Consider the following 56,683-nt stretch of genomic DNA (forward strand, 5'->3'; position numbering starts at 1 on the left):
CATTCTATTGAATGATGATTCGTTAAGAATTTTCGAGAATCGTATGTGTTTCACTGTTTAGTTATCAAGGTTCTTTGGTATTTTTCGCTGTCTTACGACAGCTCATTTAGTTTATCATGTTCGTTTCTGTTTGTCAAGAACTTTTTTAAGTTTTTTCAAAACTTTTTCGAACTCTTTTGTGATTTCGTTGCTTATCAGCAACTCGTTTACTTTACCACATTCATTTCTGAATGTCAAGCACTTTTTTGAAGTTTTTTTAATTTCTTTTCAGAAGTTATTAACTTCAAAACGGAGAAGGAGGGATTTGAACCCTCGCGCCGGTTACCCGACCTATACCCTTAGCAGGGGCACCTCTTCGGCCTCTTGAGTACTTCTCCTGACTCCGAATTCATAATCTCTTATGCAATTTGAAGCGCATTTCTTTCCGAAATGCATGGTTAATTATACATAACATACTTTACATTGTCAACACCTTTTTTATATTTATTTTAATATTTTTTTGTTTTGTTTTTACCCTTATATTGGAAACACCAGAATTTTATGATAAACTAAAATTAATCGTAACTGTTCACAGGTAATATTCCGCGAGGTGTTTTGTCATGTATATGACAAAATCCCGAGACATACGGGTCAAAATCCCATCACCGAAGGTGACATGGAATGGATTTTGACCAAGTTAGTGTGAACGGAGTGAACAGTAACAATTAATCAGATCAGATCCGGCTCGAACAAGAAGAAAGAAGGTGTGTTTATGGGCGAGATCATAGAAGAGTTTTTCACTGGATACTGCAGAAATTTTGACATGACACAAACCGTAATCTGCGAATTTGAACAATCTCCACAAGGACTTCAGCTTCTGGATTCAAGCTGTGAATACGGGAACTGCCGCTACAGTAAAGACTGTGTTGTCATGCAGCAGGCACTTGCACGAGAGATTGTATGAGTATGAAAAACAGCCGGAAGCAAAATACTTCCGACTGTTTTTTGTTATAAGATATTCTTTTAGTCCCATCCACCATATTCCTTAATGGTTTCCTCGACTCTTCTTCTGACTTCTGCTGCAATCTCTGTTGATTTCATATCTTTATATTCATCATAATACATCGGCTTGAGGAAATGTACCTGTACTGTCAGAGGTGCGATTGAGCCTGTGTCAAAAGCCTTATAGGTATCAATCAGTGCAACCGGCACGATCGGACATCTCGCTTTCATTGCTGCCTTAAAACTTCCACCCTTAAACTCCTGCGGATGGTTTCCGTTCTTACTTCTTGTTCCTTCTGCAAAGATAAGATAATTACGTCCGCTCTTAACTTCCCTGGTAACATTGATGATTACCTGCATGGACTGTCTCAGATCCTCTCTGTCCATGATAAAGGCTTTCATGCATGTAAATACCTGTTTCAAAAACGGGACATTTCCAACTTCTTTCTTCGCCACAACGGAAAACGGAACCGGGCAGGCATCCAGGATCGCCAGAACATCATACAGTCCCTGATGGTTTGGATAAAACATAAATCCATTCTCCGAAGGAATGTTTTCCGTCCCATAGGATTTAATGGTAATATTCCCACCTGTATTTGCCCTTCTGTCGATTTTTTTGAGCAATGCATATCTCTTTTCTTCGGGATAATCATCCACATGCCCTGCATACCAGTTCAGCATAAACCATCCATAAGGCACAAAGAAAAGATTTCGTAATACCATCATTATGATTCTCTTCATGCTGCTACCATCCTTCCAAGCTTCTGCTAACTTAATTTTGAAGCAATTTTTTCTTCATATCCCGGATTTTTCTTAATGAATTTATCATAAGCAACCGTGTATTCCTGATATGCATCTGATTTCATAAACAGAGCATATTTTTCTGCCGCCTGCTTATTCATATCATTCGTGATCTCTGATGGCGTAAGTACATAATATTTACCATCCTCTTTTTTCTGAGTCATATAAGTACTGATACATGGATAAGCCTGACCATTCTTAAGAACCAGATCATATGTGATATACATAAATGTATAGTTTCCATCCTGAGATATCTTATCACATTTATTGATCTGGATTTTTTCCGGTGAATGCGCAGCAAAATATTTTACTGTTGCATCCATCTCTGCCTGAAGGTTATCATCCGCCTTCGTTACGCCATAGCATTTCCTGACTTTCTTCTCATTTCCACTCTCATAAGATTCAATCAGTGCCTTAACAACTCTTTCCGGTGTCTTATGACTGACTCCGCAACTCTTCACAGCAAAAATAATCACTATGAGCAAAACTGCAAGTATAACTCCTCCCGCAATATACTGTACGGGAATATCTTGTTTTCTGGATCTGCTCTTTTTTCGGTTTCTGACAGTTTTGGAACTGGCTGCTTTACTGCTTCCGTTGACCTTGACATTACGCATACCGGTTCTTGAACTTCCAGTTTTTTTCGTTTCCAGTGCAGATCTTCTGACATTGGATTTTGAACGTCCTGTTTTTTGGCGGCTCTTACTGTTCTTACTGCTTTTGGTAATTTTACTGCTGCCATTTAATGAGACATATTCCTTCTCCATGATGATCTAACGTCCCCTTTATTCTTCTGTCGGCTGTTTTTCCTTGTCTTCTTTGTCTTTTTCTTCTTCTTTTTCTCTGACCTTTGCAAAGCTTGCAACTGTCACTCCATCAGAAAGGTTAATCAGTTTTACTCCTGATGTAATTCTTCCAAGAATAGAAATATCAGAACACTGCAGACGGATAATAATTCCCTCTGTGGTGATCATCATGATCTCATTTTCTTCATTTACCGCTTTGGCTCCGATGACATTTCCTGTTTTTTCTGTGATCTTATAACATTTCACGCCTTTACCGCCTCGGTTCTGGCAGGTAAATTCACTGACAGAGGTTCTCTTGCCCATACCATTCTCAGAAACAACAAGGAGATAATATCCCTGTGTATTCAGCTGCATAGCAACAACTTCGTCTCCATCCAGCAGGTTAATGCCTCGTACACCCATGGAAACTCGTCCTGTGCTTCTTACATCTGTTTCCTTGAAACGAATGCACTGGCCATATTTCGTTATAAGAATAATATCTTTCTTATCATCTGTTGCTTTTACTTCGATCAGCTCATCATCATCTCTGAGAGAAATCGCTGCAAGCCCTACCTTGCGGACATTTGCATAATCACGAATCGGAGTTTTCTTAACAAGACCCTTACGTGTTGCCATCATCAGATAATGTCCTTCTTCAAACTTGCTGATCGGAATAACTGATGTGATCCGCTCTCCCGGCATCAGCTGCAGAAGATTGATAATTGCAGTTCCTCTTGCTGTTCTTCCTGCTTCCGGAATCTCATATGCCTTCAGACGGTATACTCGTCCTGTGTTGGTAAAGAACATCACATAATGATGCGTTGTTGTCATCATCAGTTCTTCAATATAATCATCATCCAGGGTCTGCATACCCTTTATGCCTCTGCCGCCTCGATTCTGACTACGGAAGTTATCTACTGTCATACGCTTGATATAGCCAAGCTTTGTCATTGTAATGACTGTATTTTCTCTCGGGATCATGTCCTCCATGGAAATGTCATATGCATCAAATCCAATAGATGTTCTTCTGTCATCTCCATATTTCTCTGCAATTGCAAGAATTTCTTCACGGATAACACGAAGAAGAGTATTTCTGTCAGCAAGAATTGCCTGTAATTTACGGATTTTTTCCATTAATTCTGCATATTCTGCTTCCAGCTTTTCTCTTTCCAGACCGGTCAGTGCACGCAGACGCATATCAACGATCGCCTGTGCCTGAACATCTGTCAGTTCAAAGCGATCCATTAATTCCTGCTTTGCGATCTGAACGTTTCTTGCTGCACGGATAATACGGATCACTTCATCGATATTATCAAGTGCCTTAAGAAGACCTTCCAGAATATGAGCACGCTCCTGTGCCTTATTCAGATCATATTTCGTTCTTCTTGTTACGACATCTTCCTGATGTGCAAGGTAATGTTCAAGCATCTCCGGAAGAGTCAGAACTTTCGGCTGAAGACTTCCGTTTACAGAAACCAGACACAGCATGATCACACCAAAAGTATCCTGAAGCTGTGTATGCTTATACAGCTGGTTGAGAACAACATTTGCATTAGCATCTCTGCGCAGATCAATACAGATACGCATTCCCTCACGACTGGAGTGATCATTCAGATCTGTAATTCCGTCAATCTTTTTGTCCCGCACAAGCTCTGCGATCTTCTCGATCAGACGTGCTTTATTTACAAGATACGGAAGTTCTGTAACGATAATACGGGATTTACCATTTGGCAGTGTCTCGATATTTGTCACCGCACGGACACGGATCTTACCACGTCCTGTACGATATGCTTCCTCGATTCCTCTTGTTCCAAGAATGGTTGCTCCTGTTGGAAAATCCGGACCTTTGACGATATCAAGAAGTTCTTCGATCGTTGTCCCTCTGTCCTCTTCAATGATATTATCTATAATCTTAACAACTGCCTGGATTACTTCTCTTAAGTTGTGAGGCGGAATATTGGTTGCCATACCAACTGCAATACCAGAAGTACCGTTTACAAGAAGATTCGGATAACGTGACGGAAGTACGACAGGCTCTCTCTCTGTCTCATCAAAGTTTGGCTGAAAATCAACTGTGTTTTTATTAATATCTGCAAGCATCTCCATGGAAATCTTGCTTAAGCGTGCCTCTGTATATCGCATGGCAGCTGCACCGTCACCATCCACAGACCCAAAGTTTCCGTGACCATCTACCAGAGGATATCTGGTTGACCAGTCCTGTGCCATATTTACAAGTGCTCCGTAAATAGAACTGTCTCCATGAGGATGATACTTACCCATAGTATCACCAACGATACGGGCACATTTACGATGTGGCTTGTCCGGACCGTTATTCAATTCGATCATGGAATACAGAACTCTTCTCTGAACCGGCTTCAGTCCATCTCTTACGTCCGGAAGAGCACGTGAGGCAATAACACTCATGGCATAATCTATATAAGATTTCTCCATCGTCTTCTGTAGATCCACCTCATGGATTTTGTCAAAAATATTGTCTTCCATTTTTTATTCTCCTAGATATCCAGATTTTCTACAAAACGTGCATTTTCTTCGATAAATTCACGTCTTGGCTCAACTTTATCACCCATAAGAGTGGTAAAAGTCAGATCGATCTCAGAGGCAGCAGATTCATCCATAGTGACCTTGAGAAGAATTCGTCTCTCCGGATCCATGGTTGTCTCCCAAAGCTGCTCTGCATCCATCTCACCAAGACCTTTGTAACGCTGGATCTTGTTATTGTTGTCACGTCCGATTTCCTCAAGGATGCTGTTCAGCTGTGCATCATCGTAGGCATACCAGACTTTTTTATTCTTTTCTACCTTGTACAGTGGCGGCTGTGCCAGATATACATATCCCTGCTTGATAAGCTCCGGCATGAATCTGTAAAGAAATGTCAGCAGAAGTGTTGCAATATGTGCTCCGTCAACATCGGCATCTGTCATGATGATGATCTTGTGATAACGCAGTTTGCTGATATCAAAATCCTCATGGATACCGGTACCAAATGCTGTGATCATTGCCTTGATCTCTGCATTTCCATAAATTCTGTCCAGACGTGCCTTCTCTACATTAAGGATTTTTCCACGAAGCGGAAGGATTGCCTGTGTCGCACGGTTTCTTGCGGTCTTCGCAGAACCACCGGCTGAATCTCCCTCTACGATATAAATCTCACAATTCTTAGGATCTTTGTCCGAACAGTCTGCAAGCTTACCCGGAAGCGACATTCCGTCAAGTGCTGATTTTCTTCTGGTAAGGTCTCGTGCTTTACGTGCTGCCTCCCTTGCCCTCTGTGCCAGAACAGATTTCTCCACAGTAGCCTTTGCTACAGATGGATTCTGCTCAAGAAAGATCTCAAGCTGCTTACTTACGACAGAATCTACTGCTCCTCGTGCCTCACTGTTTCCAAGCTTCTGTTTTGTCTGACCCTCAAACTGAGGTTCTTCAATCTTAACACTTACGATCGCAGTCAGCCCTTCACGGATATCATCTCCACTTAAGTTCGGCTCACTGTCCTTAAGAAGTTTATTCTTTCTCGCATAATCATTAAAGGTCTTGGTAAGTGCATTACGGAAACCGACGATATGCGTACCGCCTTCCGGTGTATTGATATTATTTACAAATCCATAACTGTTCTCTGTATAGGAATCATTATGCTGCATTGCCACTTCTACGGCAACGCCATCTTTCTCTCCCTCACAGTAAATAACCTCTGGATACAGAGGCTCTTTACTCTTGTTCAGATATGTTACAAATTCTCTGATTCCACCTTCATAGTGAAAAACTTTCTCTTTTTTGGAATCTTCTCTCTCATCTTTAAGGACAATGCGAAGCCCTTTGGTCAGAAATGCCATCTCGCGAAGGCGCTGTTTCAGGATATCATAATCGTAAACAGTTTCCTCAAAGATTTCTTTATCCGGCAAAAAGGTAACCGTCGTTCCTGTTCTTTCCGGTTCGCATTCGCCTATATTTTTAAGAGGATACATTGTATGTCCTCTCTCATAGCGCTGTTTATATTCTCTGCCCTCACGATATATGGTGACCTCCAGCCACTCGGACAGAGCATTTACAACAGATGCGCCTACACCATGAAGTCCTCCTGATACCTTATATCCTCCACCGCCGAATTTTCCACCGGCATGAAGAATGGTAAATACAACCTCTACCGCCGGAATCCCTGCCTTGTGGTTGAGCCCTACCGGAATTCCTCGTCCATTATCGACAACAGTAATGGAATTGTCCGGGTTGATGATTACCTGGATCTCTGTACAATATCCGGCCAACGCTTCATCCACCGCATTATCTACGATTTCGTATACAAGATGATGCAGACCCCGGCTGGATGTGCTTCCAATATACATACCCGGTCTTTTACGAACCGCTTCCAGCCCTTCCAAAATCTGAATCTGGTCCGCTCCGTACTCCGTATTTTCTCCGCCCATGTGCTGCCTCCTGTCATTCAATCATTTTATATTAAAACACCTGTCATGTCCTCTATTGGACATACGTATACTAATTTATTATAGCACAAAAACTACATTCTTTCCATTAAAACCGCAAAATCAATGTACAAAAAAAAGAACTGTATTTCTCATAAAATCAGAAACACAGTCCCTACTTTTACTGAACAAGATATTGATAAATTTCTCTTTTGGATACGCCTCTGTCCTTTGCAACCTTCTTCATCGCATCTTTTCTTGAGAATCCCTGTTTTTCGTAAATCTCCATATGTTCTTCGATAGAAATTTCCTCCCAGGAAGCCATCTCTTCTTCTTTCAGTTCCTGACGGCTTTTACCCTCTATCACAAGGACACATTCTCCCAGCGGCTTCTCATTCTCATAACGGATAATAAGTTCATCAATTGTTGTGTGAAAAGCCGTTTCATGCTTTTTGGTCAGTTCTCTGCAAAGTGTCATTCTACGATTACCAAGTGTCTCTTTCAGATCCTTAAGTGTACGGACCAGTTTATGCGGTGCCTCATACATTATGATTGTTCTGGTCTCGTTCACCAGTTCATCCAGAATTTCCCTGCGTTCCTTTTTGTCCATCGGAAGAAATGCTTCAAAAGCAAATCTTCTGGTTGCAAGTCCGGACAATGTCAATGCTGTAATGCAGGCTGCCGGTCCCGGAAGAGAGGTCACCTCAATCCCTGCGTCATAACACATTGCCGCCAGTTCTTCTCCAGGATCTGAAATTCCCGGCGTTCCCGCATCTGTGATCAGAGCAATATTCATCCCACTCTGCATCTTTTCAATCAATGTATAGGCCTTGTCGATCTTATTATATTCATGATAACTGGTCATGGGCGTTTTTATCTCAAAATGATTGAGCAGCTTAATACTGTTCCGGGTATCCTCTGCTGCGATCAGATCTACTTCTTTGAGTGTACGCAGAACACGCAGAGTGATATCTTCCAGATTTCCAATCGGCGTTGCACAAAGATATAATTTTCCGCTCATAAATCAGCTCTCCTTCTTAAGTTCTTATCCATAGCATCATACCATCCCATATATTTCCAGGATAGACTTTGTGTACTCTCCCGGCTTCTCGTAAACGATCAGAGGACGTTCTACCGTAATTCTTGAATTTCCTCCCTTACAGGCTTCTATCAGCACCATATTCGGTTCTCTGTCTATGTATGGATATACCAGCTGCATGCGCTTCGGCTCCAGCTTATATTTCATCATCACCTGAAAAATCTCAGCAAGACGAAACGGACGATGCACCATGAAAAAATGACCCCTGTCTTTGAGCACTCTGGAGGCCTGACTTACTACATCTTCCAGCGTACAAAGCACCTCATGCCTTGCGATCGCCTTTGCCATATACGGATTACGTAATCCATGCTCTCCTATCATATATGGAGGATTGCTTGTTACTACATCAAAAGAAGCTGCTCCAAAAATTTCAGCAGCCTCTTTGATGTCTCCGCATACAATATCAATTGCAGATTCCAGTCCATTATACGCAACACTGCGTGACGCCATATCTGCACATTCTTTTTGTATCTCAAGTCCTGTAAAATGTGTTCCCTTCTCCCTGCTCTTAAGCAAGATCGGAATAATTCCTGTACCGGTTCCCATATCCAGAACTCTTGCATTATTTCTGATCTTTGCAAAACCGGACAAAAGAACTGCATCCATTCCAAAACAGAATTTCTCAGGATTCTGAATTACATAAAATCCATTCTGCAGGTCATCGACCCGCTCTCCCAAATGTACCAGATCAGTCTGCGGATTTCTTTCCATGAGATTTTATATCTCCTTCTTTATCCTCAAGTTTTTCCAGTTCCTTCATTTCCTTGTCAGATATCTTGATCTTTTTTCTGCGCGCCCGAAACTTCAATTCATCTACTGGAAATTCCTGAATTTCTTTTTCGTCGTTTACTTCAACAACAACCTTGACTCTCTGACGAAGTACATTCACACTCTGAACCGTTCCCTGAATGCCATCCGGAAGTGTAACAGTATCTCCGATTCCCGGAAGCTTCTTATTCAGTTCCTCATATGTCTCCTGCTCATTCTTGAGACAGCACATTAATCTTCCACATACACCGGAAATCTTGGTCTGGTTCAGCGAAAGATTCTGCTCCTTCGCCATCTTGATGGATACCGGTGCAAACTCTGAGAGATAAGTATGGCAGCAGAGACATCTGCCGCAGATTCCAATTCCTCCCAGAATCTTGGTCTCATCCCGGACTCCGATCTGCCGCAATTCAATTCTTGTCTTGAAAATCGCAGCAAGATCTTTAACTAACTGACGGAAATCGATTCTTCCGTCTGCTGTAAAATAAAACAACACTTTGTTGTTATCAAATGTATATTCTGCATCGATCAGCTTCATCTCCAGGCCATGCTCACGGATCTTCTTCTGGCAGATCTTAAAAGCGTCTTTTTCTTTAAGACGATTCTGTTTCTCTCTGTCTTCATCTGCCTGAGTTGCCACTCTTAATACTTCTTTGAGCGGATGAACCACCTCGTCCTCTCCGACTTCCTTCGGTCCAAGTACAACTCTTCCAAACTCTACTCCGCGGGCAGTTTCTACGATCACATGATCGCCCACCTGCATCTTATAATTCTTCGGGTCAAAATAATATATTTTACCGACATTTCTGAATCTGATTCCAACTATCTTTGTCATTCTAACTCTCCCTGATCGTCAGGAACAGAAGTTCAAGAGCAAGCTCGAAATTTACATTTGCACGCAGACGTACCTTTGTTTTTTCCAGTGCCTCCAGTATCTTTTCGAGATTTTCATATGAACGCTGGCTCGCCTGTTCCTTTATATAATTAATTTCCTGCTTGAACACCAGATTGTCTATCTCTCTGGTAGCCTTGAACATCAGAACATCACGGAACCAGAACTGGAAAATATCCAGATAATCACTTATATGCTGCTTCTCATCTGAAAGCGCACGAAGCACATCTGTAAGCTCATACGTCTGCATAGTGTTTACATACTTCAGTATCTTCAGTGCATTCTCCGTCATCTTACTGAATTCTTCGGATGTTGCCGCTTCCTGAGCCTTTCCAATGCTTCCCTGTGCAAAAGATACATCGATCTCTGCCTGATAATCCGGCACATGAAGACGCTCCATAAGATATTTCTTAACCAGATTGTCATCTACTACCTTCAGATCAAGTCTTACACATCGTGACTGAATCGTAGGAAGCAGAGCATCCACATTGCTGGTCAACAGCATGATCACAGCGTATTCCGGCGGTTCCTCAATTGTTTTAAGAAGAGCATTCTGCGCCTGCACTGTCATCATCTCCGCATCCGGAATGATATATATCTTGTGCTGGCTGCAGTATGGCTTGATCGCTACATCATGGATCACCTGATCACGCACCTCATCGATGGTAATAGTTCCCGGTTTCTCATGATTCACCATAATAATATCCGGATGGTTCTTACCTATGGCTTTCTTGCAGGAATCACACTTCTGACATGGCTCCGTTCCCCCAGCCTCGCACTGAAGAGTCATTGCATAAGTCGTTGCAAGAAGCTTCTTTCCCGATCCTGGTCTTCCGGTAAAGATATAGGAATGAGATATCTTTCCTGTCGTCATGGCATTCTTCAGATGCCTGATGATTTCTTCATGTCCGATAATATTGTTGAAACTAACCATTCAGAATCACCTCTCTCGTTTATAGTTTCTATATACGAATCTTTGTTCGCTATTTCTACATTATAGCATACTTTATTGCCCATTCAAAACTATTTTTGTCTGCGAAAAGGAATTTATATAATTTATAATATTTTTGACACATAATTCTAAATTATCATTGGTAAATCTTAATTTAATTCCTGTTTTCCGGATATTTTCCTCTGAAAAATCTTTCTGATCTGCCAGAAAGCGCCTGCACAGTTCTTCGTACTTTGGATTGTCCTGTTCTCTTTCTCTTAGCAGTGCTCTCTGTAATCTCTCCCCATCCTCTACCTGAATATAGATTGGTATTACATACTCTGCTCCATAATATGCTTTTAGTTTCTCATAAGATTCCAGTGTACCGATTCCCAGATAATTTCCCTCCGAAAGATCTACCTGTCCGTCATCCGCAGTAAAATATGTCCAAATACCATGAACTGTATGATAAGCTCTGGCTTCGATCAGCTTTCCGGCTGCCTCAAACGCCTGAAGCCTGCTGTCATCTGTAAAATAATACTGTACACCTTCCTCCTCACCTGCACGGATAGGTCTTGTCGTATACAATATAAGCTTCTTAAGATTCAGTTCTTTATTTTCCACCAGCAGTGAATATATCCTGTCCTTACCGCTGGCACTTTTTCCCATAATATAAAAAATTTTTCCCATGAAATCAGCCTGGCTGCTCCTTCGTAGTATTCTGGGATATTACACGGATGGTATCATTGGTATAATCCTCCAGTCCCTGCAGATATAATCCCTCTTCCATGTATATTCTCATATTACGGATAAATTGTCCAGTAATCTGTTCTCCCGGAACGATCAATGGGATTCCCGGCGGATACAGATATCCAAATTCCGCAGATATCCTGCCAACGCTTTCTTCCAGTCTGCAAACCTCACTCTCCGCTTCCATCGCCTCAGTGACAGACATAAGCTGATTCATAGATGTATATGCAACTCTTTCAGCAATCTGTCCTTCTGTTTTTCTCTTTTTCTGTGATTCTTCCTGATCAATTTCTTCTATTGCCCGGCACAGTCTCTCAAACCCTTCCTCGCTGTCACCAACTGCTGCCAGTGCAAGTACATAATGCTCCGTTTGCATCTCTACCTGAATGTGATATTTCTCAAGAAGAAGCTGTGCCAGTTCTGTTCCTGTCATCGAAGTATATCGTGTAGAAAAGATCAACTTGGACCGGTCATAATCAAATACTCCTGCTGAACCGATTTCCGGAGAAACCAGACGGATATACTTACATTCTGAGAGTCTTCGTCTTGCCTTCTCAAGAATTCTGGTAAATTCCCTGAACATTTCTTTCCCATCCGTAACCATCTTATCCATACAGGCATCTATACTTGCCATCAGGATATAGGACGGACTGCTGCTCTGATAAATCCCCATAAATCTTCGAATCAGTCTGCTGTCCACACGCTCACTGCAGTTATGAAGAACTGCTGTCTGTGTCATTGCCGGAAGTGTCTTATGAAAACTCTGGATAACCAGATCTGCTCCCAGATCTGCCGCTGATACCGGGAAATAATTTGAAAAATGAAAATGTGCTCCATGTGCCTCATCCACGATCAGTGGAATTTCATGTCTGTGCACGATTTCTGCGATCTTCCCAATATCAGATACTACGCCATCATAAGTGGGGGAAGTGATCAGCACTGCTTTGATCTCTGGATTCGCGGCCAGTGCTCTTTCCACCTTATCCGGTGAAATTCCGCCGTTTATCCACCACTTTTTGTCCATCTGCGGATAAACATAAGTTGGTGTCAGATTTCTAAGATACAGAGCATGATAAACAGCTTTATGACAGTTTCTTGCAACAAGTATCTGTCCGTTTCCTGGCACTGCTGCTGAAACGGCTGCAAGGAGTGCTGCTGTACTTCCATTGATGCTGTAATAACATTCTCTTGTGCCATATACCTCTGCCGCTGCTTCCTGAGATTTTTTCAGAATTCCCTCCGGATGGTGCAGATTATCAAATCCTTCTATTTCCGTGATATCCCGGTCAAATGGCAGTTTCGTATCAACGGTTCCTGGATTTCTTTTGTGACCCGGCATATGAAACGGATAATAATCTTCCCTGCTGTAATTTTCTAATGCTCTATATAATCTTTCCATAAATTTTATACCTTAAACCTGTAGCCTACTCCCCAGATTGTTTCGATATACTGAGGTTTTGCTGTATTAAATTCAATCTTTTCACGGATTTTTTTAATGTGAACAGTGACCGTTGCAATGTCTCCCACAGATTCCATATCCCAGATCTGGCGAAACAGTTCTGCCTTGGTAAATACACGATTTGGATTTTCTGCAAGAAAGGTAAGAAGATCAAATTCCTTGGTTGTAAATGTTTTCTCCTCACCATTTATCCATACTCTTCGGGCAGTCTTGTCAATCTTGATTCCACGAATCTCTATAATATCATTCTTTGCCACATTGGAGCCTACAAGTCTGTTATATCTTTCCATATGGGCCTTTACTCTTGCAACCAGCTCACTTGGGCTGAATGGTTTCGTCATATAGTCATCTGCCCCAAGTCCCAGCCCCCGGATTTTATCAATATCATCTTTCTTCGCCGAAACCATAATGATCGGAATATTCTTTTCCTGACGTACCTGACGGCAGATATCAAATCCGTCAACTTCCGGAAGCATAAGATCAAGAATGATCAGATCATACTCTTCCTTCAGAGCCTTTTCAAGGCCCATATCACCTCTTGTCGCAATCTCGACCTCAAATCCGGATAATTCCAGATAATCTTTCTCCAGATCTGCGATTGCTTCTTCATCCTCAATGATCAGTATCTTACTCATTTACAGGTACCTCCTGGTATTTTCTCAAAACAAAGTACATGATCGTGCCAATATCCTCCCGGCTGGTGGCCCATACCTTACCGCCATGATCCTCCAGTATCTTTCGCACGATTGAAAGGCCGATTCCACTTCCTCCTTTTGCAGAATTACGCGAAACATCTGTCCGGTAAAAACGATCGAAAATATACGGAAGATCTTTGGCTGCAATCCCCTTTCCGTTATCTTCAATCTCGACCTGCACAAAATCTCCGACATCTTTTACCCGGATCTGTATGATGCCCTTCATTCCTTTTGCCTTATCCATATATTTAATGGCATTACTGATAATATTATGGATCACTCTTCGAATCTGTTCTCCATCGGCAATGACCTGTACATCACTGTCTACATAATTGGCATAACAGAGCTGAATTCCTCTTGTCTCCAGTTCCAGACCAACTTCCTCTGCACAGTCCGAAAAATAATCTTCTACATTCAGTTTACTGAAAGTATATGGAATACGGTTTGTATCAATCTTGGAATAAAAAGTAAGCTCGTTGATCAGATGATCCATCTCAACCGTTTTATTATAGATTGTACGGACATAACGATCCATCTTTTCCGGTGTGTCTGCCACACCGTCCATAATACCCTCAACATATCCCTTTACAGCTGTAATCGGTGTTTTGAGATCATGCGAGATATTACTGATCAGTTCCTTATTTTCTTTATCCAGAACAATTTTTTCTTCTGCCGATTCCTTGAGCCTTCTTCTCATTTCTTCGAAGTCCCTGCAAAGTTCCGAAAACTCATCTGTTCCCTCCACAGAAAGAACAAAATCAAGATTGCCATCCTTGATATTCTGCGTGGCTTTCCGCAGTTTTACCAGTGGAGTGGCTACACTTCTGTATATCCAGAGTCCTACAGACACACTGGTAAATATCAGAATGATCAGTGCCGTAAAAAACAGATCCTTCGTCATGATCCGAACTCCCAGATCACTGCCATCTGTTTCTCCGATCGTAATGTCATATCCTGCTTCCTGAATCGTATCATTCCTGGCAGAATTCCTGTGCTGAGCTTCGCTGAATCCATATAAGGCAGCGGCTAACAGCAGCATCGGAACAAGTATGATCATCAGAAATCCAAGTATGATCCTCTGTTTTAATTTCATAACGCATCCTCGCCTCTTGCATTAGTAAAGTATAGAAAAAACGAACGCATATATGTCGAATCTGTATTCGCTATATATGCGTTCATTATATCATATCAAGATATTCCTATCTCTAAATTTTCTATAAAAACAGTGAAAAAAACATGTCTTACAGATATTTCTTCAGATCATCAACTTTATCCAGTTTTTCCCATGGAAGATCTACATCTGTACGTCCAAAATGTCCGTAGGCAGCAGTCTGTTTGTAGATTGGTCTTCTTAAGTCAAGCATACGGATGATTCCTGCCGGACGAAGATCAAAATTCTCACGAATGATCTCAACAAGCTTGCCATCAGAAAGTTTTCCTGTTCCAAATGTATTAACATTAACTGAAGTCGGTTTTGCAACACCAATTGCATAAGAAAGCTGGATCTCACATTTGTCAGCCAGTCCTGCTGCAACAATATTCTTTGCCACATAACGTGCTGCGTATGCTGCTGAACGGTCAACCTTTGTGCAGTCCTTACCAGAGAAAGCACCGCCGCCGTGACGGCCTGCTCCACCATAAGTATCAACAATGATCTTACGGCCTGTAAGTCCACTGTCGCCGTGAGGTCCGCCGATTACAAAACGTCCTGTAGGATTAATGAAATATTTCGTATCCTCATCGACCATATCCGCCGGAATAATCTCATCAAAGACATATTTCTTGATATCTTCGTGGATCTGTTCCTGGGTAACTTCCGGATCGTGCTGTGTTGAGCATACAACTGCATCGATACGGATCGGTTTTCCATCTTCGCTGTATTCAACAGTTACCTGGGTTTTTCCGTCTGGTCTTAAGTATGACAGGGTTCCGTCTTTACGAACCTTTGTCAGCTGACGTGCAAGCTTATGTGCCATGTTGATCGCATATGGCATATATTCTTCTGTCTCATTGGAAGCATATCCAAACATCATACCCTGGTCTCCGGCTCCGATCGCATCGATCTCGTCTTCGCCCATCTTTGCCTCCAGAGCCTTATCAACACCAAGTGCGATATCTACGGACTGCTCATCAATTGCAGTGATAACTGCACAGGTCTCAGCATCAAATCCGTATTTTCCACGGGTATAGCCGATTTCTCTTACAGTATCTCTTACGATCTTCTGGATGTCAACATAAGCACTTGTGGTGATCTCACCCATAACAAGTACAAGACCTGTTGTTGTAGCTGTTTCACATGCTACACGACCCATTGGATCTTCTTTCATGATTGCATCAAGAATGGCATCGGAAATGGCATCACACATTTTATCCGGATGGCCTTCAGTTACTGATTCAGATGTAAATAAAATTTTCTCCATGATTTGTTCCTTTCTTACAACTCATTTACCAGTGTCTTCTGTATAACAAAATAAGACAGCCCAAACAATAGGACTGTCTTGAATTTCATCTCAATCCTCTTATTGTTCGATCACTCGCTCAGGTTGGCACCTTCCTCTTATGGGAGGGGTTGCCGTGGCTTCACAGATCCTTTGTATCTCCACCACTCTGAATAAAAGGCCGCTTTATAAAGTTATCATCGTACATACAATAAACTTATTTTATATACTTGTCAAGTGTTCAGATCGACAATTTTTATCAACCTACACGAAGACGGAATTTCTGGATTTCCTTCTCGCTGGAAACTCTTTCGATCTCAGCTCCAAGACTTCTCAGTTTCTCCTCAAAGTTCTCATAACCTCTCTGGATATAAACGATATCATCCACAACCGTGATTCCATCTGCTGCCAGACCTGCAATGACCAGTGCCGCACCTGCACGAAGATCCGGTGCACTGACTCTTGCTCCTGTCAGTTTACGAACACCATCAATAATCGCTGAATTTCCTTCAACTTTAATATTTGCTCCCATTCTGGAAAGCTCGTCCGCATATTTGAAACGATTTTCAAAAATACTCTCTGTCACGATACTTGTTCCCTCTGCAAGAGCAAGTGTAACAGCGATCTGCGGCTGCATATCTGTCGGATATCCCGGATACGGAAGGGTTTTGACATGAGTGCGGTGAAGTCTCTTTCCGGCACGTACACGTACCGCATCATCAAATTCTTCAACCTCACATCCGATCTCTTCAAGCTTTGCAGTTGTTGCTTCAAGATGCTTCGGGATAACATTCTTTACTGTAACATCTCCACCGGTTGCAGCAGCAGCAAACATAAACGTTCCCGCTTCAATCTGATCCGGAATGATAGAGTATTCTGTACGATGAAGTTTCTCAACTCCTTTGATACGGATAACATCTGTTCCTGCACCCTTGATGTTTGCTCCCATACTGTTCAGAAAGTTGGCCACGTCTACGACATGCGGCTCTCTCGCCGCATTCTCGATCGTAGTACGTCCGGATGCCAGAGAAGCAGCCATCATAATATTGATCGTTGCACCAACAGATACAACATCCAGGAAAATATGGCTTCCGTGAAGGTTCTCTGTCTTTGCTACAATTGCACCATGAAGGATGTTTACCTCTGCTCCTAATGCACGAAATCCCTTTAAGTGCTGGTCAATTGGTCTGCTGCCGATGTTGCATCCGCCAGGAAGCGGAACCTCTGCATGTTTATACTTGCCAAGTAATGCGCCGAGAAGATAATAAGACGCACGGATTTTCTTAATATATTCATAATCTACACTGATATCATCAATTGTAGATCCGTTAATCTTAACTGTGGATCTGTCAATTCGCTCAACCTGAGCTCCTATCCCGGCAATTGCTTCCAGCAAAACATTAATGTCTCTTACGTCAGGCAGATTTTCGATAAGAATAGTTTCATCCGTCATAATTGCAGCAGAAAGAATAGCCAGCGCTGCGTTCTTTGCGCCACCGATCTCAACCTCTCCTACTAACGGATTGCCACCTTTGATTACATACTGTTCCATAAAGCACCTCTATAATTATTTTCACTCCGAAAGTCGAAGCGAATGCCAGATATAAATCTCATTCTCAAAATCTGTATTATAGCACAGATTTAGCATTTGTAAATAAAAATTTACTCTGTTCCCCTTCGCTCCATTGTTAGTCTGACTGTTCACTTTACTCCTGACAGTACCTGTGAACAGTTACCTGTTAGTTACTTTGAATTGAATTCTCTTTTAGTATTTCCAAAAGGTCATGAAGACTTTCTTCCAAATCTTTCCCCTCTTCCTCCAGTACAACATCTGCATATTTCTCATAAAGCGGAGTACGTTCTTCGTACAGATCCTTAAGAGTCTGTCCTTCTTTAAGCAGAACGCCTCTGCACTGCAGATTGCCAAGACGCTTTGAAAGGGAATCCAAAGACAATTTCAAATATACAACTGTTCCAACAGACTTCAGATGATTCATAGCCTCTTCACAGTACACGACACTTCCACCGGTCGCAATCACTGTATGATTTACATCGATTGAAGCATTAACCCTGTTTTCAATTTCCTTGAATCCTGTATAACCTTCTTCTTCAATGATCTCACGCAGGCGTCTTCTTTCCTGTTTCTGGATCAGAAGGTCCGAATCAAGAAACTGATAGCCCAATACCTTTGCCAGGACAACGCCTATCGTACTCTTACCAACTCCAGGCATTCCTATCAATGTTATGTTATTCATAAAATGTCCGTTCTCCTGTTCCATTTCTTACAAATTGCTTAACGCCCATTTTATCATAAATGCCCTGTTTCTGCAATCCCTCTTTGATAACCCTCATTTTTTCGCACTTTTTCTCCGCTTTTTGACACTGTAACCAAAAGTGCCCAGTTTCTTTCCTGTGCCAAGATATTCTCCGTGGGAATATACCAGTGGACGTGCACGGTTGAGATCAAAGCGATTATTCTCATCCATATATTCTTCATCCGCATGTACCGCAAGTACTTCCGCGAGAAACATATCATGAGATCCCAGTTTCTTAACTTCTGTGACGCGGCACTCTATAGATACCGGTGATTCCCTGATCATAGGTGCCTTTACAAATTCAGCCTTTTCTCTTGTGAGTCCTGTTTCTTTAAATTTATCGACATCTCTGCCGGAACGCACACCACAGTAATCAGTAGCCCTGGTAAGTTTTTCTGTCGTCAGATTAATAACAAACTCTCCCGTTTCCATCAACATATGATGTGAAAAGCGGCTTGGCCGGACAGATATATAAACCATCGGGGGATTTGTACAGATCGTACCGGTCCAGGCTACTGTTATAATATCATCTTGTCCTGCTCCATCTGTAACGCTCACCATTACTGCCGGAATCGGATACAGCATATTTCCTGCCTTCCAGGTCTGTTTTGCCATTGTTCCAAAATTCTCCTGTCTGTTCTTTTTGTTTATGCATATTCGCCTGACATCTGTGCAGCTTCCATAAGCGGAGGAATCAGCTGTTTCTTACGGGAAACTACGCCTTCAAGATAAAATGCATCATCCTGCGGTTCCATCTTGAATGCATTTTCCGCCATTTCCCGACTTCCCTCTCCATAGAACAGAAGCTCTGTTGACTGAGTGATGATATCCGTAAGCATAAAGTAAACTCTTGTGACTCCGTGACGTCCACACTCACTTACCATGAACGGAAGCAGTCTTGCCTTAATTTCCTTAAGCTCCTCTGAATCCATAGAACTGATCTGACCAACACCAAAACAGATGTCTCCCTCTGCAATAAACTTCTTGTAATCCTGATAAAAAATCTCTTCCGGAGATTTATCCTTCAGATTGCTTCCTGCCCGGAACATCTCTTTTGCAAACTGTTCAATAGAAATATCTGCGATCAGCGCCAGTGCTCCTGCTGCCATCTTATCCTGCAGTGTACAAGTCGGAGAACGGAACATCAGCGTATCTGAAATAATTGCAGCACACAGAAGTCCTGCAATCTTAGGCGGGATTTCAAGCTTCTGTTCGCCATAAATCTGATACATGATCGTCCCGGTACATCCTACCGGCTGGTTACGGAAACTGATCGGCTGAACCGTCTGCAGCGTTCCGAGTTTATGGTGGTCGATGATCTCAAGGATATCTGCTTTTTCAATATTATCAACTGCCTGGTCCACTTCATTGTGGTCTACAAGCACTACCTGTTTCTTGTGCATACCCAGGAAATTACGTCTGGATATCGTACCGATACATTTTCCTTTCTTGTTGATGACCGGAAAGGCCCGATGACGATGCTTGATCATAACATCCTGTATGTCATCTGTAAAATCTTCGGTATTAAAAGTTACCAGATTATCTGTTTTCATGATATATCTGACAGGAATACTCTGGTTGATCAGTCTTGCAATTGTAAAGGTATCATATGGTGAGGCGATGATGATAATATCCTTTTCATGAGCCAGTTTCACAACATTTTCTGTAACCTGGATTCCAAGTCCCACAATAATACAGCTCACATTCTGGGCAATTGCCTGAAGATGATCTTCTTCACGGTCTCCCATGATGATCATGTCATCTTCCTCAATGTACTCTTTCATTTTATCCGGGTTCGCGGTTCCCACCATAACTCGTCCCTTGATAAAATATCCATGAGGATTTCCTTCAATGATCTCTCCATGGATAGTTTCTGCAATCTTCTGATACTGTGTTCTCGCTCTGGATAAAAGATAACTGTCCGTAGTATCCATATAAGTCTTTGCAATATCACCGATCGTGATCAGACCCTCAAGAGCACCTTCCTTATCTCTGATCGGAAGTGAAACAATGCTGTTTTCCTGCATGATATCCCATGCAGCCTTCAATGACATACTTTTGTCTGCATCCGGACTCATACGGATATCCATATCCTTTACCTGTGTTCCGATATTGCTTAAATATCCCGGTGGCTGCACACCAAAGCGACTCAGTACATATTCCGTCTCCTCATTGATCTGACCTGCACGCTTCGGAACAAATCTCTGCTTCTGACTTGTCCTGTTTTTAATATCGCAGTATGCAATTGCTGAACATATAGAATCCGTATCTGGATTTTTATGTCCTATAACAAAAATTTTCTCCTGATTTCTCATTGATCGCTATCCTTTCAATCCAGTTTAATATTTGCAAAAAGAGAGCCCAGTGAAGTGGTTGCCTGTTCTCCTGCATCCGGAACTTCATAAACTTCTTCTTCGATTTCTTTTGCCATCATATCAGATGCCTCTTTGATACTGAGACTGAGTTTTCCATCCTTGATCGCTGTGACTTTCACCTTCACCTTATCTCCCACTGAAAGAACTTCAGATGGCTTCTTGATCCTCTTCTCACATATCTGAGAGATATGAACCAGACCGGAAAGACCGTTTCCAAGATTTACAAATGCCCCATATGTCTGCAGACTCTCAACAGTTCCCTCTGTGATCAGGCCGATTTCAAGATTTGATACTTTATTTCTGCGTTCTTCTTCTGCCTTTTCACGAAGGATCTCTTTGGCAGAAAGAATAAGTTTCTTACTTTCTTTGTCTACATCTATTACCTGTACCTGAATTGGCTTATTCAGATATTCTTCTGTATCTTCAACATATTCAAGAGAAAGCTTGGATGCCGGGATAAATCCTCTGACATCCTCCACATATGCGATCACACCTGCATTGGTGATCCCCTTAACTACAACATCCAGAACTGCTCCTGTTTCTTTCAGTTCTTTCAGTTTATCCCATGCAAGAACATCCACTGCCTCTACTCTTGAAAGCAGAATATTTCCGTTTCCATCATCTTTTCGGATTACTGTGGCAGAAATCTCATCACCTTCCTGTACGTTTTCCTTAAGACTAAATCCTGGTTCTCTGCTGAAATACTCTGCCGGAATCACACCTTCTGCATAGTATTTCAGATCAAGAATTACCTCTTTTTCATCTACGCTGATCACACTTCCGGTAAGAATATCTCCTTCCTCTATTGTCTTCATAGAAGCTTCCAGTTCTTTTTCATAATCTTTCATTGACTCAGTCATGATCTGTATTATCTCCTCTCATAAATTGTAGCTGTTCACCTTTCCTGCAAACAATTACAATCATTTTCCTGATATATCAAATATTTTAGATAAATTGTAACTATAAATCTCCTGAAAAGTTATATCAAACTTAGTATAACATATTTTTTATAGTGGAAAAAGCCACTTCCTCACAGAGTTTTTTGGGGGATGTCTTATTATCTGGTAGTTTTAGACAAAATAAAAAGGCCTTCCGACAAAAGCCCTTATAAACGAGGAGTGCCCCGGTAGTGGTTTACCGGGGCGATTATTATGAAAAAATTTATGTGTAATGAAGAACATTACAACGTCTGTTAGTGAAGTTCTCTTCGAACTGTGTTTATAATAACAATTAATTATGAACTTTATATGAACAAACAGTAAAGTTTCCGTGTATTTGCACAATTTATTTTGCGTTTATTCGTTTTTTTTATTCAATTATACTATACTATTTTATTTTCTTTATATTTTTTCATGTTTGTTTTTCACAAACGCACTCCTGTCTGTCACACAAGGTCAGTTTAAAATACTTCTGGCCAAATCCACTAATTTACCGAGAATTCCCTTAACATCCTCTTTTGTAATTCCAAGCTCCTCCAGCTTATTATATACCTTATTCACCTGGCTTCTTAACTGCTCCTCGTCCAGATCTGTATTTTTGAATTTATTATATAACTGGATCAAAGTTGTTTTATCAGAGTCCGTCAGAGTAACGCCCACACTCTCCGCAGCTACATCAAGTGCAGATCCGATCTCCTCGTCTGTCACATCTACCTGTCCCAGAATCTCTTTTGTCTGCATGATCAGGTCAACCACTTTATCTGGATTGGAGAGCAGATCATCTACTCCATTATCCTTAAGAATCTCTACTGCCTGATCAACCATCTCTGAACTGCTGTCCTGTGCATATACCATTACCGGTGTTGTACATGCCAGAGTTGCTGCCAGTACCAGTGCGCTGAATTTTTTGTTTATTTTCATTGTAATTACCTCCTGAATCTATTATTTCCATGTAACCACCCAAACATTTTCCATTCAGGCGAGCCTATTATAGCATACTTTTCAGGCTGTGTTGTAAACTTTTTTATCCTTGTTCTATTCATAAAACTTTTGACCTTTGTTCACTGTTTTTTCATAACTTCAACACGATTCCATCATATTTTCTGGATATACTAATGCCATAAAAATAATACAGCCAACATTATTTTTATAATTTTCTTTTTCATATGTTGATAACCTGAAATGGCTATCAACTCTCCTTCCTTTTAAATTTAATAAATAGTAAAAAGCATCCGACCAGCCACCGGATGCTTTTTATTGTTTATTTATTTAATTTTACAAAGCAGTCTGACAATCTGGCAAACTGTTCCAATGTCAGTGCTTCTCCTCTGATATTCAACGGAAGTCCACATTCTGTAATTGCAGCCTCTACCTCTTCCCTGGAATACGGCAGCTCCTGTGAATTCTTAAGACTGTTTGATAATGTCTTTCTTCTCTGATTAAAGGATGCTCGGATCAGACGGAACATCAGCTTTTCATCCAGCGTCGTTACCGGCGGATTCTGATGTCTTGTCAGACAGATCACTGCACTTCCCACCTTTGGTCTTGGCATAAAACAATTCGGCGGTACATTTGCAACAATCTTTGGCTCCGCATAATACTGAACTGCCAGAGAAAGTGCTCCGTATTCCTTAGAGCCCGGGCCCGTCTGCATTCTGTCTGCAACTTCTTTCTGTACCATTACAGTAATAGAACTTACCGGAACATGGCTCTCAAATAATCCCATGATAATCGGTGTTGTAATATAATACGGCAGATTGGCAACGACCTTGATCGGACGTCCCTGATTCTTCTCCTCTGCAATTTTGCAGATATCAGTCTTAAGGATATCCCCATGAAGAACGGTTACATTATCCCACTCCTTCAGCGTATCCTTCAGAATTGGAATCAGCGCATCATCAATCTCAACTGCTGTGACTTCTCTCGCTGCCTCTGCAAGATACTGGGTCATGGTTCCGATTCCCGGACCAATTTCCAATACAAAATCATCTTTTGTAATTTCAGAAGCAGAAATAATACGATCCAGAACGTGTGTATCGATCAGAAAATTCTGACCAAACCTTTTCTGGAATACAAAACCGTACTTTTGAAGGACTTCAATGGTATATTTAGGATTTCCAAGATAAGGTGTGGTCATATTTTCTCCTCTCACTAATTAAAATCTTTCTCGTAAAGTACCAGATATCCATCCTGATTTACTTTTTTCTTGGAGATCAGTTTACGAAGACCGCCTCTGGACTTGGAAATTGCTCCATCAATGATGTCCTTAACTGCACCGATATTCATCGGCTGGTCTTCTTTCTGATTTGTGCTTATCAGATTGTACAGAGATAACATTGCCATCTGATCGATCGTATAGCCGTTTTCTCTTGTATAAATCTTTGCAAAATTAACAAGCTCATCATTCGTAAATACCGGAATATTGATCATAGATGTAAATTTAGAGGTAAATTTCGGGAATCTTGCGATCAGTTTACGCATTCCGATCTTCTCATCCTCAATAATCACGATCAGTCCATCTGTTCTGAATTCCATAGCTTTATTCAGCTGGTTCACCGTTTCTTTCGTCAGCTGATTTGCATTCTCGATAACCAGGAATCCACCTGACATCTTGCGGACAATGTCTGCGATATTTTTTCCGTTGATCTGATCAGCAAACACATATGCGACCTTTGAAGCCTCCAGATTCAGCTGTTTACAGATTGCAGGAATCAGACCTGAGATCAGTCTTGTTTTTCCAGTTTCACGTCCACCCATAACAATGATGTTTCCGGTTCTGGAAGTCTTATCAGAAGCACAGATCTGTGCATCATAAAGTGCATCTACGATCTGTTCTCTCAGTCCGGGTACCTTCGCAAAATAAGTAAAAAGTTTCTCTTCTTCTGAAGTCATCTTTTTCTCTCTCGGAATGATATCTCTTTCTTTGCGTTTCGGTTCCACTGTATAGAGCAGCTGCTCCATATCCTCCTCTTCCAGCTCACCTTTTCTTGCTTTCCTGGATTCAGATTTCTTTCCAGAGCTTCTGGAAGGTTTTATGGTTTCTTCATACTGATCCGTAAAGAAATCTTCATCCTCCAGTTCTGTGATATCTTCATCTTCATAACCGTCTTCTTCGCTGAAATCCTCATAGGAATCATCTTCCATCTCATAAGAGTCCAGATCATCATAGATTTCTTCTTCCGGTTTTTCTTTCTTAACCGGCCCATTCAGAAATTCTTCCTCTGCGCTACGAAGATCTTCTTCTGTCATATAATCCTCAGACTCTTCTTCAGTTACTTCCTGTACCGGAGTTTTTTCCTCGACGATCGGCTCTTTTGGAATTTCAATTCCCTGTGCAGTGGCCGCTTCAAGAATCATATCTTCCAGATTAAATTCAAAATCCTGTGTATCATCGTCCTCTGCTCCAGGCAGACAGATATTCGGAGCCTTCGGAATTTCCGTATGTAATGGATTCTCCATTCCAACGTTCTTCATTGCCTCCGGAATCTCAAGTTCAGGAAGCTTGTTTTCTTTTTCCTGTACAGTTTCTTCGATTTCTTCCGGCTCTGAGACCTCCTCAACAGTCGAAATTTCTTCAGCTTCGACTGTCTCTTCCTCGACTGCCGGAACGTCCTCTTCTTCCTCAACGTTTTCGATCACTACATCCGGAAGCTCGTCTTCTGCTGCTTCTTCAGGATTTCCCTGCTCTTCTTTTTGAATCTCCTGTTCTGTAACATTTTCAATTTTCTCTTCGATGGTACTGAAAACAGAAGTTCCCGAAGTTTTTGGAGGCGGAATGATTGCATCTTCCGGTTCAAGCTCCGGCACATTTGTCGGCTCCGCTTCTGAAGAAATATCCTTTATCATCTCTTCCTGTACAGCCTCTGCCGGAGTCTCCTCTTCTTCCTTCGTTAAATCATTATCAGCTTCTTTTTTCTTTCCTGTAAAAATATCACGAATGCCCTTGGATATTTTTTCCTGAAGACTCTCCGCTCCATTGACATCACGTTCATCAATATCTACGCTTTCAATAACAGGTGCATCATCCTCCGATACTGCAGCAGATTCCGTGTTTTCTTCAGACGGAGACTCTGCTTTAAGTTCTTCTGATTCCTCTACAGTCTTGAGTTTCGGAATAAACTGCCTGTCATATTTCTCTTTCTCGCTGCCAGTCAGCATTCCCATACGACTCTTCAGATCCAGAGCTTTCATGACATATTTACCGTCACTGAACCAGAGAACCATCTCATCACAGAGATCCAGACACTTCTTGGTATCTCCATTCTGATAATATAATTTTGCCAGCTCATATGACCATCTTTCCGTGAATTCCTTTTCTTTGTAGTCCTCAAGAATTCTGATCTGCTCTTCGAGCGGAGCCTGCTCTGCCTTACGTATTTTATATTTTAAAACGTACTGTGTACTGTCATTAGGGGCAACTTCCAGAAATTCATCATAGTATTCCATTGCCTCATCAATATCCTTCATTTTGAGGGATACTTCAATCAACCGATACAAAATATTTCTGCCGATAGGAGCTCTGTGATAAGCCAGAAGGAAAATCTCCCGGCTGTCATCATACCGCTTGTTTGCCGCATATATCTCACCTACAACACACAGAGTATGAACATTCTTTACACGACGCCAGTCAATACTGTCTACAACTTCCATGGCATCCTTGTAGTTTTTCTGTTCTACAAGGCGATTAATTTCTTCAAGTTTGATCCGAAATTCCTCTTTGTCCAATATATTCACCAACTTTCCCAGATTATGAACAGTGTAACATACACTAATATGCTTGTCAAAACTCTTTGTTACTGTTTAGGAAGGTTCAAAAACCTCACCTTTTACAACTTTGAAAACTTTATTCAGATGAAACTGATGACTCACAAAATCATCCAGTCCCGTACAGGTTATCAGTGTCTGTATGTCATGAATACAATCCAGAAGATAGGTCTGGCGGTTGCTGTCCAACTCTGAAAGTACATCATCCAGCAAAAGCACCGGCGTATCTTTAATTTTTTCTTTTACAAGATAAATTTCTGAAAGTTTCAAAGACAATGCTGCTGTTCTCTGCTGCCCCTGCGAGCCAAACTTTCGAATATCCACTCCGTTTACCATAAAACAGAGGTCATCTCTGTGAGGCCCGGAAGAAGTCATCTTCATCCGGATATCTCTGTCTCTGTTTTTTTTCAGAGTTTCTTCAAAAAATTCAGCCTCCGTACTGGGCTCATAAAGGACTTCAAGCTTTTCCTCTCCTCCAGTCAGGTTGCTGTGTATCTCCTGAATGACTGTATTCAGATCTTTTACAAACTCTTTTCTTTTGCTTATAACTTTCTGCCCGTACTGGAGCATCTGCATGTCCCAGATTTCAAGAGTATCGCGAAGTGCCGGATTATGATACATATCTTTGAGGAGTTTGTTTCTCTGGTTTACAATATGATTATATCCTGCCAGATCCGTAAGATATATCTGATCCAGCTGACAAAGCTCCAGATCCATGAACCTGCGTCTTTCTCCCGGGCCATTTTTTATAATATTCAGATCTTCCGGAGAAAAAAAGACAAGATTTACAATTCCAAACAGTTCTCTTGCCTTTTTGATCGGAAGACCATTGATCGCAACTCCTTTTGCCTTATTTTTACGGAGGTGCATATCAATCTTGTAGGAAAGTCCATCTTTTTTTATAAGCATCCGAATATGGGATTCTTCCTTTCCAAACCGGATCAAATCCTTATCTTTGCTGCCTTTGTGGGACTTTGTCGTCCCACAGATATAGACAGACTCCAGAATATTGGTTTTACCCTGTGCATTATCTCCATAAAAAATATTCGTACCCTTATCAAAGTTCAGGTGAAGTTCCCGATAATTTCTAAAATTTTGAAGTTGTACAGATTCAATATACATAATTATTTTATAACTTTAATTTCCTGACCGTCAAAAGTGATCACATCACCTACGTATACTTTACGTCCACGTCGCTGATCTACCTCACCATTTACTTTTACATTTCCATCCTGAATTTCATATTTTGCCTGGACACCATCTTCCACAACTCCTGCAAGCTTCAGTGCCTGTCCAAGTTTAATAAATTCATCTTTTATTGTAATTTCCAAAATAATCCTCCTCTTATTCTGACATACTTCTGTTATCGGGTCTGATTCTGACTGATATTAACCGGTAAGATCAGATAGGTATAGGTTTCATCGTCATCTCTGATGAAGCATGGTGCTTTTGGATTCATCAGATAAAGATGGATTGTCTCATCATCAATAACTTTCAAAGCATCTATCAGAAACTTAGGGTTAAATCCGATAAGAATATCTTTACCTTCTTTGTCAATATCAATTTCTTCATTCATAGATCCCATAGAAGAATCTATCTTCAGTTCCATCTTATGATCACTGATCTCAATCACGATTGGTTTTTTATCTCCTTCTCTTACAAGAAGAGTTGCTCTGTCAATACAGTTTAGAAATTCTTTTTTGTTAACGCTTATCTTCGTATCATAATCACTGGAAAGCATCTGATCAATACGGAAATATTCTCCCTCAATCAGTCTTGATACCACAATTGTCTGATCAAATTCAAATAAAATATGGTTTTTTGTGAAATAAAGACTAACTTGATCATCAATTTCTCCGGAGAGGATTTTGCTGATTTCGCTCAGTGTCTTTCCTGGAACGACAATCTTGCGATCTGCATAATCTTTCTTGAGCGGCATTTTTCTGATAGAAATACGGTGTCCGTCCAGGGAAACAACTTTCAGACAATTATCTTTAATTTCAAACAATTCTCCTGTCATTAAACGGTTATTTTCATTGACTGCAATAGAAAAAATTGTCTGGCGAATCATTTCTTTCAAAGTAAACTGAGAAAGAGAGAGCGCTTCATCCTTTTCAATAACAGGAAGATAAGCAAAATCTTCACCTGCTTTTCCAGGAATCGTAAATTTTGCTTTCTCACAGGTGATTGTAGCTACATAATTGCTGTCAGTTTTGATAGTTATATTACTGTCCGGAAGTCTTCTGATGATTTCATAAAAGATTTTGGCATCCAGTGCAACCATGCCTTTTTCTTCAATCTGTCCATCAACAATAGTTTCAATGCCAAGTTCCATATCATTAGTTGTAAACTTGATCTGATTTGTGGTTGCGTCCATAAGGATACATTCCAGAATAGGCATTGTTGTTTTGGAAGGAACAGCTTTCAAAGATATATTTACGCTTTTTAATAGATTGTTTTTTGAGCAGATAATTTTCATAGTGTGTATAACTCCCTTCATGTTTGAAAATTGGCTTTATAAATATATAAATATATAGATATCCGCCGTAGCCGCCTTAGGGGATGTTGATTGTGTGAAAAAGTCTTTGAAACCTTGAAAATAAAGGATTTATCGACTGTATAACTTCGTGTAAAACCACTGTACAACTTTGAAAGTAGGTGTGGATAAGTCTCTTAACCCTGTGGATTAATTTTTTTCTTTAAGATGTCAATGGAATTTTTGAGGTTCTCATTTGTCTTTAATTCGTTTTCAATTTTTTCGATTCCGTGCATAACAGTTGTATGATCTCTGTTTCCAAGATTTTTGCCGATGGTCTTCAGTGAAGTATCAAGAATTTCGCGACAGAGGTACATGGCGATCTGTCTTGGCATAACGATTTTGGAGCTTCGTTTATTACCGCAGAGTTCTGTAACCGTTACATGATAATGTTCTGCAACAACGGAAATAATATAATCCGGAGTGATCACTTTCTGTTCATTAGGAGAAATGATATCTTTCAGTGCCTGTTCAGCAAGTTCAAGAGTTACTTCTTTTTTCTCCAGTTTGGAGCTTGCCATTACTTTGTTGAAGGCACCCTCCAGCTCACGGATGTTGGATTTTATGTTGGTTGCAATATAATTAATGACTTCTTCGCTGATATTATAGCCCTCAAGTTCTTCTTTTTTGTGAAGAATTGCCATTCGTGTCTCGTAATCAGGCAGAGTAATATCTGCAATCAGCCCCCATTCAAATCGTGAACGGAAGCGTTCTTCCAGGATTTCCATATCTTTCGGTGGTTTATCAGAAGAAATGATGATCTGTTTTTTGGCACTGTGAAGACTGTTAAATGTATGGAAAAATTCTTCCTGTGTAGATTCTTTTCCTATAATAAACTGAATGTCATCGACCAGAAGAACATCAATATTTCTGTATTTTTCACGGAATTTGGACATAGCAGAGTTATTTCCGTTTCGGATGGTTTCGATCAGTTCATTGGTGAATTCTTCGCTGGTTACATACAAAACTTTGCTGTTTTCATTGTGTTCAATAATATAATGAGCGATGGAATGCATCAAATGTGTTTTTCCAAGTCCGGCACCGCCATAGATAAAGAGCGGGTTGTAGGTATCTCCCGGAGATTCGGCAACTGCCAGAGCCGCGGCCTGAGCAAATTTGTTATTATTTCCGACAATAAAAGTGTCAAAAATATATTTTGGATTTAAATGCGCATCTTCGCAGCGGCGCTCAATATCTGACATTGCAGGTGCTGCATTATCATAAGAAGGAATATCCTTCTGTGGGGCCTCATCAGGAGAGATAAATTTGACATCGCATTCACTTATACCTGTCAGTTCACAGATGGTAACCTGGAGAAGAAGCTTATATTTTTTATTGAGAAGATTTATTAATACTACCTGTTCAGATGGGACAAGAATCGTGATGATATTGTCAGTTACATCATAGACTTCAAGTGGCTTGAGCCATGTATTGAAGGCAACATCACTTATGTTGTAGTCACGTTTGACTGTCTGAAGAATTTCATCCCATTTTTCTATAACTTTATCCATGTTTCAATCTCCTGGTTCCTTTGAATGTATATAAAATGTTAAATGGACATAAATATCCGTTTATATATTATAATAAATTTTGTGGTTAATCAATCATTATTTGTGGAAAATTATCCTTTGCAACAGAGGTAAAAGTGGAGTTTGTCCACAGGTTATCCACTTTATCCACATGTGCATAAATGGGAAAGTGTGGATAAACTCCTAAGGGTTTACATAACATCTGATAAAGATGAAAATTATGCTCCGGATATGTGTATAAGTTTATCCACAGGCAGAATAGAGTGGAATAAAGGATTTTTTTGATAAAATATGTAAAATCAAGACATTCATGAGGATAAAAAGGTGATAAAAATGTGAGTTATCCACAAGTTATCCACAAAAAGTGGATAACTTTACGTAAACCAGATGTTTACACAATGCAATGTGGGTTATTTTGAAAGTGGCGGAAATACGTAATTTTATTGGATTTTTTGTGAATTTTTGCTTGACGAACAGCGTGATAATGCATATAATTAAAACGATGTTCTATGATAATAGTATGAATAGGGATAATAGATAAAGGAGGTGCTTTACCTATGAAAATGACATTTCAGCCAAAGAAAAGATCTAGAGCGAAAGTTCATGGTTTCAGAGCTCGTATGAGCACAAAAGGCGGCCGTAAAGTATTAGCAGCCAGAAGATTAAAAGGAAGAAAGCAGTTATCAGCCTAAGATATAAGACCGCAGTTATGTGGTCTTTTCTTCTATAATAAAAGAAGGGGGATTCGATGAAATATTCAGAGTCCTTAAAGAAAAACAAAGATTTTCAGCAGGTATACAGACATGGAACATCAAAAGCAAATCGGTATCTGGTGATGTACGTACTGGATAATCAGTACATGAAGAATCGTCTGGGAATATCAGTAAGTAAAAAAGTAGGGAATAGTGTGGTTCGCCACAGACTCACCAGACTGGTAAGGGAAAGCTATCGTCTGAATGAAGAACGTTTTAACAGAAATCTTGATATTGTTGTGATTGCAAGGCCGGCAGCAAAGGGCAGAAGCTATCATGAGATAGAAAGTGCTTTTATGCATCTGGCAGGGAAACATCAGATCATAAATGAGGTTTGTGCTGATGAAGAAACTTCTTATTAAAATGATTCGTCTTTACCAGAAATATATATCACCGATGAAGAGAACAAAGTGTCCTTATATTCCCACATGTTCTCAATATGGTTTGGAAGCAATCGAAAAATATGGTGCGTTCAGGGGAGGATTACTGGCAATATGGAGAATATTACGGTGTAATCCTTTTTCTCATGGAGGATATGATCCCGTACCATAAAGGTAAATGGGACAATCGTTATGATGTTCCGTAAGATCATCCAGGAGGAACTAGAAATTGGAAAGTATGATTTTGGCTACTAAAAGTGGTACCCCGATCATCGGCCAGGTCGCAATCGTGATGGGCTGGATCATGAACGGTATCTACAAAGTGCTGGATATGGTTGGAATTCAGAACCTTGGCCTTTGTATTATTATTTTCAGTATTCTGATCTATCTTTTTATGACTCCTCTGCAGATCAAACAGCAGAAATTCTCTAAGCTGAGTGCGATCATGCAGCCGGAGATCCAGAAAATCCAGAAGAAATATCAGGGTAAAAAAGATCAGGATTCAATGATGAAGATGCAGGAGGAAACCCAGGCTGTATATCAGAAATACGGGGTATCTCCTACAGGAAGCTGTGTGCAGCTTGCAATCCAGCTCCCAATTCTGTACGCTCTGTATCAGGTAATTCAGAATATTCCTGCATATGTAAGCAGTGTATATAATGTATTCAATGGTGTTTGCACCCAGATCCTTTCTGTAAACGGATTTGCAGATATCATTAATCAGTTTATTACAGATAACAAAATGACCCGGGTAAGACAGGTCACAGACAACGCAGATTCTATCGTAGATTTTCTGTATGCTCTGTCTCCGTCTCAGTGGAAATCCTTACAGGAGATCAGCCAGTTCTCCGGATTCTCAGATCAGATCAGCAAAACTGCTTCTGAAATCCAGAAGATGCAGACCTTCGGTGTTCTGAACATTGCAGATCAGCCGCTGAGTTACATCAAAACAGGGTCTCTGCTTCTGATCATTGCAGCTCTTGCAATTCCGGTTCTGTCATGGGCAACACAGATGCTCAACCTGAAGCTTATGCCACAGGCAGCAACACAGGGCGGTGATGAGAATAATGCAATGGCAAGCTCCATGAAGACTATGAATACAGTAATGCCGCTTATGTCAGCATTTTTCTGTTTCACATTCCCTGTGGGTCTTGGTATTTACTGGATCGCAAGTGCGGTAGTAAGAAGTATTCAGCAGATTCTTATCAATCGCCATCTGAACAAGATGAACATTGATGACCTTGTAAATGAAAACATGAAGAAGATGGAAGCCAAAAGAGCAAAAGAAGGACTTCCGCCGCAGAAGATTACAAATCAGGCACATCAGAGTGTTAAGAATATCAACAAGATCGACAAGGGTATGAGTGGTTCTGATGAAGCGAAACGTGCGAAGAAAGTAGAAGAAGCTTATCAGAATGCTGCTCATGCAAAAGAAGGCAGCATTACCGCAAAAGCAAACATGGTCAGAGCTTTTGATGAGAAAAACAAAAAGAAATAAGAGAGGGAAGGTCGGGGTTTTATCATGAATGAATATATGCAGTTTTCAGCAAAAAACAAAAATGAAGCAATTACAAAAGCATGTATTGAACTGGGTGTTTCCAGTGATCAGCTTGACATTCAGGTAATCAGTGAAGGCAGTTCTGGATTTTTCGGAATTGGAAGCAAGCCTGCGATCATAAAAGCTCGTAAAGTAGAAGATCATTCAGAAGAAAAAGAACTTGAGGAAATCGTAGATTCTGTAAAGCTGGATGCTTTTAAGGACGAGCCGGAGGTGAAAAAGGCTTCACCAAAACCAGTACCGCGGGCATCTGTTAAGGCTTCTCACAATAAACCAGAAGCAAAGACAGAGAACTCCAAAGAAGAAAAACACTCCAAACCGGCCAGAGAGAAACAGCCTAAAGAAAAAATCCACAAGGAAAAACCTGTCAGAGAAACAAAACCGGCAAAAGAAAAACCAGTGAAAGTATCAAGACCGATCGAGGTCATTACAGATCCGGAGGAGATTAAAGAAATCGAAGAGAGAGCTTCTGTGTTCCTTCATGATGTATTCGCATCTATGGATCTTGGTGAGGTTGAGATCACATCTAGGTATAATACAACGGATGGATGTCTGGAAGTCGATTTTGAAGGTCAGGATATGGGAATTCTTATCGGCAAGAGAGGACAGACACTGGATTCTCTCCAGTATCTTACCAGCCTTGTTGTAAATAAAGGAAAAGCTGACTACATCAGAGTGAAGCTTGACACGGAAGATTACAGAAGACGCAGAAAAGAAACTCTGGAAAATCTGGCAAGAGGAATTGCCTATAAGGTTAAGAAAACAAGAAAACCTGTAGTTCTTGAACCAATGAATCCTTATGAGAGAAGAATTATCCATTCTGCACTTCAGGGTAATAAATTCGTAGAGACAGTAAGTGAAGGTGAAGAACCATACCGTCATGTAGTTGTCAAATTAAAAAGATAATAAATCAGCAATGAAAACAGTTCACAACTGAAATAGAAAATGTTATTCTAGGTGAAAGCATGAATAACACGCGATAGACGTGTGCTTTCTCTGGGATAACATTTTTTTTACTTTAATTACAAGGAGACAATATGGAAAAAACAATCGCTGCGATCTCAACAGCTATGAGTGCTTCCGGAATAGGAATTGTTCGTATCAGTGGAGATGAGGCAATGGACGTGATTTCCCGGATTTATCGTTCCAAAAATGGAAAGAAAAATATCAGGGAAGTGCAGAGTCATACCATTCATTATGGATTTATCTATGATGGAGAGGATGTAGTAGATGAAGTTCTGGTTATGATCATGAGAGGTCCTCATACTTATACAGGTGAGGATACCGTAGAAATAGATTGTCATGGTGGAGTCTATGCCATGAAAAAGGTTCTGGAAACAGTGCTCAAAAACGGGGCAGTGATTGCAGAACCGGGAGAATTTACAAAGAGAGCTTTCTTAAACGGAAGGCTGGATCTGTCACAGGCAGAGGCTGTCATGGATGTCATTCAGGCCAGAAATTCCATGGCTCTTAAGAGTTCTGTAGAGCAGCTTAAGGGTTCCGTACAGAGGGCTGTCAAAGAAATCAGAAGCAGACTGCTTTACCAGATCGCATATATAGAATCAGCACTGGATGATCCGGAGCATTATGATCTGGAAGGCTATCCACAGGAGCTTGCGAAGATTGTGGATAAAGAGGCCGGAGAAATCACAGATCTGTTGAAAACTGCGGATGACGGAAGAATGATCCAGGAGGGTATCAAGACGGTTATCCTCGGTAAACCGAATGCAGGAAAATCTTCTCTTTTGAACTTTCTGGTAGGAGAGGACCGTGCGATCGTCACAGAGATTGAAGGTACGACCAGAGATATCCTGGAAGAATATATTTCTCTGAATGGTATCACGCTTCGCGTGATCGATACAGCCGGAATCCGAGAGACAGAAGATATAGTAGAAAAAATCGGTGTAGGAAAAGCAAAACAGATGGCAGAGGATGCAGATCTCATTTTATATGTTGTGGATTCCTCCAGACCACTTGATGATAACGATGAAGATATCATAGAACTGCTTTCCGGAAGAAAAAGCATCGTGATCTATAACAAGACAGATCTGGAACCAGTGGTAAATATGGCAAAACTCCAGGAAAGAACGGGAAATCCGGTAATTCCTGTTTCGATAGTAGAAGAAAAAGGAATCCGCAAACTGGAAGAAGAGATCAAAAATATGTTTTTTAAGGGAGAACTCTCCTTTAATGATGAAGTATATATCACAAATGCAAGACATAAAGCTGCGCTGGAAGAGGCCAGGGAAAGCCTGAAGCTTGTCAAAAACAGCATTGATATGGGAATGGCAGAGGATTTCTTTTCCATTGATCTTATGAACGCCTATGAAAGTCTTGGCCGGATCGTGGGAGAATCCGTAGGCGAAGATCTGGTAAATGAGATTTTCAGCAAATTCTGTACAGGAAAATAAAAGCAATTGATAGAAGAAGGGAAGATAAAAATGGAGGACAGAAGACTGGAAAAAAACTGTGATATTGTTGTAGTTGGAGCCGGTCATGCAGGATGTGAGGCAGCTCTTGCCTGTGCAAGGCTGGGACTTGATACCGTCATGTTTACCGTCAGTGTGGACAGTATTGCGCTGATGCCGTGTAATCCGAATATAGGAGGCAGCTCCAAGGGACATCTGGTAAGAGAACTGGATGCACTTGGTGGAGAGATGGGTAAGAACATTGATAAGACTTTTATTCAGTCCAAAATGTTAAACCAGTCCAAGGGACCTGCGGTACATTCACTCAGGGCACAGGCAGACAAACAGGCATACAGCACAGAAATGCGTAAGACTCTGGAAAATCAGCCAAATCTTACGATCAAACAGGGAGAAGTGACAGAGCTTCTGGCAGAGGAAGGAAAGATCACAGGTGTAAAACTGTATTCAGGAGCAATCTATCATTGTCAGGCAGTGGTACTCTGTACGGGAACTTATCTTAAGGCGCGCTGTATTTATGGCGATGTCAGCAATTATACAGGCCCGAATGGTCTGCAGGCGGCAAATTATCTGACAGACTCTCTCAAAAAACTTGGAATTGAAATGTTTCGATTCAAGACCGGAACACCGGCACGAATTGCAGGAAATTCAATCGATTATTCCAAGATGGAAGAGCAGTTTGGAGATAAGAGAGTCGTACCGTTTTCTTTTTCTACAGATCCGGAAAGTGTGCAGATCGAGCAGAAATCCTGCTGGCTTACTTATACAAATGAAAGAACACATGAGATCATCCGGGCAAACCTTGACAGATCGCCATTGTATTCCGGAATGATCGAGGGAACCGGACCAAGATACTGTCCATCTATTGAGGACAAGGTTGTAAGATTTTCAGACAAAAAAAGGCATCAGGTATTTATTGAACCGGAAGGCCTTTATACAAATGAGATGTATATTGGTGGAATGTCCAGCTCTCTCCCGGAGGATGTACAGGATGAGATGTACCATTCTGTACCGGGACTTGAGAATGCAAGAATTGTCAAGAACGCTTATGCGATCGAGTATGACTGCATCAATCCAAGACAGCTTTATCCAACACTGGAATTCAAGAAGATCAAAGGACTCTTCAGCGGAGGACAGTTTAATGGAAGTTCAGGATATGAGGAGGCAGCAGCACAGGGATTGATCGCTGGAATCAATGCGGCTATGGAAGTAAAAGGACAGGAACAGCTGGTCCTTGACCGTTCGGAGGCATACATTGGTGTTCTGATCGATGACCTTGTTACCAAGGAAAACCATGAACCATATCGTATGATGACCAGCCGTGCAGAGTACCGTCTGCTTCTCAGACAGGATAATGCAGATTTACGTCTCCGCAAGAAAGGTTATCAGGTCGGTCTGATCGATGAGGAGACTTACCAGAAACTTCTGGAAAAGGAAGCTGCGATTGCAAGAGAAATCGAAAGAACAGAGCATGCGACGATCGGAGGCACCCCTGAAGTGCAGAAGCTTCTGGAGGAAAAAGGAAGTACTCTTTTGAAATCCGGAACGACAATTGCAGAGCTGATCCGAAGACCGGAGCTTAATTATGAAGATCTTGCACCAATTGACAAGGAGCGACCGTTCCTTCCATGGGATGTAAAAGAACAGGTTGAGATCAACCTGAAGTATGAAGGCTACATCAAGCGTCAGATGAAGCAGGTGGAACAGTTCAAGAAACTGGAAGCAAAGAAGATTCCGGAAGATCTGGATTATGAGAAGGTCGGAAGTCTTCGCATTGAGGCAAGGCAGAAACTGGAAGAATACCGTCCGGTATCAATAGGACAGGCATCCAGAATCTCCGGAGTATCACCTGCGGATATCTCTGTGCTTCTGGTATATCTGGAACAGTACAGACGAAATGTATAAAGAAGGAGCAGATCAATGGCATATGATTTAACCATATTGGAAGAAGGCTGTAAGGAACTGGGAATCACTCTTGATGAGAACCAGAAAAAACAGTTTACAGATTTTTATGAATATCTTGTAGAAAAAAATAAAGTCATGAACCTGACCGGAATCACAGAATTTCAGGAAGTGCTGATAAAGCACTTCCTGGACAGTCTTGCCTGCGTGAAGGCTGTAGACATGAGCCGGATAAAAAGAATCATGGATATTGGAACTGGTGCAGGATTCCCTGGTGTTCCTCTCAAAATCGCATTTCCACATCTGGAGGCCTGCCTTCTGGATTCTCTCAAAAAAAGAGTCAACTTTCTCGAAGAAACTTTTCAGATGCTGAAGCTGGAAAATATTACAGCAATTCACGGCAGAGCCGAAGAATATGCGAAGAACAAACAGTACAGAGAGACATATGATCTCTGTGTGTCCCGTGCGGTTTCAAATCTGGCAACTCTGTCAGAATATTGCCTTCCGTATGTAAAGACAGGCGGTTATTTTATTTCCTATAAATCAGGCACTGTACAGGAAGAAGTAGAACAGGCACAGAAAGCAGTCAAAATCCTCGGAGGAAAGATTCAGGATGTTGTGTATTTCCAGCTTCCTGATTCAGAAATCCAGCGTTCTCTTGTGGTAATAGAGAAGATCAAAGCAACACCAGGTCGTTATCCGCGCAAAGCAGGGACTCCGCTGAAAGAACCCCTGTCATAATTTATCGCAATTTATCGCAGCTATTTTCACAAAATCATCACACATTTATCCTATTTTTATCACAACTTTCTCATAGAATATTCCAAGGAACGGACATAAGAATCGTTCCTCAGATAAAAGATGTTTCCGGGTACCCCCTATCTCTGTTTCACCCGGAAACATTTTCTGTTTATGATGAAAAGGAGGAGAATTTTGTGATTGAAGTAAACAATCTGGTCAAACGCTATGGAGACCATACGGCAGTCGACCACCTTTCTTTTAAGATAGAGAAGGGAAAAATCTACGGCTTTCTCGGGCCGAACGGAGCCGGTAAATCAACGACTATGAATATGATCACCGGTTATATAGCATCTACGGAAGGAACAGTGACCATCGATGGTCATGATATACTGGAAGAGCCGGAACAGGCAAAGAAGTGTATTGGTTATCTGCCGGAAATGCCACCTCTTTATTTCGATATGACAGTGCTGGAATATATGAATTTCGTCGCTGATCTCAAAAAAATTCCAAAAGACAAAAAGAAATCCATGGTTGAAGAAGTCATGGAAATGGTCAAAATTTCAGATATGAGAAATCGTCTGATCAAAAATCTGTCCAAAGGTTACAGACAGAGAGTAGGACTTGCACAGGCAATCCTTGGATATCCGGAAGTCATCATTCTTGATGAACCGACAGTAGGACTTGATCCGAAACAGATCATAGAAATCCGTGATCTGATCAAAAGCCTCAAGAAGAAACATACAGTCATCCTGAGTTCGCATATTCTTTCAGAAGTAAGTGCGGTCTGCGATTACGTGCTGATTATTTCTCACGGCAGGCTGGTTGCAAGTGATACACCGGACAACCTTGGAAAACTTGCACAGGGTTCCAACAATCTTTCACTTCTTGTAAGAGGAGACCGGGACAAAATCCGTATTCTTCTTGGAGAAATTCCGGGAGTTAAAGAAATTTCCATTACTGCCGACAAGGATCAGGATGGCTGGGCAGTGAAACTCTCCACAGAAGAAAATACAGATATCCGTGAAGATGTTTTCTTTAAGATGGCAGAGAACCATTATCCAATTCTGGAAATGCAGTCCAGAAAAGTATCACTGGAAGAGATTTTCCTGGAGCTGACCGAAGATACGAAGAAGCCTGAGGCTACAGAGAAAGAGGGGGAAGATAAATGACAGCAGTATATAAGAGAGAACTGAGAAGTTATCTCACATCTATGGTAGGATATTTATTTATCTTTTTTATCCTGCTTCTTACAGGTATTTATTTTTCAGCATATCAGTTAGGGGCAGCATATCCCAAATTTGAATATACACTGAGTGCACTGACCTTTGTATTTCTGATCAGTGTTCCGATCCTGACAATGAGAGTTCTGGCAGAAGAAAGGAAACAGAAAACAGATCAGCTGCTTCTGACAGCGCCGGTTTCCGTTGGACAGATTGTTTTTGGCAAATATCTTGCACTGGTAACAATCTTTGCGATTCCGATGCTTATTATGTGTTTTTACCCACTGTTGATGTCAAAATTCGGAACTGTATCTTTTGCAGGAGCATACACAGGTATTCTGGGATTTTTCCTTCTGGGCTGTGCAAACCTTGCACTTGGTGTGTTTGTATCTTCTCTGACTGAGAGCCAGGTAATTGCGGCAGTTCTTACCTTTGTATTTTTGTTTGCATTTTATATGATGAATGGAATCTCCTCATTCTTTTCAGAGGGAGCATTGTCTACGTGTATTACATTTGGACTTCTGATTTTTGCAGCAGCACTTATCATATACACAATGATCAAGAACCTTCTGATTTCCGCAGTTGTGTGTGTGGTCGGAGAGATCATTCTTGCAGTTGTGTATATCGTAAATTCTTCCTTTTTCTCGGGAGGAATTCAGAAGGTACTGAATATTGTCAATCTTAGCAGCCATTTTGATAATTTTGCCAATTCAATCTTTGACATAAAGGGAATTTTATATTTCCTGTCTGTGATCGCAGTTTGTCTTTTCCTGACTGTACAGTCTGTTGCGAAAAGACGTTGGAATTAAGGAGGCTGGAAGATGAAACTGAAGGAAAAGTTTAACAAAAAAGACGGGCAGAACAAGAAAGAAAAGAAGCCGTTAAAACAGAGGATCCGAGAATCCACGAATGGAAAATATCTCAGAAACGGTTCCTACAGCGTTATGATCAGTGCGATTTTTATTGTGATCGTGATCGTGATCAACATGATCGTAGGATCTCTGCCATCCAAATACACAGAATTTGATGTAAGTTCACAGAAGCTGTACAGCATCGGTGATGAGACGAAATCATACCTTAAGAAACTGGATAAGGACATCACGATCTATCAGGTTGTCCAGAGTGGTTCCGAGGACGAAACCTTAAAGAAGCTTCTGGAGAAATATGCAGAGGAATCTTCACACATCAAGGTTGAGACCAAAGACCCGGTTGTAAATCCGAAGTTTACATCTCAGTATACGAATGATGAAGTGTCCGCAAACAGTCTGATCGTTGTATGTGGTGACAGAAGCAAGGTAGTATCTTACGACACTATTTATCAGTCTTCCATGGACTATAATACCTACAGCTATACAACAACAGGATTTGACGGTGAAGGACAGATTGACAGTGCGATCTCCTATGTAACCTCCGAAAACCTTCCGATCCTGTATACGCTTGACGGACACGGTGAGAAAGAACTTGATTCTACATTAAAAGAAGATATCGAGAAGGCAAACATCGATATTCAGTCGCTGAACCTTCTGACAGAAGAGAAAGTACCGGAGGATGCGGCCTGCCTTCTGATCAATGCTCCGACAAGCGATATTTCCGAAACAGAAAAAGATGCGGTCATTGAGTATCTGGAGAATGGCGGAAAGGCAATGATCTTCTCTGATTATACAGAAGAAGGCATGACAAACTTTGATGCCATACTTGCAAATTGCGGAGTACAGAGAACAGAGGGAGTCGTGGTAGAGGGCGATTCACAGCATTATGCACAGATGCCATATTACCTGGTTCCTACAGTCAACAGTACAGATGCGATTACAGATTTTGCTTCCAAGGGATATTATGTGCTGATGCCTACAGCACAGGGTATCCAGAAAACAGATGATGTGAGAGATACGGTAACGATAGAGAGCCTTCTTACTACATCAGACAGTGCATATTCCAAGGTAGATGTAAACAGTGGAAGCATTGAAAAAACAGATGATGATATCGAGGGACCATTTGATCTTGGTGTAAGCATCACAGAAACTCTGGATAATGATAAAGAAACACAGATTGTTTATTATTCTTCTTCCAGCCTGATGGACAGCCAGATCAATCAGATGGTATCCGGTGGAAATGAGCAGATGATCATGGAATCCTTAAGCTGGATGTGCAGTTCCGATGAGACTTCTACGATCTCTGTTCCGGCAAAGGATCTCCAGGTTTCCTATCTGACCCTTACAGCATATGATACAAGCTTCTGGAAGATTGTTATCATGGGACTGATCCCACTTGCATTCCTGGTAATTGGCTTTGGAGTATGGCTGAAAAGGAGAAAGGCATAATGAAGAAAAAAACAGTAAAACTTGTCTCTGCCGTGGTTGTACTTGGTGTGGTATCCGGTGCTTATGTGGGAGTGAATTCCTATGTTTCCTCTCAGGAGAAAAAAGAATCCGAGGCAGAGGATACAAGTGTTGAACTGACCAGTCTGGATACGGATAACATAACTTCCGTTGCATTTACAGCGGGACAGGATAAGGTGGAATTTGACAAAAAAGACGACACCTGGTCAGAAAAAGGGGATGCTGATTTTCCGGTAGATCAGGATACGTTAAACACTGCAGTGGGAGGGGTTGCATCCCTCTCTGCTGCACAGGAAATCTCAGATGTAGAAGATTTAAGTGAATATGATCTGGATTCTCCGCAGAATGAGATTACACTTACGACAGACGATGGAGATACCGTACTTCAAATAGGTATGGAAAACGAATCTACCAGCCAGTATTATGTCAGGAAAAGCGATGACGATAAGAAGGTATATCTGGTAGACAGTTCCGCAGTAGGGCCGTTCATGGGAACTCTGTATGACTTTGCAGAGAGCGGAACATTCCCATCTGTAACTTCCTCAACGATCACAGAGGTTAAAGTTGATAAAGAAGATGGCTATGAACTGACCCAGGATCCGGATAATCTCTTCTGGAATGTGTCAGACGGAAAGACATCCGAAAAAGCAGATACCGATAAGGCCGGAACGGTGACATCAGCAATCGGTTCACTGGCATATGACAGCTTTGTGGATTATAACTGCACAGATGATTCCAAATATGGATTTGATGATCCGTATGCAGTGATCACAGCGAAATATACGGAAGAAGAAACCGTAGAAGATGATTCTGAAGATACATCAGAAACTACAAATGAAACCAATACAGATTCCGAAGATGAAAGCTCAGCAGACAGCGATGCAAAGAAAGATTCTTCTGACACAGAGGATGATTCCGAGGAAGCAGAGACTAAGACTGTTGAGAAAGAAATCACCATCTGTGTGGGTAATGAGACTGGAAGTGACCGTTACGTAAAAGTAGATGACAGCAAAGAAGTATACACGATCACAGAAGATTCCCTGACAGATATCCTGGACAGCACAGCCTCTGATTTTTACAGTTTATCTGTGAATTATCTTTCTGTAAACAATCTGGATTCCCTGGAAATAAAAACTCCGGACGGTGATCATAAAGTAACAGTAACAAGAGAAACGACCAAAGACAGCGATGATGAAGATGCAGAGGAAACCACAACCGTTACCTATAAACTGGATGACGCAGATCTGGATGAAACAACATTTACGACCTTCTACAATAAACTCATCAATATGACTGCCCAGCAGCGTCTTACCGAAGACTATACTCCGGAAGATGATCCTGCATATACCTTCGTATTTAAAGATACAGACGATAATGAAATAACCGCAGAATACTACGAATACGATACCAACTTCTATGCAGCAGTTGTCGGAGATAAGGTCTATCTGGTAAATAAAATGAATGTCCGTGATATGGATGAGGCATATCAGGATGTGATGGGAAAAGATAAAGAAACAGCCTCAGAAGAATAAAAGGAACTGTTCACAGTAACGAATAAAAACCAGCCCGGATCGATAGCAATTTATCGATCCGGGCTGGTTTTGCGTGGGTGCTTAATAAACTTTACTAAAGGACCATTTACTGAAAGGACCATATACTTTCTTTTTGCCTACCAGTTTGTAGGCTCTTATTCTCATTCCGATTTTATCAAAAGAAGAAAAACTTTCACCAAATTTTGTCTGCTTTGTAAATTTTGAATAGGTAAGGACATTTCCATATTCATATCCGCGAATCTGCACCTGATATCCGTGAGCTCCTCTGATTTTGTTCCAGGTGGTTCCGTAAGTTACTCCATTCGCTCCGGTGGCACTGAGATTTTTCCAGAAACGTACGCCTGTCTGAACTGGTGCCTTTAGACCATTGTTGGAAACTGCTCTTCTGACACAGTTAAGGCAATTGCTGGCTTTGCTGTAAATCCGTTTTTTACCATACTGACGAAAAGCCTTCACAGAATAGGTATAGCGGGCACCTGCTTTGGCTTTTTTGTCCCGGTAAGCGAGACTTTTGTTTCCCTTTACACCGGCAATATATTTATTGTTTCGATAGATTACATAGCCAGAAGCATTTGAAATCCGTGTCCAGTTGAGAGATATTCCGCTGCTGGTATTTTGGGCACTCTTTAACCGGGGAGCAGAAACCCTGACTGCAGCCTGTGAAGTGACCGGAATACAAAGAACCATCATACAGACTGCAATAAGAACTGCAAATAATTTTCTGGAAAATTTCTTTTTCATAGATTTTATTCCTCCTTGATATTGATAACTGTATTGTATCTTTTTTTTCATGATTATACAATAGAGAATATTGTGTTTACTGGTAGCATAAAAGCGTGTGCAGTGATAAAATAAACTTGAGTCTACATAAGAAAGGAACAGGAAATGTTATATTTTATAAATGATTATTCAGAGGGTGCCCACGAAAAAGTTCTTCAGCACCTGATTGACACCAATATGGAGCAGCTTGCCGGTTATGGCATGGATCACTACTGCGAGTCAGCCAAGGAGAAGATTAAGAAGGCCTGCGGCTGTGAGGACGCAGAAGTCTTTCTGCTGACAGGAGGAACACAGACCAATCAGATTGTCATTGACACACTTCTGCAGCCATATGAGGGCGTTGTAGCGGCTCAGACAGGACATGTCAGTACACATGAGGCCGGTGCAATCGAATTTACCGGACATAAAGTTCTGGAGCTTCCACAGAAGGATGGCAAGATCTGTGCAGCAGATCTTCAGAAACTGGCAGAGAGATTTTATGGAGATGAGAATCACGAGCATATGGTTTTCCCGGGGATGGTCTATATTTCTCATCCGACAGAGTATGGAACTCTGTATTCCAGAAAAGAACTGGAAGAGTTGTCAGCCGTATGCAGAGAATACAAAATGCCCCTGTACCTTGACGGTGCAAGACTGATCTATGGAATTGCCGCGGCAGAAACAGATGTGACATTACAGGATATTGCAGAACTCTGCGATGTATTTTATATTGGTGGGACCAAGGCAGGCGCACTCTGCGGTGAGGCAGTTGTATTCACGGGAGACAGCATGCCGAAGCATTTTCTTACAAGAGTAAAGCAGCATGGAGCACTGCTTGCCAAAGGAAGGCTTGTGGGAGTGCAGTTTGATGCACTTTTTACCGATGAGCTTTATAAAGAAATCGGCAGAAACGCGATCGAAACGGCAGCAGTTCTGAAAAAAGGTCTACAGGAAAAAGGATATAGATTTCTTTTGGAGTCTCCAACAAATCAGCAGTTTATTATCCTTGAGGATACACGGTTGGAGGAACTTCGAAAGGATGTGCAGTTCAGCTTCTGGGAAAAAACAGATGCTTCTCATACAGCAGTCAGATTTGCCACAAGCTGGGCAACCAGAATGGAAGATGTACAGAAACTTCTTTGTCTGTTATAGATTGTAAAACCTTTTTGTTTGTCGTATAATAAGGCTACTCAGACATGAAAAGGGAGGTAAAACATGAATAGACACGGTAAACGACTGATAACTCTCGCAGCACTGGCAACAACGACAACAGCTATCATCCACATTGCAAACAAAGTGGTTGCGGCATCAGCAGGTCTGAAGGAAATGCTTGATACAAATGGCAAAAATTATTACCATTGGCGTTTTGGTGATATCTATTATACAAGAAAAGGCAAAGGAAGCCCGATCCTTCTGATCCATGATATGCTTCCAGGCGGTTCCGGATATGAATGGAGCAGGATAGAGGATGATCTTGCATTGGAGCATACCGTGTATAATATAGACCTTCCAGGATGTGGACGTTCCGAGAAACCAGGTATGACTTACACAAATTATGTATATGTTCAGAGCATCTGCGATTTCATCAAAAATGTGATCGGAGAGAAAACCGATGTGATCGTCAGCGGTTATTCAGGATCCTTTGTTATTATGGCATGCCGCAATGAAGAAAAACTGTTCAACAAGATCATGATGATCAATCCGGTCAGTCCGGGAGTCCTGAAACAGATGCCGACAAAGAAAGATAAAATTTTCCGCAAGTGTCTGGAAGTTCCGGTATTTGGTACTCTGGTTTACCATATGGTTGTGTCCAGAGCCGCGATCAATAACGAGTTTATTGAGAACTTTGCCTTTGATCCATTCCACCCGCTTCGCGATCTTCAGGACGCTTATTATGAGGCTGCCCACAAAGGCGGATGTTATGCAAAGAATGTATATGCAAACAAAATATCAAAATACATGGATATCGATATCACCCGTGCACTGAAAGAGATTGATAACAGTCTTTATATTGTAGAGGGTGAAGCAGAGAACAATGGAGAAGCGACAGTAGAAGCTTATCAGAATATTAACCCGTCTGTGGAAACAGTTACTCTTAACGAAACAAAACATTTTCCACAGGTAGAGGATCCGGAACATTTTCTGGAACAGGTTGGAATTTTCTTTTAATGCACAAGCCCTGTAGCTGACTGAACAGTTGATAAACAAGTTCAGCCGGCCACGGGGCTTTCTTTCAATTGAGGAGAAAATATCAGCTCTGCTGTTTATACTTCGAAATCGCCAGAATCATAAACACAAAGGCAGCAATAAACATAGCTTCGATTCCCATGGATTTCCAGATTTCTTCTGCAACAGGTACGGGCAGGGTTTTGTATTGTGCAAGTGTTTCATTTATAGATTCATACCAGTAGACCGGCAGAAACTGAGCAATCTTAAGGACGCTTTTGTTCATAATACTCATCGGGACAAATGTTCCGCACAGAAAGCACATTCCCAGTGAAAGCAGGTTGGAGATTCCATTCAGCATATTGCTGTTTTTGACAAAAATCCCCACAAGATAGGAGAGTGAAAGGGCAATACCAAGCATCAGTGCCGTATTCAGAACATAGTATCCAATCAGAGGAGAAGTAAGGAACTCCTTACCAAAAAGGACACAGACACCTGCGACTGAGATCAGCCAGAGTACAGCTCCGAGCATAAACATTGCGAGCAGTCCTTCCATATTTTGACGACGCAGCGAGACTGCTGAGGCGCGCATTCGTTTCAGGATATCTTCTTTCTGAAAAGCCAGGAGAACATACCCCATGGAATAACTGAGCACAGCAAGAAACAGATAAGGAACATAGCGGAAATAGTAAATATAAGGTGGTGTTTCAAGATTATTTTCCGTACCTTTGTACATAGTTACTTCCGAGGCAGGCAATTCCATGGATGCATCCATGGCTTCCTTAAGGGAAAAACCTGCGGCTGTATAAGTACGTATGGAATTGATCCATGTACTGATCTGCTGATCTACGTAAAAAGAGGTATAAGAACCAGGGACTTTGGTGACGGAGAGAGGTTCTTCCTCTTCAATACATGTCTGGTAAAAATTCTCCGGGATCTGCACGATATAAGATGTATTTCTGTAAAAAAGCTCCTCCTGCATAACGGATGGTTCACTGGAGATTTCAGATACATTGTGGATAGTACTGAGGTATCTGATAAGACCCCGGGAAAGTTCGCTCTGATCCCTGTCTGCGACGGCAACATTGATCCGTGTTTTTTCAAAAGTACCGAGATGCTCTTTGCGGGCAGAAGCCTGAAGTGCGATGGCAATTGCAAAAAAGATCACCAGATATATCAGAAGCATTCCGAGATTTTTCTTTAAAATTTTTAAGTATCCTTTAAATACTGTCATAACGTTCCCTCCGGATAAGCAAGAATGAAGCAAGAACGAGCGCGGCACTCATGACGATTAGTGTGATCAGATTTCTGTAATAGCGTGAGGCATCGTCATATACATTAATACAGTAAAGAGCATCGGAGATCAGTGCAGCAGGATTGAACCTGTTGATGATCGGAGCGTGTTTTTCTACAGTGTCTTTCATAGAGCCGTTCATAAGTCCTGACAAAAAACAGCAGGACATGGAGATTGCGAGCATGATTCCGATCTTGATGCTTTCATTCAGTCTGCTAAGACTTCCGATAAACAATCCTATAGATACACCGATCAGGCTTCCGAACAGAGAAATAATCAACATTTTGCCGAACTGTCCCTGAAAATCCAGGTTCAGGATATTTCGCAGATACAGAAGCAGAACGATCACATCTGCGTACCCCAGCAGAAAAGAGGCAATCTGTTCTGAAAGGATCAGTTTCAGCTTGTGGGTAGGCGTGATGCAGCGACGTGCCGCCAGAGCCGTTAAATTGGCCTGTAAAGTGATCGCAGAGCCAAAGCCGATAAAACATCCATAAAGACATCCCATTGCGACCAGAGCGTAAAAAAACTGCGAATTCCCATCTATTGTTTTGCCGCCGAGAGAGACTTCCCGGACAAGGTCTTTTGTATCTGACATCTGCCGGAGAGCGGAGAGAAGTCCGGAAGGATGTTTTTTCAGGATGGTCTGCAGCGTATGCAGATTGTTTTCATAACTTTCCAGGACGGATTGTAGAATGCTCTCAGGAATTCCCTGTCCATTGAGTGTAAGGCCTGGGATAGCCTGTTCATAGTAGATGCCGGAGATCTTTTTCTGACTTAATGCGTCAAGCGCATCCTTTTCACTCATTTCATGAAGAGCGATCAGTTCAGAATCTCCGCTTTGAACCTGATCAAGGAAAAAAACAAATACAGGATTAGCAGACTCTTTTACAAGCGCGACCTGCACGGTTTCAAAGTCCGCATCATTCAGATTTCCAAAGGCAAAAAAGAAAAAAGTAGCCATGATCAGCGGAAAAACAAGCGGCCAGAAGACCATATTAAAATTTCGCAGCTTGATCAGAAGATTATATTTTATTAAATGCAGCATAGAAAAGATCCTTTCTTAAAAATATACATAATAATGCATAATTATACATCAATCACGAAGCTGTTTTCCCGTTATTTCAAGAAATACATCATTCAGTGTAGGAAGTTCAGAGAAAACCCTGCCAAATGTGAGATTCTGGCTCTGGAGGTAATTCAGAATCCGGATCAGGTTATGCTGTGCACCGGTGCAGCGAAGAGTGAGGATCTGATCTTCATAATGTACATCAAATACATGGGGAAGATTTCGGATATCCTGAAGTTGCTTTTCGGTCAGAAGAAGAGCTTCGACGGTGATCGTTTCGCCGGTTTTGATCATTTTCTTTAATTCTTCAGTGGTTCCGGATGCGATGACGCGTCCGTGATCCATGATCGCGATTCGTGTACAGATCTGTTCGACCTCTTCCATATAGTGTGAAGTGTAGATGATCGTGGAACCCTGGCGGTTTAATTCCTGAATGCCCTCCAGGATTTTATTGCGGCTTTGCGGATCTACGGCGACAGTAGGCTCATCGAGGATGATAAGCCGTGGTTTGTGAGCGATTCCACAGGCAATATTGAGCCTTCTGAGAAGACCGCCGGAAAGCTTTTGAGGTCGTGTTTTGCGGTAGTCCTCCAGTCCGACAAACCGGATGGCTTCTTCGACAAGTTCCTTTCGCCGATTTTTGTCATGTATGTACAGACCGCAGAAATAATCGATATTTTCAGATACAGTCAGCTCATCAAAAACCGCTACATTCTGCAGTACGATACCAATCTGCTGCTTGACTTCGTAGTTGTCAGGCGTCATTTTCTGTCCGAAGATCTCGATGTCGCCCTTATCATATTTCAGCAGAGAAAGGAGACAGTTGATCGCAGTTGTTTTGCCGGAACCGTTCGGACCAAGAAGACCGAAGATCTCTCCTTCTTTGATATCCAGACTGAGATGGTTCAGAGCAACCAGATCGCCATAGCGTTTTACAAGATTTTCTATATGAATCATAATAGTTCCTCCGGTTTCATATAATTTGAGGTTATAAAATCATTATAAAAGAAATCAGAAAGAATACCAAGTGCGTGATGTCACCAAAGAGACGTGACATTTGTCACTTTGTATGTAGCAGGGGAATATATTATAATGATTCTGAACAGAGATGTTTTTACGTGATTGTTTGCAGCAGTATCAATAAAATAGTGAGGAATTGAGTGATGAGGTATTTTCGAGATACAGGAATACTTTTTCTGGGAGGAATCCTGCCATTATGTACACTCGGCCTGAACAGAGGGCTGATACTGGCAATGTTGGAGACAGTGATATTAATATGTGGCAGTTACTTCTTTGACAGGAAATACACCAAAATCTTATTATGGAGTATATTTGCGGTATCATTTTTTGTAATGCCGGAAATAAGATTGTTCTGTCCCGTATTGATCTATATTCTCGTAAGAGAACAGGAGACGGTGACGACACTTTCAGGAGGGGTTCTGGGAACAATAATACTGATAAAAAATGATACATCTTTGCCAATAATGACAACTATATTACTGATTATAGAGGCTTTAGCGTGGATATTAGCGACTGATGCAATAAAGTGCGATAAAATGTACTTTGAAATAAGAAGAATAAAAGATGACAGCGAAGAACGTACCCTGCTTCTTGCAGAAAAAAATAAAGCATTGCAGGAAAAACAAAATTATGAAATTTATGCGGCAACACTTCGTGAGAGAAACCGAATTGCCCGCGAAATCCATGATAATGTAGGACATTTGCTTTCAAGGACTATCTTATTAACCGGTGCGGCAAAGACCGTAAATCGGGACAAAAATATGGAAAGTCTGCTGGAAGGACTGGATACATCTCTTAATTCTGCTATGAACAGTATACGCTCAAGCGTACATAATCTTCATGATACATCTGAAAATCTCAGAGAGATAATAGAGGGACTTACAAAGGACTTTGAAAATTGCACGGTGGAATATGATATGTCCGAAATAATACCCAATAACATCAAATACTGCTTTGCGGTCATTATAAAAGAAGCACTGTCGAATGTTATAAAACATAGTAATGCAACAGCCGTAAAAATAGTACTTAGAGAGCATCCGGCATTGTATCAGCTTTGCATCGAAGATAATGGAAAAGGATATTCAGAAAAGGAAGCAGACAGCGAAGGCATAGGATTAAAAAACATGCAGGAACGGGTAACCTCGCTTGGAGGAACCTTGCAGATCAATGGGGAAAATGGATTTCGAATATTTGCCGCAATTCCAAAACAACAGGACTAGAACAGTAAAAATGAGGGAAAAATTAAGATGAAGATAGTAATTGTAGATGATGATTGTCTGGTGACAGAAGCGTTGAAGACGATCTTGCAGATCAATGGGGATGTTGAGGTGATTGCAACTGGAATTGATGGAGAAGATGCGTGCAGACTGTACAGACAGTATTGCCCGGATGTACTGCTGATGGATATTCGGATGAAAGGAATGAATGGATTGGAGGCTTCTGAACACATCCTGCAGGAATGTCCAGAGGCAAAAATCCTGCTTTTGACGACATTTCTGGATGATGAATATATAGTAAGAGCACTTCGATTAGGGGCAAAAGGATATCTTCTGAAGCAGGATTATGCCAGTATTCTTCCAGCACTGCAGGCAGTAAACTCCGGACAGACGGTTTTTGGGAAAGAAATCGTATCTAAGATACCAGAGCTGATCAGGAAGGAAGAAAAGTTCGATTACAGCAGTTATGGAATCAATGAACGAGAACAGGAGATTATCCGGTTGATCGCAGATGGATACAGCAACAGAGAAATTGCGGCAGAGCTGTTTTTGAGTGAAGGAACTATCAGAAATTATCTGAGTACCATATTGGATAAACTGCAATTAAGGGACAGAACTCAGGTAGCGGTATTTTATTATCAACACAGGTGAATAATTATAAAAAAAATATACAATTATGTGGAAAAAGTGCCAGCCAGGGTCCGAATACAGGGAAAAAATAGTGCGATGAAGCAGATAGAGGGAAAAATAGAAAGATAAAAGAGAATATCAGGTATCAGAGAAAAGAACAGTAAAAAACAAATGTGTTTGTAGAAAAGACAAAAAATGAGAATCTCCTGACAAATATATATTATGTAAACTAAAAACGATTAATGTGTTTCACATTATGTTTCACGTGAAACATTTTATAAGTGCTATAAGACAGAACAGCTGCTATAGAAATATATGCTTGTAAAAATTTTCCTAAATTTTTAATGTTTCACGTGAAACATTGTGTGGAACAATAATGATAAAAGTGCTATAATTGATTAGTCGCGAATGATTTTGAAAGGAGGATGAACTTTGGGAAGAATTATAGCAGTAGCCAACCAGAAAGGCGGAGTTGGAAAGTCCACAACTGCAATCAATCTTTCTGCATGCCTTGCCGAAAAAGGGAAAAAGGTTCTGGCAATTGATATTGACCCACAGGGAAATACAACCAGCGGATTGGGCGTAGACAAAAATGGTGTAGAAAATACTCTGTATGAACTGCTTCTTGGAGAGGCCGATGTCAAAAAAACAATTGTAAAAGATGTGGTAGAAAACCTGGATTTAATTCCATCCAATATAAATTTATCCGGTGCAGAAATTGAACTGATCAACATGGATGATAAAGAGTATATTCTGAGAAAAATAACAGAAAAGCTCAGAAGAAAATACGATTACATCATCATGGATTGCCCACCGTCATTAAACATGCTGACGATCAATGCTCTGACAGCAGCAACATCAGTTCTTGTACCGATTCAGTGTGAATACTATGCACTGGAGGGACTCTCACAGTTAATACATACAATCGACCTTGTAAAAGACAGATTAAATAAGAAGCTTGTGATGGAAGGTGTAGTATTTACTATGTACGATGCAAGAACCAATCTGTCATTGCAGGTGGTTGAAAACGTTAAGGACAATCTCGAGCAGAATATTTACAAAACCATTATTCCAAGAAATGTCAGACTTGCAGAAGCTCCGAGTTACGGACAACCTATCAATCTGTACGATTCAAGATCAGCCGGAGCAGAAGCATATCGCCTTCTGGCTGAAGAAGTGATCAACAGGGAGGATAAATAATGGCAGGAAAAAAATCAGGACTTGGAAGAGGTCTGGATGCTTTCTTTCCGGAAAAGACTTCACAGGAAAAGCCCAAAACGGTAAGAAACTCCAGAGCAAAGACGAATACCGTAAGAGAAAAGACAACAGAAACCGAACCGACCGTAAAAGGTGAAACACTTGTCAAGATTTCAAAAGTAGAGCCAAATCGTGAACAGCCACGCAAGAAATTTGACGAAGATGCACTCCTTGAACTGTCTGAATCAATCAAGCTGTACGGAGTTTTGCAGCCCCTGCTCGTATCTGACAAGAAAGATTATTATGAAATCGTTGCCGGTGAAAGAAGATGGCGGGCAGCGAAGATGGCAGGTCTGAAAGAGATTCCAGTAGTGATCAAAGAATTTTCCGCTCAGGAAATCGTAGAAATATCACTGATAGAGAACATTCAGAGAGAAGACCTGAATCCTGTTGAAGAGGCAATGGCATATAGACGCCTGATCGATGAATTTAAACTGAAACAGGATGAGATCGCAGAGAGAGTATCCAGGAGCAGAACCGCTGTAACAAACTCTCTTCGCCTTTTGAAGCTGGATGCAAGAGTACAGCAGATGATGGTAGATGAGATGATTTCAGCAGGACATGCCCGTGCACTTCTTGGAATTTCAGATGCTGAAAAGCAGTATTCTGTGGCAATGCGGATCTTTGATGAAAAACTCAGCGTAAGAGAGACAGAAAAACTGGTAAAAACCATCCTGAATCCATCAAAGAAAAAAGAAACCGGGACAGGTAATTCAGCAGAGGATGCAATCTACGAGAAACTCGAAGAAAAAATGAAGAACATCACAGGAACGAGAGTATTTATTCACAGAAAGAAGAACAATAAGGGAAAGATAGAAATTGAATACTATTCAAGGGATGACCTGGACAGAATCATAGATTTATTTGAATCTATCAGATAAAAGGGGTATTATATGAGTACAATTTTTGATAGTATTGGTATTGATCCTGGAATTGTTATTATCGTGTTGCTTATTGTAGTTCTCGTGCTGATCGGAACAACTATAAGCAGCAACATGAGATTAACCCGACTGGAGCGAAAATACAAAATGTTTATGAAGGGAAGCGATGCACAGTCATTGGAGAAAACCTTCGTTCGAAAATTCGCACAGATCGATCATCTGTATGAAACAAAAGAAGAACATGAACAGGCAATACGCACTCTGGCAAAACATTTCAAACTGCTTTACAGTAAATATGGCGTCGAAAAATACGATGCATTTGATGATGTTGGAGGTAAACTGAGTTTTGCACTGGCATTACTGGACAGAGAAAATACAGGAGTGATCCTCAATGCTGTCCACAGCCGCGATAACTGCTTCCTTTATTTAAAAGAAATCGTAAAAGGTGAATCCTATGTGATGCTCAGTCAGGAAGAAGTAGAGGCACTCCGTAAGGCAGTAAACTTTGGACTTGGTGAAGTCAATGAAAAGAAAAAAGAAAAATAATCGTAACTGTGAGGGTACTGAACAGTTACAAATAATCAATCATTTATTTTCAGGAGGAGAAAAATGTTAGATATTAAATTTGTGAGAGAAAACCCGGAAGTAGTAAAACAGAATATCAGAAATAAATTCCAGGATAGCAAACTGGAGCTGGTAGATAAAGTTATCGAATTAGACAAAGAAAATCGAGAAATCAAACAGGAAGTAGAAGCTCTCAGAGCAGAAAGAAATAAAATCTCCAAACAGATTGGTGCTCTGATGGGACAGGGAAAACGCGAAGAAGCAGAAGAAGTTAAGAAACAGGTTGCTGCATCCGGTGCAAGAATTGATGAACTTTCTGCAAGAGAAAAAGAAGTAGAAGAAGAACTTCTCAAAAACATGATGGTTATTCCAAACATTATCGATCCGTCCGTACCGATTGGAAAAGATGACAGCGAAAACGTAGAAATCGAGAGATTCGGCGAGCCGGTAGTTCCGGATTATGAAATCCCATACCATACAGAGATTATGGAAAACTTTGACGGAATTGATCTGGACAGCGCAAGACGTGTTGCAGGTAATGGCTTCTACTATCTGATGGGAGATATTGCAAGACTTCATTCCGCAGTTATTTCATATGCCCGTGACTTTATGATCAACCGTGGATTTACTTATTGTGTACCTCCTTTCATGATCAGAAGCAACGTTGTAACAGGCGTAATGAGTTTTGCTGAGATGGATGCAATGATGTATAAGATTGAAGGCGAAGATCTGTATCTGATCGGAACAAGTGAGCATTCCATGATCGGTAAATTCATCGATCAGATCGTTCCGGAAGAAGAACTTCCAAAGACACTGACAAGCTACTCTCCATGCTTCCGTAAAGAAAAAGGTGCACACGGACTGGAAGAAAGAGGCGTTTATCGTATCCATCAGTTTGAAAAACAGGAAATGATCGTTGTCTGCAAACCGGAAGAAAGCCCGATGTGGTTTGAAAAACTGTGGCAGAATACAGTTGATCTGTTCCGTTCCCTGGATATTCCGGTTCGTACACTGGAATGCTGCTCCGGTGACCTGGCAGACCTTAAAGTAAAATCCCTCGATGTAGAAGCATGGTCTCCAAGACAGAAGAAATACTTCGAAGTAGGAAGCTGCTCCAACCTTGGTGATGCACAGGCACGTCGTCTGAGAATCCGTGTAAATGGAAAAGATGGTAAGAAATATCTTGCACATACACTGAACAACACCGTAGTAGCTCCTCCGAGAATGCTGATCGCATTCCTGGAAAATAACCTGAACGCTGACGGATCCGTAAATATTCCGGAAGCACTGCAGCCATATATGGGCGGTATGAAGAAAATTGAAAAAAAGACCCGCGCATAAAGGAATGGAGGTATACTTTTGCACAGTTATTTAAAGGCGGTCGGTTTTTCCAAGATAAAGAAACGTACCGAGATGAAAGAAATCATTCTGGATGTTATACGCAACTACGATGAGAAAAATCTGGTAGAAGATCATCCGGATGGTACTTTTGCTGAATTCTCCAAGTGCTATGGATACGACTGCGGAATTACTGTTTGTGGTCAGTACGACGATGATAACAGGTTTCACGTGGAATATTATTATCCCTTCTTCAGAGGAAATGGGATTACGACAAATGAACCGGTGACAGTAGAGAGATATGCAGATAAAGAAGCTTTTGCGGGTGCCTGTGATGATCTGAGAATAGGAATTACTCTGATTTTTTACTTACAGAACGGTGCAAAATATATGCTGGAGAAGCATAAAGATAATGTTTTGAATAAACCACTGACCTTATCCGGTCTGGCAGATGAGGGACGAATTCTTCTTCCTGTTTTGAAAGATAAAGAAGCAGTAAAAGTAGAACAGGAGACCAGCAAGAATCGTAGTTCCCTGATCGAGGCAGCCAGAAATGGTGATGAAGAAGCAATGGAAAGTCTTACAATGGAAGATATGGACACGTACTCCATGATCTCCCATAGAATTGTAAACGAAGATATTTTTACAATTGTAGATTCATACTTTATGCCTCACGGAATTCAGTGTGACCAGTATGGAATTCTGGGAGAAATCCGGGAAATACATCATACTCGCAATGAGATGACAAATGAGGAACTGATTCAGATGACCGTAGAGAGCAATAACATGCAATTTGATATCTGCATGAATAAAAAAGATCTTCTGGGTGAACCGGCTGTCGGAAGGCGCTTCCGCGGAAACATCTGGCTTCAGGGACAACTGCATTTCTAGAAAAAGGAAGATATCCCAGACCCTGAAAAGAATATTAAGCAATTACTGTTTTAACAAGATATAACAAGGATTCTCCCACCTCTATAGGTGGTGAGATGAATTGCAAACAAGAAAATGAACGGCAGTGGAGGGCGGAGAGAAATCGGTATCCCCCACTGATATGAGGCAAATCACAGTCAGCATGTTGCTGACATGTCAGACTCTGTGAAATTACCGACTGTGAGTTGAAACAAAATA

Annotated in this window: 51 protein-coding genes, 1 tRNA gene and 1 riboswitch; of the genes, 22 read left to right on the forward strand and 30 right to left on the reverse strand. The window is 41.1% G+C overall.

Annotation, left to right across the window (positions count from 1 at the left end):
• Window positions 1-289: 289 nt before the first annotated feature.
• Window positions 290-377: transfer RNA gene (locus GT674_RS09525), tRNA-Ser, on the reverse strand.
• A gap of 374 nt (window positions 378-751) precedes the next feature.
• On the opposite strand from GT674_RS09525, the gene GT674_RS09530 reads away from it, so the two are divergent.
• Window positions 752-943 carry a ubiquinone biosynthesis protein UbiE gene (locus tag GT674_RS09530; RefSeq protein ID WP_161285468.1) on the forward strand — a complete coding sequence of 64 codons (192 nt, stop codon included), beginning with the start codon at window positions 752-754 and terminating at the stop codon, window positions 941-943.
• A 59-nt stretch (window positions 944-1,002) separates the two neighbouring features.
• Here GT674_RS09530 and GT674_RS09535 read toward each other — a convergent pair whose 3' ends face one another.
• The 25 genes from GT674_RS09535 to dnaA all read right to left on the reverse strand — a co-directional run bounded on the left by GT674_RS09535 (window position 1,003) and on the right by dnaA (window position 30,474).
• On the reverse strand, window positions 1,003-1,722 hold the full coding sequence (locus GT674_RS09535) for a lysophospholipid acyltransferase family protein (protein WP_161285469.1): 720 nt from the start codon (window positions 1,720-1,722) through the stop codon (window positions 1,003-1,005).
• Window positions 1,723-1,748: 26 nt separating this feature from the next.
• Complete coding sequence (locus GT674_RS17395; protein ID WP_243149094.1) at window positions 1,749-2,549, reverse strand: hypothetical protein; 801 nt, start codon at window positions 2,547-2,549, stop codon at window positions 1,749-1,751.
• Between the two features lie 18 nt (window positions 2,550-2,567).
• Window positions 2,568-5,069 carry a DNA gyrase subunit A gene (gyrA, locus tag GT674_RS09545; protein WP_161285470.1) on the reverse strand — a complete coding sequence of 834 codons (2,502 nt, stop codon included), beginning with the start codon at window positions 5,067-5,069 and terminating at the stop codon, window positions 2,568-2,570.
• A gap of 11 nt (window positions 5,070-5,080) precedes the next feature.
• On the reverse strand, window positions 5,081-7,006 hold the full coding sequence (gene gyrB, locus GT674_RS09550; RefSeq protein ID WP_161285471.1) for a DNA topoisomerase (ATP-hydrolyzing) subunit B: 1,926 nt from the start codon (window positions 7,004-7,006) through the stop codon (window positions 5,081-5,083).
• Between the two features lie 178 nt (window positions 7,007-7,184).
• Window positions 7,185-8,024: a 16S rRNA (cytidine(1402)-2'-O)-methyltransferase gene (rsmI, locus tag GT674_RS09555; RefSeq protein WP_161285472.1), complete on the reverse strand. Its 840-nt coding sequence runs from the start codon at window positions 8,022-8,024 to the stop codon at window positions 7,185-7,187.
• Between the two features lie 36 nt (window positions 8,025-8,060).
• Window positions 8,061-8,813 carry a tRNA1(Val) (adenine(37)-N6)-methyltransferase gene (locus GT674_RS09560; protein ID WP_161285473.1) on the reverse strand — a complete coding sequence of 251 codons (753 nt, stop codon included), beginning with the start codon at window positions 8,811-8,813 and terminating at the stop codon, window positions 8,061-8,063.
• Window positions 8,791-9,705, reverse strand: a complete 915-nt coding sequence (locus GT674_RS09565) for a PSP1 domain-containing protein (RefSeq protein WP_161285474.1) — start codon at window positions 9,703-9,705, stop codon at window positions 8,791-8,793. Before GT674_RS09565 ends, GT674_RS09560 begins: the two co-directional genes overlap by 23 nt.
• 1 nt (window position 9,706) lies before the next feature.
• Window positions 9,707-10,696 carry a DNA polymerase III subunit gene (locus tag GT674_RS09570; protein ID WP_161285475.1) on the reverse strand — a complete coding sequence of 330 codons (990 nt, stop codon included), beginning with the start codon at window positions 10,694-10,696 and terminating at the stop codon, window positions 9,707-9,709.
• A 72-nt stretch (window positions 10,697-10,768) separates the two neighbouring features.
• The gene (locus GT674_RS09575) at window positions 10,769-11,383 is read right to left on the reverse strand and encodes a guanylate kinase (RefSeq protein ID WP_161285476.1); all 615 of its coding nucleotides are present in this window, start codon (window positions 11,381-11,383) and stop codon (window positions 10,769-10,771) included.
• 4 nt (window positions 11,384-11,387) lie between these two features.
• On the reverse strand, window positions 11,388-12,842 hold the full coding sequence (locus GT674_RS09580; protein WP_161285477.1) for an aminotransferase class I/II-fold pyridoxal phosphate-dependent enzyme: 1,455 nt from the start codon (window positions 12,840-12,842) through the stop codon (window positions 11,388-11,390).
• 5 nt (window positions 12,843-12,847) lie between these two features.
• Window positions 12,848-13,537, reverse strand: coding sequence for a response regulator transcription factor (locus GT674_RS09585; protein ID WP_161285478.1), 690 nt, complete (start codon window positions 13,535-13,537; stop codon window positions 12,848-12,850).
• A complete protein-coding gene (locus GT674_RS09590; RefSeq protein WP_161285479.1) occupies window positions 13,530-14,690 on the reverse strand; it encodes a sensor histidine kinase in 1,161 nt (386 codons plus the stop codon). Before GT674_RS09590 ends, GT674_RS09585 begins: the two co-directional genes overlap by 8 nt.
• Before the next feature lie 148 nt (window positions 14,691-14,838).
• A complete protein-coding gene (metK, locus tag GT674_RS09595) occupies window positions 14,839-16,017 on the reverse strand; it encodes a methionine adenosyltransferase (RefSeq protein WP_161285480.1) in 1,179 nt (392 codons plus the stop codon).
• A 96-nt stretch (window positions 16,018-16,113) separates the two neighbouring features.
• Window positions 16,114-16,215: riboswitch (SAM riboswitch) on the reverse strand.
• Window positions 16,216-16,294: 79 nt separating this feature from the next.
• A complete protein-coding gene (locus GT674_RS09600) occupies window positions 16,295-17,587 on the reverse strand; it encodes a UDP-N-acetylglucosamine 1-carboxyvinyltransferase (RefSeq protein WP_161285481.1) in 1,293 nt (430 codons plus the stop codon).
• Between the two features lie 187 nt (window positions 17,588-17,774).
• Window positions 17,775-18,290, reverse strand: a complete 516-nt coding sequence (locus GT674_RS09605) for a shikimate kinase (RefSeq protein WP_161285482.1) — start codon at window positions 18,288-18,290, stop codon at window positions 17,775-17,777.
• A gap of 93 nt (window positions 18,291-18,383) precedes the next feature.
• Window positions 18,384-18,965, reverse strand: coding sequence for a flavin reductase family protein (locus tag GT674_RS09610; protein ID WP_161285483.1), 582 nt, complete (start codon window positions 18,963-18,965; stop codon window positions 18,384-18,386).
• A 32-nt stretch (window positions 18,966-18,997) separates the two neighbouring features.
• Complete coding sequence (locus GT674_RS09615; RefSeq protein WP_161285484.1) at window positions 18,998-20,665, reverse strand: putative manganese-dependent inorganic diphosphatase; 1,668 nt, start codon at window positions 20,663-20,665, stop codon at window positions 18,998-19,000.
• A gap of 14 nt (window positions 20,666-20,679) precedes the next feature.
• Window positions 20,680-21,585 carry a S1 RNA-binding domain-containing protein gene (locus GT674_RS09620; RefSeq protein WP_161285485.1) on the reverse strand — a complete coding sequence of 302 codons (906 nt, stop codon included), beginning with the start codon at window positions 21,583-21,585 and terminating at the stop codon, window positions 20,680-20,682.
• A gap of 534 nt (window positions 21,586-22,119) precedes the next feature.
• Window positions 22,120-22,584: a DUF1002 domain-containing protein gene (locus tag GT674_RS09625; protein ID WP_161285486.1), complete on the reverse strand. Its 465-nt coding sequence runs from the start codon at window positions 22,582-22,584 to the stop codon at window positions 22,120-22,122.
• A 340-nt stretch (window positions 22,585-22,924) separates the two neighbouring features.
• Window positions 22,925-23,800, reverse strand: coding sequence for a 16S rRNA (adenine(1518)-N(6)/adenine(1519)-N(6))-dimethyltransferase RsmA (gene rsmA, locus GT674_RS09630; protein ID WP_161285487.1), 876 nt, complete (start codon window positions 23,798-23,800; stop codon window positions 22,925-22,927).
• A 14-nt stretch (window positions 23,801-23,814) separates the two neighbouring features.
• A complete protein-coding gene (locus tag GT674_RS09635) occupies window positions 23,815-26,397 on the reverse strand; it encodes a hypothetical protein (protein WP_330585533.1) in 2,583 nt (860 codons plus the stop codon).
• A 66-nt stretch (window positions 26,398-26,463) separates the two neighbouring features.
• On the reverse strand, window positions 26,464-27,549 hold the full coding sequence (gene recF / locus GT674_RS09640; RefSeq protein WP_161285488.1) for a DNA replication/repair protein RecF: 1,086 nt from the start codon (window positions 27,547-27,549) through the stop codon (window positions 26,464-26,466).
• A gap of 2 nt (window positions 27,550-27,551) precedes the next feature.
• Window positions 27,552-27,758, reverse strand: coding sequence for an RNA-binding S4 domain-containing protein (locus GT674_RS09645; RefSeq protein ID WP_192926006.1), 207 nt, complete (start codon window positions 27,756-27,758; stop codon window positions 27,552-27,554).
• 32 nt (window positions 27,759-27,790) lie between these two features.
• Window positions 27,791-28,906, reverse strand: a complete 1,116-nt coding sequence (gene dnaN / locus GT674_RS09650; protein ID WP_161285489.1) for a DNA polymerase III subunit beta — start codon at window positions 28,904-28,906, stop codon at window positions 27,791-27,793.
• 194 nt (window positions 28,907-29,100) lie between these two features.
• Window positions 29,101-30,474, reverse strand: a complete 1,374-nt coding sequence (gene dnaA, locus GT674_RS09655) for a chromosomal replication initiator protein DnaA (RefSeq protein ID WP_161285490.1) — start codon at window positions 30,472-30,474, stop codon at window positions 29,101-29,103.
• Between the two features lie 575 nt (window positions 30,475-31,049).
• Between dnaA and rpmH the strand changes: the two genes are divergently transcribed.
• The 12 genes from rpmH to GT674_RS09715 all read left to right on the forward strand — a co-directional run bounded on the left by rpmH (window position 31,050) and on the right by GT674_RS09715 (window position 43,339).
• A complete protein-coding gene (rpmH, locus tag GT674_RS09660; protein WP_005423866.1) occupies window positions 31,050-31,184 on the forward strand; it encodes a 50S ribosomal protein L34 in 135 nt (44 codons plus the stop codon).
• A 56-nt stretch (window positions 31,185-31,240) separates the two neighbouring features.
• Window positions 31,241-31,606 (forward strand): ribonuclease P protein component, encoded by a 366-nt coding sequence (gene rnpA, locus GT674_RS09665; RefSeq protein ID WP_161285491.1) that lies wholly within the window; start codon window positions 31,241-31,243, stop codon window positions 31,604-31,606.
• Complete coding sequence (gene yidD, locus GT674_RS09670; RefSeq protein ID WP_161285492.1) at window positions 31,587-31,796, forward strand: membrane protein insertion efficiency factor YidD; 210 nt, start codon at window positions 31,587-31,589, stop codon at window positions 31,794-31,796. Before rnpA ends, yidD begins: the two co-directional genes overlap by 20 nt.
• Window positions 31,797-31,862: 66 nt before the next feature.
• Window positions 31,863-33,122, forward strand: a complete 1,260-nt coding sequence (locus GT674_RS09675; RefSeq protein WP_173903003.1) for a YidC/Oxa1 family membrane protein insertase — start codon at window positions 31,863-31,865, stop codon at window positions 33,120-33,122.
• A gap of 24 nt (window positions 33,123-33,146) precedes the next feature.
• Window positions 33,147-34,088, forward strand: a complete 942-nt coding sequence (gene jag, locus GT674_RS09680; RefSeq protein ID WP_161285493.1) for an RNA-binding cell elongation regulator Jag/EloR — start codon at window positions 33,147-33,149, stop codon at window positions 34,086-34,088.
• Window positions 34,089-34,219: 131 nt separating this feature from the next.
• The gene (gene mnmE / locus GT674_RS09685; protein WP_161285494.1) at window positions 34,220-35,593 is read left to right on the forward strand and encodes a tRNA uridine-5-carboxymethylaminomethyl(34) synthesis GTPase MnmE; all 1,374 of its coding nucleotides are present in this window, start codon (window positions 34,220-34,222) and stop codon (window positions 35,591-35,593) included.
• A gap of 30 nt (window positions 35,594-35,623) precedes the next feature.
• The gene (gene mnmG / locus GT674_RS09690) at window positions 35,624-37,513 is read left to right on the forward strand and encodes a tRNA uridine-5-carboxymethylaminomethyl(34) synthesis enzyme MnmG (RefSeq protein ID WP_161285495.1); all 1,890 of its coding nucleotides are present in this window, start codon (window positions 35,624-35,626) and stop codon (window positions 37,511-37,513) included.
• 15 nt (window positions 37,514-37,528) lie between these two features.
• Window positions 37,529-38,251 carry a 16S rRNA (guanine(527)-N(7))-methyltransferase RsmG gene (gene rsmG / locus GT674_RS09695; protein WP_161285496.1) on the forward strand — a complete coding sequence of 241 codons (723 nt, stop codon included), beginning with the start codon at window positions 37,529-37,531 and terminating at the stop codon, window positions 38,249-38,251.
• Between the two features lie 194 nt (window positions 38,252-38,445).
• Window positions 38,446-39,420: an ABC transporter ATP-binding protein gene (locus tag GT674_RS09700; RefSeq protein ID WP_161285497.1), complete on the forward strand. Its 975-nt coding sequence runs from the start codon at window positions 38,446-38,448 to the stop codon at window positions 39,418-39,420.
• Window positions 39,417-40,280 carry an ABC transporter permease gene (locus GT674_RS09705; RefSeq protein ID WP_161285498.1) on the forward strand — a complete coding sequence of 288 codons (864 nt, stop codon included), beginning with the start codon at window positions 39,417-39,419 and terminating at the stop codon, window positions 40,278-40,280. Before GT674_RS09700 ends, GT674_RS09705 begins: the two co-directional genes overlap by 4 nt.
• 12 nt (window positions 40,281-40,292) lie before the next feature.
• Entirely contained in the window at window positions 40,293-41,789 is a 1,497-nt protein-coding gene (locus tag GT674_RS09710) for a GldG family protein (protein ID WP_161285499.1), read from the forward strand.
• On the forward strand, window positions 41,789-43,339 hold the full coding sequence (locus GT674_RS09715; RefSeq protein WP_161285500.1) for a DUF4340 domain-containing protein: 1,551 nt from the start codon (window positions 41,789-41,791) through the stop codon (window positions 43,337-43,339). Before GT674_RS09710 ends, GT674_RS09715 begins: the two co-directional genes overlap by 1 nt.
• Window positions 43,340-43,420: 81 nt before the next feature.
• Here the strand turns inward: GT674_RS09715 and GT674_RS09720 are convergent, their stop codons facing one another.
• Window positions 43,421-44,101 (reverse strand): hypothetical protein, encoded by a 681-nt coding sequence (locus GT674_RS09720; protein ID WP_161285501.1) that lies wholly within the window; start codon window positions 44,099-44,101, stop codon window positions 43,421-43,423.
• Window positions 44,102-44,245: 144 nt separating this feature from the next.
• Between GT674_RS09720 and GT674_RS09725 the strand changes: the two genes are divergently transcribed.
• Both GT674_RS09725 and GT674_RS09730 read left to right on the forward strand, forming a co-directional pair.
• Complete coding sequence (locus GT674_RS09725; protein ID WP_161285502.1) at window positions 44,246-45,271, forward strand: threonine aldolase family protein; 1,026 nt, start codon at window positions 44,246-44,248, stop codon at window positions 45,269-45,271.
• 63 nt (window positions 45,272-45,334) lie between these two features.
• A complete protein-coding gene (locus GT674_RS09730) occupies window positions 45,335-46,288 on the forward strand; it encodes an alpha/beta fold hydrolase (protein ID WP_161285503.1) in 954 nt (317 codons plus the stop codon).
• 82 nt (window positions 46,289-46,370) lie between these two features.
• Here GT674_RS09730 and GT674_RS09735 read toward each other — a convergent pair whose 3' ends face one another.
• Genes GT674_RS09735 through GT674_RS09745 form a run of 3 tightly spaced genes read right to left on the reverse strand, consistent with a single transcriptional unit; the run spans window position 46,371 to window position 49,605 of the window.
• Entirely contained in the window at window positions 46,371-47,519 is a 1,149-nt protein-coding gene (locus tag GT674_RS09735; protein WP_161285504.1) for an ABC transporter permease, read from the reverse strand.
• The gene (locus GT674_RS09740; protein WP_161285505.1) at window positions 47,506-48,627 is read right to left on the reverse strand and encodes an ABC transporter permease; all 1,122 of its coding nucleotides are present in this window, start codon (window positions 48,625-48,627) and stop codon (window positions 47,506-47,508) included. The genes GT674_RS09735 and GT674_RS09740 overlap by 14 nt, the downstream gene beginning before the upstream one ends.
• A gap of 48 nt (window positions 48,628-48,675) precedes the next feature.
• A complete protein-coding gene (locus GT674_RS09745; RefSeq protein ID WP_161285506.1) occupies window positions 48,676-49,605 on the reverse strand; it encodes an ABC transporter ATP-binding protein in 930 nt (309 codons plus the stop codon).
• A gap of 458 nt (window positions 49,606-50,063) precedes the next feature.
• Between GT674_RS09745 and GT674_RS17400 the strand changes: the two genes are divergently transcribed.
• The 7 genes from GT674_RS17400 (at window position 50,064) to GT674_RS09780 (ending at window position 56,446) form a co-directional block, all read left to right on the forward strand.
• Entirely contained in the window at window positions 50,064-50,888 is an 825-nt protein-coding gene (locus tag GT674_RS17400; RefSeq protein ID WP_302025150.1) for a sensor histidine kinase, read from the forward strand.
• Window positions 50,889-50,915: 27 nt separating this feature from the next.
• Complete coding sequence (locus tag GT674_RS09755; protein ID WP_161285508.1) at window positions 50,916-51,536, forward strand: response regulator; 621 nt, start codon at window positions 50,916-50,918, stop codon at window positions 51,534-51,536.
• 411 nt (window positions 51,537-51,947) lie between these two features.
• Window positions 51,948-52,715: a ParA family protein gene (locus GT674_RS09760; RefSeq protein WP_161285509.1), complete on the forward strand. Its 768-nt coding sequence runs from the start codon at window positions 51,948-51,950 to the stop codon at window positions 52,713-52,715.
• Window positions 52,715-53,653, forward strand: coding sequence for a ParB/RepB/Spo0J family partition protein (locus GT674_RS09765; protein ID WP_161285510.1), 939 nt, complete (start codon window positions 52,715-52,717; stop codon window positions 53,651-53,653). Before GT674_RS09760 ends, GT674_RS09765 begins: the two co-directional genes overlap by 1 nt.
• A 12-nt stretch (window positions 53,654-53,665) precedes the next feature.
• Complete coding sequence (locus GT674_RS09770; protein ID WP_161285511.1) at window positions 53,666-54,199, forward strand: DUF4446 family protein; 534 nt, start codon at window positions 53,666-53,668, stop codon at window positions 54,197-54,199.
• A 63-nt stretch (window positions 54,200-54,262) separates the two neighbouring features.
• Window positions 54,263-55,558 (forward strand): serine--tRNA ligase, encoded by a 1,296-nt coding sequence (gene serS, locus GT674_RS09775; RefSeq protein ID WP_161285512.1) that lies wholly within the window; start codon window positions 54,263-54,265, stop codon window positions 55,556-55,558.
• Window positions 55,559-55,576: 18 nt separating this feature from the next.
• A complete protein-coding gene (locus GT674_RS09780) occupies window positions 55,577-56,446 on the forward strand; it encodes a DUF3881 family protein (RefSeq protein WP_161285513.1) in 870 nt (289 codons plus the stop codon).
• Window positions 56,447-56,683 lie beyond the last annotated feature (237 nt).

Origin of the sequence: Blautia sp. BIOML-A1, assembly GCF_009883055.1 — a bacterium.
GTDB lineage: Bacteria > Bacillota > Clostridia > Lachnospirales > Lachnospiraceae > Blautia_A.

Coding starts and splice junctions, on each gene's coding strand:
- GT674_RS09530 (WP_161285468.1), top strand. CDS start 752: ATGGGCGAGATCATAGAAGAGTTTTTCACTGGATACTGCAGAAATTTT.
- GT674_RS09535 (WP_161285469.1), bottom strand. CDS start 1,722: ATGAAGAGAATCATAATGATGGTATTACGAAATCTTTTCTTTGTGCCT.
- GT674_RS17395 (WP_243149094.1), bottom strand. CDS start 2,549: ATGGAGAAGGAATATGTCTCATTAAATGGCAGCAGTAAAATTACCAAA.
- gyrA (WP_161285470.1), bottom strand. CDS start 5,069: ATGGAAGACAATATTTTTGACAAAATCCATGAGGTGGATCTACAGAAG.
- gyrB (WP_161285471.1), bottom strand. CDS start 7,006: ATGGGCGGAGAAAATACGGAGTACGGAGCGGACCAGATTCAGATTTTG.
- rsmI (WP_161285472.1), bottom strand. CDS start 8,024: ATGAGCGGAAAATTATATCTTTGTGCAACGCCGATTGGAAATCTGGAA.
- GT674_RS09560 (WP_161285473.1), bottom strand. CDS start 8,813: ATGGAAAGAAATCCGCAGACTGATCTGGTACATTTGGGAGAGCGGGTC.
- GT674_RS09565 (WP_161285474.1), bottom strand. CDS start 9,705: ATGACAAAGATAGTTGGAATCAGATTCAGAAATGTCGGTAAAATATAT.
- GT674_RS09570 (WP_161285475.1), bottom strand. CDS start 10,696: ATGGTTAGTTTCAACAATATTATCGGACATGAAGAAATCATCAGGCAT.
- GT674_RS09575 (WP_161285476.1), bottom strand. CDS start 11,383: ATGGGAAAAATTTTTTATATTATGGGAAAAAGTGCCAGCGGTAAGGAC.
- GT674_RS09580 (WP_161285477.1), bottom strand. CDS start 12,842: ATGGAAAGATTATATAGAGCATTAGAAAATTACAGCAGGGAAGATTAT.
- GT674_RS09585 (WP_161285478.1), bottom strand. CDS start 13,537: ATGAGTAAGATACTGATCATTGAGGATGAAGAAGCAATCGCAGATCTG.
- GT674_RS09590 (WP_161285479.1), bottom strand. CDS start 14,690: ATGAAATTAAAACAGAGGATCATACTTGGATTTCTGATGATCATACTT.
- metK (WP_161285480.1), bottom strand. CDS start 16,017: ATGGAGAAAATTTTATTTACATCTGAATCAGTAACTGAAGGCCATCCG.
- GT674_RS09600 (WP_161285481.1), bottom strand. CDS start 17,587: ATGGAACAGTATGTAATCAAAGGTGGCAATCCGTTAGTAGGAGAGGTT.
- GT674_RS09605 (WP_161285482.1), bottom strand. CDS start 18,290: ATGAATAACATAACATTGATAGGAATGCCTGGAGTTGGTAAGAGTACG.
- GT674_RS09610 (WP_161285483.1), bottom strand. CDS start 18,965: ATGGCAAAACAGACCTGGAAGGCAGGAAATATGCTGTATCCGATTCCG.
- GT674_RS09615 (WP_161285484.1), bottom strand. CDS start 20,665: ATGAGAAATCAGGAGAAAATTTTTGTTATAGGACATAAAAATCCAGAT.
- GT674_RS09620 (WP_161285485.1), bottom strand. CDS start 21,585: ATGACTGAGTCAATGAAAGATTATGAAAAAGAACTGGAAGCTTCTATG.
- GT674_RS09625 (WP_161285486.1), bottom strand. CDS start 22,584: ATGAAAATAAACAAAAAATTCAGCGCACTGGTACTGGCAGCAACTCTG.
- rsmA (WP_161285487.1), bottom strand. CDS start 23,800: ATGACCACACCTTATCTTGGAAATCCTAAATATACCATTGAAGTCCTT.
- recF (WP_161285488.1), bottom strand. CDS start 27,549: ATGTATATTGAATCTGTACAACTTCAAAATTTTAGAAATTATCGGGAA.
- dnaN (WP_161285489.1), bottom strand. CDS start 28,906: ATGAAAATTATCTGCTCAAAAAACAATCTATTAAAAAGCGTAAATATA.
- dnaA (WP_161285490.1), bottom strand. CDS start 30,474: ATGGATAAAGTTATAGAAAAATGGGATGAAATTCTTCAGACAGTCAAA.
- rpmH (WP_005423866.1), top strand. CDS start 31,050: ATGAAAATGACATTTCAGCCAAAGAAAAGATCTAGAGCGAAAGTTCAT.
- rnpA (WP_161285491.1), top strand. CDS start 31,241: ATGAAATATTCAGAGTCCTTAAAGAAAAACAAAGATTTTCAGCAGGTA.
- yidD (WP_161285492.1), top strand. CDS start 31,587: ATGAAGAAACTTCTTATTAAAATGATTCGTCTTTACCAGAAATATATA.
- GT674_RS09675 (WP_173903003.1), top strand. CDS start 31,863: ATGATTTTGGCTACTAAAAGTGGTACCCCGATCATCGGCCAGGTCGCA.
- jag (WP_161285493.1), top strand. CDS start 33,147: ATGAATGAATATATGCAGTTTTCAGCAAAAAACAAAAATGAAGCAATT.
- mnmE (WP_161285494.1), top strand. CDS start 34,220: ATGGAAAAAACAATCGCTGCGATCTCAACAGCTATGAGTGCTTCCGGA.
- mnmG (WP_161285495.1), top strand. CDS start 35,624: ATGGAGGACAGAAGACTGGAAAAAAACTGTGATATTGTTGTAGTTGGA.
- rsmG (WP_161285496.1), top strand. CDS start 37,529: ATGGCATATGATTTAACCATATTGGAAGAAGGCTGTAAGGAACTGGGA.
- GT674_RS09705 (WP_161285498.1), top strand. CDS start 39,417: ATGACAGCAGTATATAAGAGAGAACTGAGAAGTTATCTCACATCTATG.
- GT674_RS09710 (WP_161285499.1), top strand. CDS start 40,293: ATGAAACTGAAGGAAAAGTTTAACAAAAAAGACGGGCAGAACAAGAAA.
- GT674_RS09715 (WP_161285500.1), top strand. CDS start 41,789: ATGAAGAAAAAAACAGTAAAACTTGTCTCTGCCGTGGTTGTACTTGGT.
- GT674_RS09720 (WP_161285501.1), bottom strand. CDS start 44,101: ATGAAAAAGAAATTTTCCAGAAAATTATTTGCAGTTCTTATTGCAGTC.
- GT674_RS09725 (WP_161285502.1), top strand. CDS start 44,246: ATGTTATATTTTATAAATGATTATTCAGAGGGTGCCCACGAAAAAGTT.
- GT674_RS09730 (WP_161285503.1), top strand. CDS start 45,335: ATGAATAGACACGGTAAACGACTGATAACTCTCGCAGCACTGGCAACA.
- GT674_RS09735 (WP_161285504.1), bottom strand. CDS start 47,519: ATGACAGTATTTAAAGGATACTTAAAAATTTTAAAGAAAAATCTCGGA.
- GT674_RS09740 (WP_161285505.1), bottom strand. CDS start 48,627: ATGCTGCATTTAATAAAATATAATCTTCTGATCAAGCTGCGAAATTTT.
- GT674_RS09745 (WP_161285506.1), bottom strand. CDS start 49,605: ATGATTCATATAGAAAATCTTGTAAAACGCTATGGCGATCTGGTTGCT.
- GT674_RS09755 (WP_161285508.1), top strand. CDS start 50,916: ATGAAGATAGTAATTGTAGATGATGATTGTCTGGTGACAGAAGCGTTG.
- GT674_RS09765 (WP_161285510.1), top strand. CDS start 52,715: ATGGCAGGAAAAAAATCAGGACTTGGAAGAGGTCTGGATGCTTTCTTT.
- GT674_RS09770 (WP_161285511.1), top strand. CDS start 53,666: ATGAGTACAATTTTTGATAGTATTGGTATTGATCCTGGAATTGTTATT.
- serS (WP_161285512.1), top strand. CDS start 54,263: ATGTTAGATATTAAATTTGTGAGAGAAAACCCGGAAGTAGTAAAACAG.